At 73.1% G+C, this 57,671-nt stretch carries 51 protein-coding genes and 1 tRNA gene (1 of these 52 running past the window's edge); 50 read left to right on the forward strand and 2 right to left on the reverse strand.

The features are described from left to right. The 43 genes from mltG to pyk form a co-directional block, all read left to right on the forward strand. The coding region (gene mltG / locus AWH51_RS08965) for an endolytic transglycosylase MltG (protein WP_414146350.1) at window positions 1–1,207 on the forward strand (1,207 nt) is incomplete at its 5' end. Then, window positions 1,200–2,090 carry a shikimate dehydrogenase gene (locus AWH51_RS08970; RefSeq protein ID WP_063071744.1) on the forward strand — a complete coding sequence of 297 codons (891 nt, stop codon included), beginning with the start codon at window positions 1,200–1,202 and terminating at the stop codon, window positions 2,088–2,090. The genes mltG and AWH51_RS08970, both read left to right, overlap by 8 nt. 51 nt (window positions 2,091–2,141) lie before the next feature. Then, on the forward strand, window positions 2,142–3,371 hold the full coding sequence (aroC, locus tag AWH51_RS08975; protein WP_063071745.1) for a chorismate synthase: 1,230 nt from the start codon (window positions 2,142–2,144) through the stop codon (window positions 3,369–3,371). Between the two features lie 2 nt (window positions 3,372–3,373). After that, window positions 3,374–3,865: a shikimate kinase gene (locus AWH51_RS08980; RefSeq protein ID WP_063071746.1), complete on the forward strand. Its 492-nt coding sequence runs from the start codon at window positions 3,374–3,376 to the stop codon at window positions 3,863–3,865. Beyond that, window positions 3,862–5,007, forward strand: a complete 1,146-nt coding sequence (aroB, locus tag AWH51_RS08985; protein WP_254654529.1) for a 3-dehydroquinate synthase — start codon at window positions 3,862–3,864, stop codon at window positions 5,005–5,007. The genes AWH51_RS08980 and aroB overlap by 4 nt, the downstream gene beginning before the upstream one ends. Next, the gene (locus tag AWH51_RS08990) at window positions 5,004–5,786 is read left to right on the forward strand and encodes an SDR family oxidoreductase (RefSeq protein WP_063071747.1); all 783 of its coding nucleotides are present in this window, start codon (window positions 5,004–5,006) and stop codon (window positions 5,784–5,786) included. Before aroB ends, AWH51_RS08990 begins: the two co-directional genes overlap by 4 nt. A gap of 61 nt (window positions 5,787–5,847) precedes the next feature. Then, complete coding sequence (locus AWH51_RS08995) at window positions 5,848–6,288, forward strand: type II 3-dehydroquinate dehydratase (RefSeq protein ID WP_063071748.1); 441 nt, start codon at window positions 5,848–5,850, stop codon at window positions 6,286–6,288. Between the two features lie 112 nt (window positions 6,289–6,400). After that, a complete protein-coding gene (gene efp, locus AWH51_RS09000) occupies window positions 6,401–6,964 on the forward strand; it encodes an elongation factor P (protein ID WP_063071749.1) in 564 nt (187 codons plus the stop codon). Window positions 6,965–6,968: 4 nt separating this feature from the next. Next, a complete protein-coding gene (gene nusB, locus AWH51_RS09005; protein WP_063071750.1) occupies window positions 6,969–7,382 on the forward strand; it encodes a transcription antitermination factor NusB in 414 nt (137 codons plus the stop codon). 112 nt (window positions 7,383–7,494) lie between these two features. Then, window positions 7,495–8,370 (forward strand): ABC transporter ATP-binding protein, encoded by an 876-nt coding sequence (locus tag AWH51_RS09010; RefSeq protein ID WP_063071751.1) that lies wholly within the window; start codon window positions 7,495–7,497, stop codon window positions 8,368–8,370. 58 nt (window positions 8,371–8,428) lie between these two features. Next, entirely contained in the window at window positions 8,429–9,472 is a 1,044-nt protein-coding gene (locus tag AWH51_RS09015) for an aliphatic sulfonate ABC transporter substrate-binding protein (RefSeq protein WP_063071752.1), read from the forward strand. Continuing rightward, a complete protein-coding gene (locus AWH51_RS09020; RefSeq protein WP_063071753.1) occupies window positions 9,469–10,317 on the forward strand; it encodes an ABC transporter permease in 849 nt (282 codons plus the stop codon). The genes AWH51_RS09015 and AWH51_RS09020 overlap by 4 nt, the downstream gene beginning before the upstream one ends. 71 nt (window positions 10,318–10,388) lie before the next feature. Next, window positions 10,389–12,437, forward strand: coding sequence for an acetate--CoA ligase (acs, locus tag AWH51_RS09025; protein ID WP_063071754.1), 2,049 nt, complete (start codon window positions 10,389–10,391; stop codon window positions 12,435–12,437). 112 nt (window positions 12,438–12,549) lie between these two features. Then, complete coding sequence (gene pyrR, locus AWH51_RS09030) at window positions 12,550–13,128, forward strand: bifunctional pyr operon transcriptional regulator/uracil phosphoribosyltransferase PyrR (protein WP_063071755.1); 579 nt, start codon at window positions 12,550–12,552, stop codon at window positions 13,126–13,128. Then, on the forward strand, window positions 13,125–14,081 hold the full coding sequence (locus AWH51_RS09035) for an aspartate carbamoyltransferase catalytic subunit (RefSeq protein WP_063071756.1): 957 nt from the start codon (window positions 13,125–13,127) through the stop codon (window positions 14,079–14,081). Before pyrR ends, AWH51_RS09035 begins: the two co-directional genes overlap by 4 nt. Before the next feature lie 26 nt (window positions 14,082–14,107). Next, window positions 14,108–15,499: a dihydroorotase gene (locus AWH51_RS09040; RefSeq protein ID WP_063071934.1), complete on the forward strand. Its 1,392-nt coding sequence runs from the start codon at window positions 14,108–14,110 to the stop codon at window positions 15,497–15,499. After that, complete coding sequence (locus tag AWH51_RS09045) at window positions 15,496–16,023, forward strand: hypothetical protein (RefSeq protein WP_063071757.1); 528 nt, start codon at window positions 15,496–15,498, stop codon at window positions 16,021–16,023. Before AWH51_RS09040 ends, AWH51_RS09045 begins: the two co-directional genes overlap by 4 nt. 5 nt (window positions 16,024–16,028) lie before the next feature. After that, entirely contained in the window at window positions 16,029–17,198 is a 1,170-nt protein-coding gene (gene carA, locus AWH51_RS09050; RefSeq protein ID WP_063071935.1) for a glutamine-hydrolyzing carbamoyl-phosphate synthase small subunit, read from the forward strand. After that, window positions 17,198–20,488, forward strand: a complete 3,291-nt coding sequence (gene carB, locus AWH51_RS09055; protein ID WP_063071758.1) for a carbamoyl-phosphate synthase large subunit — start codon at window positions 17,198–17,200, stop codon at window positions 20,486–20,488. The genes carA and carB overlap by 1 nt, the downstream gene beginning before the upstream one ends. Continuing rightward, window positions 20,485–21,381 (forward strand): orotidine-5'-phosphate decarboxylase, encoded by an 897-nt coding sequence (gene pyrF / locus AWH51_RS09060; RefSeq protein WP_081235014.1) that lies wholly within the window; start codon window positions 20,485–20,487, stop codon window positions 21,379–21,381. Before carB ends, pyrF begins: the two co-directional genes overlap by 4 nt. After that, a complete protein-coding gene (gene gmk, locus AWH51_RS09065; protein ID WP_063071759.1) occupies window positions 21,378–22,286 on the forward strand; it encodes a guanylate kinase in 909 nt (302 codons plus the stop codon). Before pyrF ends, gmk begins: the two co-directional genes overlap by 4 nt. Before the next feature lie 48 nt (window positions 22,287–22,334). After that, entirely contained in the window at window positions 22,335–22,604 is a 270-nt protein-coding gene (gene rpoZ, locus AWH51_RS09070; RefSeq protein WP_012038467.1) for a DNA-directed RNA polymerase subunit omega, read from the forward strand. A gap of 78 nt (window positions 22,605–22,682) precedes the next feature. Beyond that, window positions 22,683–23,900: a bifunctional phosphopantothenoylcysteine decarboxylase/phosphopantothenate--cysteine ligase CoaBC gene (coaBC, locus tag AWH51_RS09075; RefSeq protein WP_081235016.1), complete on the forward strand. Its 1,218-nt coding sequence runs from the start codon at window positions 22,683–22,685 to the stop codon at window positions 23,898–23,900. Between the two features lie 51 nt (window positions 23,901–23,951). Further along, window positions 23,952–25,163 carry a methionine adenosyltransferase gene (metK, locus tag AWH51_RS09080; protein WP_063071761.1) on the forward strand — a complete coding sequence of 404 codons (1,212 nt, stop codon included), beginning with the start codon at window positions 23,952–23,954 and terminating at the stop codon, window positions 25,161–25,163. A 42-nt stretch (window positions 25,164–25,205) separates the two neighbouring features. Then, complete coding sequence (locus AWH51_RS09085) at window positions 25,206–27,266, forward strand: primosomal protein N' (protein WP_081235018.1); 2,061 nt, start codon at window positions 25,206–25,208, stop codon at window positions 27,264–27,266. 112 nt (window positions 27,267–27,378) lie between these two features. Next, window positions 27,379–28,296, forward strand: a complete 918-nt coding sequence (fmt, locus tag AWH51_RS09090) for a methionyl-tRNA formyltransferase (protein WP_063071762.1) — start codon at window positions 27,379–27,381, stop codon at window positions 28,294–28,296. Further along, complete coding sequence (locus AWH51_RS09095; protein WP_175345500.1) at window positions 28,293–29,771, forward strand: RsmB/NOP family class I SAM-dependent RNA methyltransferase; 1,479 nt, start codon at window positions 28,293–28,295, stop codon at window positions 29,769–29,771. Before fmt ends, AWH51_RS09095 begins: the two co-directional genes overlap by 4 nt. A gap of 9 nt (window positions 29,772–29,780) precedes the next feature. After that, window positions 29,781–30,449, forward strand: coding sequence for a ribulose-phosphate 3-epimerase (rpe, locus tag AWH51_RS09100; RefSeq protein WP_063071763.1), 669 nt, complete (start codon window positions 29,781–29,783; stop codon window positions 30,447–30,449). 34 nt (window positions 30,450–30,483) lie between these two features. After that, window positions 30,484–30,852, forward strand: coding sequence for an FKBP-type peptidyl-prolyl cis-trans isomerase (locus AWH51_RS09105; protein WP_063071764.1), 369 nt, complete (start codon window positions 30,484–30,486; stop codon window positions 30,850–30,852). A gap of 109 nt (window positions 30,853–30,961) precedes the next feature. After that, window positions 30,962–31,225 carry a phosphoribosyl-ATP diphosphatase gene (locus tag AWH51_RS09110; RefSeq protein ID WP_012038459.1) on the forward strand — a complete coding sequence of 88 codons (264 nt, stop codon included), beginning with the start codon at window positions 30,962–30,964 and terminating at the stop codon, window positions 31,223–31,225. Between the two features lie 46 nt (window positions 31,226–31,271). Further along, on the forward strand, window positions 31,272–32,111 hold the full coding sequence (gene hisG / locus AWH51_RS09115) for an ATP phosphoribosyltransferase (RefSeq protein WP_063071939.1): 840 nt from the start codon (window positions 31,272–31,274) through the stop codon (window positions 32,109–32,111). A gap of 1 nt (window position 32,112) precedes the next feature. Continuing rightward, window positions 32,113–32,922 (forward strand): imidazole glycerol phosphate synthase subunit HisF, encoded by an 810-nt coding sequence (hisF, locus tag AWH51_RS09120; RefSeq protein WP_414146351.1) that lies wholly within the window; start codon window positions 32,113–32,115, stop codon window positions 32,920–32,922. Then, on the forward strand, window positions 32,919–33,326 hold the full coding sequence (hisI, locus tag AWH51_RS09125; RefSeq protein ID WP_063071765.1) for a phosphoribosyl-AMP cyclohydrolase: 408 nt from the start codon (window positions 32,919–32,921) through the stop codon (window positions 33,324–33,326). Before hisF ends, hisI begins: the two co-directional genes overlap by 4 nt. After that, entirely contained in the window at window positions 33,323–34,873 is a 1,551-nt protein-coding gene (locus tag AWH51_RS09130) for an anthranilate synthase component I (protein WP_063071766.1), read from the forward strand. The genes hisI and AWH51_RS09130 overlap by 4 nt, the downstream gene beginning before the upstream one ends. Beyond that, window positions 34,873–35,562: a Trp biosynthesis-associated membrane protein gene (locus AWH51_RS09135; protein ID WP_063071767.1), complete on the forward strand. Its 690-nt coding sequence runs from the start codon at window positions 34,873–34,875 to the stop codon at window positions 35,560–35,562. The genes AWH51_RS09130 and AWH51_RS09135 overlap by 1 nt, the downstream gene beginning before the upstream one ends. 40 nt (window positions 35,563–35,602) lie before the next feature. Beyond that, the gene (locus AWH51_RS09140; protein ID WP_063071768.1) at window positions 35,603–35,839 is read left to right on the forward strand and encodes a DUF6704 family protein; all 237 of its coding nucleotides are present in this window, start codon (window positions 35,603–35,605) and stop codon (window positions 35,837–35,839) included. Further along, a complete protein-coding gene (gene trpC, locus AWH51_RS09145; protein ID WP_063071769.1) occupies window positions 35,839–36,615 on the forward strand; it encodes an indole-3-glycerol phosphate synthase TrpC in 777 nt (258 codons plus the stop codon). The genes AWH51_RS09140 and trpC overlap by 1 nt, the downstream gene beginning before the upstream one ends. Next, complete coding sequence (gene trpB / locus AWH51_RS09150; RefSeq protein ID WP_063071770.1) at window positions 36,612–37,826, forward strand: tryptophan synthase subunit beta; 1,215 nt, start codon at window positions 36,612–36,614, stop codon at window positions 37,824–37,826. Before trpC ends, trpB begins: the two co-directional genes overlap by 4 nt. After that, window positions 37,823–38,641, forward strand: coding sequence for a tryptophan synthase subunit alpha (gene trpA, locus AWH51_RS09155; RefSeq protein WP_063071771.1), 819 nt, complete (start codon window positions 37,823–37,825; stop codon window positions 38,639–38,641). Before trpB ends, trpA begins: the two co-directional genes overlap by 4 nt. A 71-nt stretch (window positions 38,642–38,712) precedes the next feature. After that, window positions 38,713–39,735: a prolipoprotein diacylglyceryl transferase gene (gene lgt / locus AWH51_RS09160; protein ID WP_063071941.1), complete on the forward strand. Its 1,023-nt coding sequence runs from the start codon at window positions 38,713–38,715 to the stop codon at window positions 39,733–39,735. A gap of 101 nt (window positions 39,736–39,836) precedes the next feature. Next, window positions 39,837–44,411, forward strand: a complete 4,575-nt coding sequence (gene gltB / locus AWH51_RS09165) for a glutamate synthase large subunit (RefSeq protein WP_063071772.1) — start codon at window positions 39,837–39,839, stop codon at window positions 44,409–44,411. Next, window positions 44,404–45,861 carry a glutamate synthase subunit beta gene (locus AWH51_RS09170; protein ID WP_063071773.1) on the forward strand — a complete coding sequence of 486 codons (1,458 nt, stop codon included), beginning with the start codon at window positions 44,404–44,406 and terminating at the stop codon, window positions 45,859–45,861. The genes gltB and AWH51_RS09170 overlap by 8 nt, the downstream gene beginning before the upstream one ends. An 87-nt stretch (window positions 45,862–45,948) precedes the next feature. Next, window positions 45,949–47,394, forward strand: a complete 1,446-nt coding sequence (gene pyk, locus AWH51_RS09175) for a pyruvate kinase (RefSeq protein WP_063071774.1) — start codon at window positions 45,949–45,951, stop codon at window positions 47,392–47,394. Between the two features lie 93 nt (window positions 47,395–47,487). Here pyk and AWH51_RS09180 read toward each other — a convergent pair. Beyond that, window positions 47,488–47,570, reverse strand: a tRNA-Leu gene (locus AWH51_RS09180). Window positions 47,571–47,660: 90 nt separating this feature from the next. On the opposite strand from AWH51_RS09180, the gene AWH51_RS09185 reads away from it, so the two are divergent. Further along, window positions 47,661–48,266: an ANTAR domain-containing response regulator gene (locus AWH51_RS09185; protein ID WP_063071775.1), complete on the forward strand. Its 606-nt coding sequence runs from the start codon at window positions 47,661–47,663 to the stop codon at window positions 48,264–48,266. A 36-nt stretch (window positions 48,267–48,302) separates the two neighbouring features. Here AWH51_RS09185 and AWH51_RS09190 read toward each other — a convergent pair whose 3' ends face one another. After that, complete coding sequence (locus tag AWH51_RS09190; RefSeq protein ID WP_063071776.1) at window positions 48,303–48,737, reverse strand: PaaI family thioesterase; 435 nt, start codon at window positions 48,735–48,737, stop codon at window positions 48,303–48,305. A gap of 53 nt (window positions 48,738–48,790) precedes the next feature. On the opposite strand from AWH51_RS09190, the gene polA reads away from it, so the two are divergent. From polA to uvrB, 6 genes are all read left to right on the forward strand, one after another. Then, window positions 48,791–51,475 carry a DNA polymerase I gene (gene polA / locus AWH51_RS09195; RefSeq protein ID WP_063071777.1) on the forward strand — a complete coding sequence of 895 codons (2,685 nt, stop codon included), beginning with the start codon at window positions 48,791–48,793 and terminating at the stop codon, window positions 51,473–51,475. A gap of 49 nt (window positions 51,476–51,524) precedes the next feature. Then, a complete protein-coding gene (locus AWH51_RS09200; RefSeq protein WP_063071778.1) occupies window positions 51,525–51,983 on the forward strand; it encodes a PTS sugar transporter subunit IIA in 459 nt (152 codons plus the stop codon). Further along, window positions 51,980–53,659 carry a DUF885 domain-containing protein gene (locus AWH51_RS09205; RefSeq protein ID WP_063071779.1) on the forward strand — a complete coding sequence of 560 codons (1,680 nt, stop codon included), beginning with the start codon at window positions 51,980–51,982 and terminating at the stop codon, window positions 53,657–53,659. Before AWH51_RS09200 ends, AWH51_RS09205 begins: the two co-directional genes overlap by 4 nt. Before the next feature lie 191 nt (window positions 53,660–53,850). Further along, window positions 53,851–55,305, forward strand: a complete 1,455-nt coding sequence (gene rpsA, locus AWH51_RS09210; RefSeq protein ID WP_063071780.1) for a 30S ribosomal protein S1 — start codon at window positions 53,851–53,853, stop codon at window positions 55,303–55,305. 107 nt (window positions 55,306–55,412) lie between these two features. Beyond that, window positions 55,413–56,027 (forward strand): dephospho-CoA kinase, encoded by a 615-nt coding sequence (gene coaE / locus AWH51_RS09215; RefSeq protein WP_063071781.1) that lies wholly within the window; start codon window positions 55,413–55,415, stop codon window positions 56,025–56,027. A gap of 10 nt (window positions 56,028–56,037) precedes the next feature. Continuing rightward, a protein-coding gene (gene uvrB, locus AWH51_RS09220; RefSeq protein WP_063071782.1) for an excinuclease ABC subunit UvrB crosses the window boundary here: on the forward strand, window positions 56,038–57,671 show its 5' portion. The gene runs 433 nt beyond the window's last position; only the first 1,634 of its 2,067 coding nucleotides appear in the window; its start codon is at window positions 56,038–56,040; the stop codon falls past the right edge of the window.

The following is a 57,671-nucleotide window of genomic DNA, read 5'->3' on the forward strand; positions in this document are numbered from 1 at the left end:
CATCGCCGCAGCCGCGGCAGCACCGGACCGCGGCACGTCGGGCGCGCCCGTCCGCGTCCCGCGCCCGGCTCCCGCGCCGGTCGACCCCGCCTCCCGCCGTGGCGGCCGCACGCCCCGTCCGCCGGCCGCACCGCGGTCCGCGCCGAAGCCGAAGCGGCGCCACCCGAAGTGGCCCTACGTCGTGGTCCTCCTGGTCGTGCTGTTCGGCGGCGCCGCCGTGATCGCGACCTCGCTGTTCGGCCCCGTCGTCTCGGCGCTGCTCACCCAGGCCGAGCCCTCCGACTACGACGGCGACGGATCCGGTGAGGTGCAGGTGGTCGTCAAGACCGGCGACACCGGCAGCACCATCGGGGACACGCTCGCCTCGCAGGGCGTGGTGAAGACGTCGAAGGCCTTCTACCAGGCCGTCGTCCGCTCGGGCAGCGAGATCGTGTTCCAGCCCGGCACGTACACGCTGCGGAAGCAGATGAGCGCGGCCTCCGCGCTCGAGATGCTGCAGGATCCGACGAGCCAGGTGCAGGCCAAGGTCACGATCCCCGAGGGGCAGACCGCGGCGCAGGCGTTCGAGCTCGTCGCCGAGGGGACGGGCACGCCCGTCGCCGACCTGGAGGCGGCCGCCGCCGACCGGGCGGCGCTGGGGATCCCGGCCGAGGCTCCGAGCATCGAGGGCTACCTCTTCCCGGCCACCTACGACTTCCCGCCCGGCACGACGGCGGCGGACATGGTGAAGGCCATGGTCTCCCGGACGTTCGCGGCGCTCGACAAGGCGGGGGTCGCGCCCGCGGACCGCCATCGGGTGCTCACGCTGGCCGCGCTGATCCAGAAGGAGGCGCGCTTCGAGGGCGACTTCTACAAGGTGTCCCGCGTCTTCCAGAACCGCATCGGGATCGGCATGGCGCTCCAGTCGGACGCCACCGTCGCGTACGGGGCGCAGTCCGTCGGCCGCGTCACGACCACCGACGCCGAGCGCGCCGACGACAACCCGTACAACACCTACCTGCACCCCGGGCTCCCCGTCGGGCCCATCTCCAACCCCGGCGACCTCGCGATCAAGGCGGCGATCGCGCCCGAGCAGGGACCGTGGCTGTACTTCGTCACGGTCAACACCATCACGGGCGACACGGTGTTCTCCCAGACGTACGAGGAGCACCTCAAGGCCGTCGCGCAGTGGCAGCAGTTCATGAAGGACAACCCGGGCAATGGCTGATCCGCGGACGCCGGCCGTGCGGCTGGCGGTCCTCGGCAGCCCCATCGGGCACTCGCTCTCGCCGCGCCTGCACCGCGCGGCGTACGGGGTCCTCGGGCTCGATTGGTCCTACGAGGCCGCGGAGTGCACCGGCGCGGGGCTCCCGGCGTTCGTCGCCGGGCTCGGCGACGGCTGGCGCGGCCTGTCGCTCACGATGCCGCTGAAGCGCGACGTGCTGCCGCTCCTCGACGCCGTGGACGAGACGACCCGCCTCGCGGGCGCCGCGAACACGCTGCTCCTCGAGCGCGACGGAGCGGGCGGGATCCGGCGGCGCGGCGCGAACACGGACGTCGCGGGCATCGTCCGCGCGCTGGCGGCGGCGGGTGTCGAGCGGTCGCGGCGCGCGGTCGTGCTGGGCGCCGGATCCACGGCGCGCTCCGCCGTCGTCGCGCTCGGCCGCATGGGCGCGCGCCACGTGATCGTGGCCGCTCGGCGGCCGGAGCAGGTGCGGGAGCTCGTGCCCCTCGCGGACGAGCTCGGGATCACGCTGGAGGCGGCGTCCCTCGACGACGCGCCGGCCGCGCTGCGCGACGCCGACACGACCGTCTGCACCCTTCCGGGCGACGCCGCCGCGGCCGTCCCCCTCCCGGACCGCCTGCCCGACGCGGCCGCGCTCCTCGACGTCACCTACGCGCCGTGGCCGACCGGCATCGCCTCCGGGTGGGAGCGGGCGGGGGGACGCGTGGTGCCGGGGATCGACATGCTCGTGCACCAGGCGCTCGGGCAGGTGCGGCTGTTCGTCCACGGCGACGCCGGGCTCGCGCTGCCGGACGAACCGCGCGTGCTGGAGGCGATGCTCGCGAGCGTCGGCCGGGATCCGCGGAGGCCCTGGACCGGCGCCTGACGCCGCCCCGATCCGGGGGAGCGCCGCCGACCGCTGTGGGAGGATGGGGCCATGCTGCGTTGGCTCACCGCCGGGGAATCCCACGGCCCCGAACTCATCGCCGTCCTGGAGGGCCTGCCCGCGGGCGTGCCCGTCAGCCTCGACGGCATCCGCGCCGACCTCGCCCGTCGCAAGCTCGGCTACGGCCGCGGCGCGCGCATGGCGTTCGAGCAGGACGAGCTGCACCTCTCGACCGGCGTCGTGCACGGGCGGACGCTCGGCAGCCCCATCGCGGTGCGCATCGGCAACACGGAGTGGCCCAAGTGGGTCGACGTCATGAGCCCGGAGCCGGTGGATCCCGAGAAGCTGCAGGGCGCGCGCGCCGCGGCCCTCACGCGCCCCCGCCCGGGCCACGCCGACCTCGTGGGCATGCAGAAGTACGACTTCGACGAGGCGCGTCCCGTGCTCGAGCGCGCGAGCGCCCGCGAGACGGCCGCGCGCGTCGCCCTCGGTGCCGTGGCCCGCGCGTTCCTCGCCGAGCTCGGCATCACCCTCGTCAGCCACACCCTCGCGATCGGCCCCGTGCGCGTGCCCGAGGGCGCGCCGCTGCCGACGCCCGCCGACGTTGACGCGCTCGACGCGGACCCGCTGCGCTGCTTCCACCCCGAGACGAGCGCCCGCATGGTCGCCGAGGTCGACGACACGAAGGCGAGCGGCGACACGGTCGGCGGCGTCGTCGAGGTCCTCGCGTACGACCTGCCGCCGGGCCTCGGCTCGCACGTGCACTGGGACCGCCGGCTCGACTCGCAGCTCGCGGGCGCGCTCATGGGCATCCAGGCCATCAAGGGCGTGGAGGTCGGCGACGGCTTCCTCACCACCACGCGCCGCGGATCCGAGGCGCACGACGAGCTCTTCTCCACGGCCGCGGGCATCGGCCGGTCCACCGACCGCGCCGGCGGCACCGAGGGCGGCATGTCGACGGGCACGGTCCTCCGCGTCCGCGCCGGCATGAAGCCCATCGCGACCGTGCCGCGCGCGCTCCGCACCGTCGACACCGCGACGGGCGGCGCCGCGCCCGCGAACCACCAGCGCTCCGACGTGTGCGCGGTCCCCGCGTCCGGCGTCGTCGCCGAGGCGATGGTCGCCCTCACGCTCGCGAACGCCGTGCTCGAGAAGTTCGGCGGCGACTCCGTCGGCGAGACGCGGCGGAACCTGCGCGGCTACCTCGACGCGATCCCCGAGGGCCGCCGCTCCGGCGCCGACCTCGTCGACGAGGCCGACGCCGCCCCGCCCGAGGCCTGAGCGTGCCGGTCGTCCTGATCGGCGCGCCCGGCGCGGGCAAGACCACGGTGGGCCGCCGGGTCGCGCGCGCGATGGGCGTGCCGTTCACGGACACCGACCGCGCCCTCGTGGACGCGCACGGGTCCATCGCCGACATCTTCCGCGAGCACGGCGAGCCGCGCTTCCGCGAGCTCGAGCGCGAGGAGGTCGCACGCGCCCTCGCGGCCGGCGGCGTCGTCTCGCTCGGCGGGGGAGCCGTGCTCGATCCGGCGACCCGCGCCGACCTCGCGGCGTGCGACGTCGTGCTCCTCACCGTGAGCGAGCACGCCGTCCGCGCCCGCATCCGCGGCGACGACCGCCCCCTCGTGGACGGCGTCGAGAGCTGGCGCCGCATCGTCGCCGACCGCGAGGAGCTCTACCGCTCGCTCGCCGACCTGACCATCGACACCTCCGACCGCCCGCTCGCGCGCATCGCCCGCGAGATCGAGCGCTTCGCCCGGGAGAGGCAGCCATGACCGACCCACACCCCACCGACACCGCCCCCACCGACGCCGCCGCGCACGAGACCGCCGCCGTCGAGCCCGACGCGCCCACCGTCATCCGCGTCTCCGGCACGCCCGGCTACGACGTCACCGTCGGCCGCGGCCTGATCCCGGGCGTCGGCGCGCTGCTCGGCCCGCGCGTCCGCAAGGTGCTCATCGTGCACGCGCCGGCCCTCGCCGAGGAGGCGTCGCGGCTCCGGGAGCGCCTGCAGGGCGACGTCGAGGTGTACCTCGCCGAGGTGCCGGACGCCGAGGGCGCCAAGCGCGTCGAGGTCGCGGCGTTCTGCTGGAAGATCATGGGCACCACCGACTTCACGCGTTCGGACGCCGTCATCACGCTCGGCGGCGGTGCCACGACCGACCTCGGCGGCTTCGTCGCGGCCACGTGGCTGCGCGGCGTGATGCTCATCCAGATCCCGACGACCGTGCTCGCCATGGTCGACGCGGCCGTGGGCGGCAAGACGGGCATCAACACCTCCGAGGGCAAGAACCTCGTCGGCGCCTTCTACGCGCCGACCGCGGTGGTCGTCGACCTCGACCTGCTGGCGACGCTGCCGCGCAACGAGCTCGTCACGGGCTTCGCGGAGATCGTGAAGGCCGGGTTCATCGCCGTGCCCGAGATCCTGGACATCATCGAGCGGGACGTGGCGCGCGTCACCGATCCCACGGCACCGGAGTTCCGCCGCGTCGTCGAGCTCGCCATCGCCATGAAGGCGGAGGTCGTGGGGGAGGACTTCACCGAGAAGGGCCGCCGCGAGATCCTCAACTACGGGCACACGCTCGGCCACGCCATCGAGCACGCCGAGCGGTACCGCTGGCGGCACGGCGCGGCCGTCGCGGTGGGCATGGTGTTCGCGGCCGAGCTGTCGCGCCTCACCCGGTCGCTCTCCGACGAGGCGGTCGACCGGCACCGCCGCATCCTCGACTCGCTCGACCTGCCCACGAGCTACCCCGTCGGCCGCTGGCCCACGCTCGTCGCGAGCATGAAGCGCGACAAGAAGGCGCGCGGCGACATGATGCGCTTCATCGTGCTCGACGGCGTCGGCCGCGCGAGCGTGCTCAACGGACCCGAGGAGGCGCTGCTGTTCGCGGCGTACCAGGAGATCGGGTCGTGACCGACCCCGCGCATCCGGACGCGCCCCGGCCCGTCGCCCTCGTCACGGGCGTCGGCCGTGTGTCCGGCATCGGCGCGGCGATCGCGGAGGACCTGGCCCTCGGCGGCTGGGACGTCGCCTTCACCTACTGGTCCGACTACGACGCGCGGATGCCGTGGGGCCGCCGGCCCGAGGACCCCGCGCGCGTCGCGGAGGCCGTCGAGCGCGCGGGCGGCCGGGCCCACGCCGTCGAGGCCGACCTCGTGGACGTGGACGCGGCCGAGCGGATCCTCGGCGAGGTCGAGCGGGAGCTCGGGCCCATCACGTCGCTCGTGCTGAGCCACGCGGAGTCCGTCGACAGCGCGCTGCTCGACACGAGCGTCGAGAGCCTCGAGCGCCACCTCGCGGTGAACGTGCGGGCATCGCTGCAGCTGATCCAGGGGTTCGCGCGCCGGTACCGGGCCGTCCCCGGCGCCGGCCGCATCGTGGCGCTCACCTCCGACGCCGTCGTGGGGGAGGTCGCGTACGGCGCGAGCAAGGCCGCGCTCGACCGCATCGTCATCGCGGCGGCGCGCGAGCTCGAGGACGTGCGCATCACCGCGAACCTCGTGGACCCCGGTCCGACGGACACGGGCTGGTTCACGGACGAGATCCGCGAGAGCCTCCGCGAGACGACGCCGCGCGGCCGGCTGGCCGAGCCCCGCGACGCCGCGGCGCTCGTGTGCTTCCTCGTGTCGGCCGAGGGCGGCTGGATCAACGGCCAGCGCATCCGCTCCGACGGCGGCCAGAGCGTCGGCTGAGCATGCGCCCCGCGCGCACCGGCCGGCCGATCCCACCCGACCCGCGCCCTAGGCTGGGCGCATGTCACGCGTGCTCGTCCTCAACGGCCCCAACCTCGGACGGCTCGGCAGCCGCGAGCCCGACGTCTACGGCACCGGATCGCTGGAGGACCTGCGGCGCGAGCTCGTCGCCTTCGCGCCCGCCGACGTGGAGATCGACCTCCGCCAGACCGACGACGAGGCGACCCTCATCGGCTGGCTGCACGAGGCCGTCGACACCGCGAGCCCCGTGATCCTGAACCCCGCCGCGTTCACGCACTACTCGTACGCGCTCCGCGACGCCGCCGCGCTCGTCACGAAGGCGGGGATCCTCCTGCTGGAGGTGCACCTCTCGAACCCGCATGCGCGCGAGGAGTTCCGGCACACCAGCGTCATCTCGCCCGTCGCGACGGGCGTCATCGCGGGTCTCGGGCAGGGCTCCTACCTCCTCGCCCTCGCGCACGTCGTGACCGCCACCCGTTAGGCTGATCCCTCGGATCCCCGCATGCGCCCCGTCGGGCCGCGGATGACGGATCCTCCGCGCGGCCGCTCGCACGCCGCATCCCGCTCGTCGAACAGGCAAGGACCCTCCCCGCATGGCCTCTACCGCTGACATCAAGAACGGCATCGTCCTCAACATGGACGGCCAGCTGTGGACCGTCATCGAGTTCCAGCACGTGAAGCCGGGCAAGGGCGGCGCCTTCGTGCGCACCAAGGTCAAGAACGTGATGACCGGCAAGGTCGTCGACCGCACGTTCAACGCGGGCGCGAAGATCGAGACCGAGACGGTCGACCGCCGCGACTTCCAGTACCTCTACGCCGACGGCGAGAACTTCGTGTTCATGGACACGAGCGACTACGACCAGATCACGCTGTCCGCGGCGCAGGTCGGCGACGCGAAGAACTTCATGCTGGAAAACCAGGACGTGACCGTGGCGCTGCACAACGGCGAGGGGCTCTACGTCGAGCTGCCCGCGTCGGTCGTGCTCACCATCACGTACACGGAGCCGGGCCTGCAGGGCGACCGCTCGACGGGCGGCACCAAGCCCGCGACGGTCGAGACCGGGCACCAGATCCAGGTCCCGCTCTTCCTCGAGCAGGGCACGCGCGTCAAGGTCGACACCCGCACGGGCGACTACCTCGGCCGCGTCACCGACTGACCCCGTGAGCGCACGCACCAAGGCGCGCAAGCGCGCCCTCGATGTCCTCTACGTCGCCGACATCCGCGGGGAGAGCATCCCCGCCACCCTCGCGGTCGAGCAGCAGCGCGCCGCGGCCGAGCCCGACCGGCAGGCCTCGTGGCAGTACGCCCGCGAGATCGCCGAGGGGTTCGTCGCGCACCAGGACGAGATCGACGAGCTCATCGAGACGTACTCGGTGAACTGGACCCTCGCCCGCATGCCCGCCGTGGACCGCGCGATCCTGCGCATCGGCATCTGGGAGATCCTCTTCAACGCGGACGTGCCGAACGGCGTCGCGATCTCGGAGAGCGTCGACCTCGCGTCGTCGCTCTCGACGGACGAGTCGGCGTCGTTCGTGAACGGCATGCTCGCCCGGATCGCGGCCGCGCAGGCCTGATCCCCGGCACGTCGGGCCCGTTCTCGCCACCTCCGTTACGCCGCGTGTCGCCTCGCGACGGCGTGTGACGGGGGACGAGGCGGGTCGGCACGCGCCGACCTAGCGTCGGGTCATGCCCGCGACCGCCACCGCCTCGCACCGCGCTCCCGCGACGCCCGCCCGCGCCCGCGCCGACGCCGGCGCGGATCCCGAACCCGGCTCGGCCGGCGCCGTCGAGCTCCGCGGGGTAGGCCGGTCGTTCCCGGTCGACGGCGGACGGAGCACGCGCGTCGTGCTGCGCGACGTCGACCTCGACCTCGCGGCCGGCGACGTCGTCGCGGTCCTCGGGCCCTCCGGCTGCGGCAAGTCGACGCTCCTCCGCCAGGTGAGCGGGCTCGACCGGCCCGACGCGGGGTCCCTCCGCATCGACGGGACGCCCGTGCGCGACGTCGACCAGCGCTCGGCGGCCGCGTTCCAGGAGCCCCGGCTGCTGCCCTGGCGCACGCTCCGCGCCAACGTGCGGCTCGGCCTCCCGCGCGACGTGCCGCGCGCCGAGGGCGACGCCCGGGTGCGCGACCTGCTGGAGCTCACGGGCCTCGCCGAGGCGGCCGACCTCCGTCCGCGCCAGGTCTCCGGCGGCATGGCCCAGCGCGCGTCGCTCGCCCGCGCGCTCGCCCGCCGACCCCGCGTGCTCGTGCTCGACGAGCCGTTCGGCGCGCTCGACGCCCTCACCCGGCTGCGGATGCAGGACCTCCTCCTCGACGTGCACGCCGCGATCCCCACGACCGTCCTGCTCGTCACCCACGACGTGGACGAGGCGCTGCACCTCGCCGACCGCGTGGTGCTGCTGGGGCCCGATCCCGCGCCCGGCGCCGCGCCGGGCGCGACCGTGCGCCGCGTGCTCGACGTGCCGGGCGCCCGCCCGCGCGACCGCGGCGACGCCACCCTCGCGGCCCTCCGCGCGGAGCTGCTCGAGGGGCTCGGCGTGCCGGGCCACCGCGGCGGCTGATCCGCCGCATCCGCCGGCCCCGCTCGACCACCGCACCCGACACCGCACCGAGGACCCCGTGACCCGACTCCTGCCCCGCCGATCCGCCCTCGCGCTCGCGACCGCCGCCGTCCTGCTCCTCGCCGGCTGCGCCGCGGGCGAGGGCTCCTCCGTCGCTCCCGCCCCGGCCGCCGCGGGCGGCTGGAGCGCCGACACGCTCACGGTCGACTGGGCGACCTACAACCCGCTCAGCCTCATCGTGAAGGACCAGGGCCTCCTCGAGGCGCGCCTCGGATCCGACGTCGAGGTCGACTGGGTGCAGTCCGCGGGCTCGAACAAGGCCAACGAGCTGCTGCGGGCGGGCGCCGTCGACGTGGGCTCCACCGCGGGCTCCGCCGCGCTGCTCGCCCGCGCCAACGGCTCGCCCATCCGCACCATCGACGTGTACTCCCAGCCCGAGTGGACGGCGATCGTCGTGCCGAAGGGCTCGCCCATCACGAGCGTCGACGAGCTCCGCGGCGCCGACATCGCCGCCACGAAGGGCACCGACCCGTACTTCTTCCTCCTGCAGACGCTGGATCAGGCGGGCATCCCCGCCTCCGACGTCACCATCCAGAACCTCCAGCACGCCGACGGCCGCGCGGCGCTCGAGAACGGCGCGGTCGACGCGTGGGCCGGGCTCGACCCGCTGATGGCCGCGAGCGAGGCGCAGGCGGGATCCACGCTGCTGTACCGGAACGTCGACTTCGCGACCTACGGGTTCCTGAACGCGACGCAGTCGTTCCTCGACGCGTCGCCCGATCTCGCGCAAGCCGTCGTCGACGCGTACGAGCAGGCGCGCGCGTGGGCCGTCGCGCACCCGGACGAGACGGCGGCGATCCTCGCGCGGGCCGCGGCGATCGACCCCGGGGTCGCCACCTCCGTGATCGACCGCACGAACCTGGCCGTGGATCCGGTGCCCGGCGACGCGCAGCGCACCGTCCTCGAGCGCGTCGGCCCGATCCTCGTGGACTCGGGCGACGTGACCGACCAGGGGAAGGTCGACGACGCGCTCGACGAGCTGTTCGAGCCGCGGTTCGCCGAGGCCGCGGATCCCGCAGCCGCTCCCGGGACCGCCGGATGACCGCCGTCGACCGGACGCCCGTCGCCCGCGACGCCGGTGCGACGCGCGACGCCCGCCCGGACGACCGCCGGCGGGACGGCGCCCGCTCCGCCCGCGCCGCGCTGACTCGCACGGCCGTCGGCCTGGTGGTGCCGGCCGTCGTCGTCGGGCTGTGGGCCGTCGTCACCGCGACGGGTGCCGTGCCCGCCCACCTGCTACCCGCGCCGCTCGACGTGGTGCGCGCGGGCGTCCAGCTCGCCGAGCAGGGGATCCTCGGCCCGTACGTCGCCATCTCCCTGCAGCGCGTGCTGCTCGGCTTCGCGCTCGGCGCGACCGTGGGCCTCGTGCTCGGCGCGGTGGTCGGCCTGTCGCGCGTGGGCCGGCTCCTCCTCGCGCCCACCGCGGGCGCCTTCCGCACGGTGCCGTCGCTCGCGTGGGTGCCGCTGCTCCTGCTCTGGATGGGGATCAACGAGGACTCCAAGGTCACCCTCGTGGCCATCGGCGCGATGTTCCCCGTGTACACGACCGTCGCGGGGGCGCTCCGGCACGTGGACCCGCACCTCGTGGAGGCGGGGCGCGCGTTCGGGCTGACGCGGATCCCGCTGCTGGTGACCGTGCAGCTCCCCGCCGCGCTGCCGGCGGTCGTCTCCGGGCTCCGGCTCGCGCTCGCGCAGTCGTGGCTGTTCCTCGTGGCCGCGGAGCTGCTCGCCGCCTCGATGGGGCTCGGCTTCCTGCTCACGGAGTCGTCCTCGAACGGACGCGTCGACCGGGTGCTGCTCGCGATCGTGCTGCTCGCCGTGCTCGGCGCCGTCACCGACGCCGTGGTGGGCCTCGTCGAGCGCGTCCTCGTGCGCCGCTGGGGCTGACGCCGGGCTTCCGTGTCGTCGCGTGACATCCCGGTTCCGGATCGAGGCGGCGCCGCACGTAGCGTCGGCGCATGACCTCCCCGCGCACCGAGCAGGCCGAGACCGCCGCCCCCGATGAGGACGCCGACGCGACCGTCGGGCAGGCGCTCTTCCCGCCGCCGGCGCATCTCGCGGCGGCGGCGAACGTCAAGGCGGAGGCGTTCGCGCGAGCCGACGCGGATCCGGTCGCCTTCTGGGAGGAGGCCGCCCGCCGCCTCGACTGGGAGACGCCGTGGGAGACCGCGCACACGTGGATCCCGCCGGTCGCCGCCGACGGCACCCCGCAGGTGCCCGCGGCCACGTGGTTCGCGGGCGGCTGCCTCAACGTCGCGGCGAACTGCGTCGACCGGCACGTCGCCGCGGGGCGCGGGGAGAAGGTCGCGCTGCACTTCGAGGGCGAGCCGGGGGACCGGCGCGCGGTCACGTACCGCGACCTCCAGGACGAGGTGTCCCGCGCCGCCAACGCGCTCACGGACCTCGGCGTGGGGCCAGGTGACCGCGTGGTGATCTACCTGCCCGTGCTGGTCGAGACGATCGTGGCGACGCTGGCGGTCGCCCGCATCGGCGCCGTGCACTCGCTGGTGTTCGGCGGCTTCTCCGCGGAGGCGCTGCGCTTCCGGGTGGAGGACACGGGCGCGAAGCTGCTCATCACGAGCGACGGGCAGAACCGCCGCGGCACCGCCGTCGAGACGAAGCCGCAGGCCGACGAGGCCGTCGCGGGCATCGCGTCGATCGAGCACGTGCTCGTCGTCCGCCGCACCGGGCAGGACGTGCCCTGGACCCCGGGACGCGACGTGTGGTGGCACGACGCCGTCGGATCCGCGTCGCCGGTCCACGAGCCGCGGGCCTTCGACGCCGAGCACCCGCTCTTCATCATCTACACGTCCGGCACGACGGGACGCCCCAAGGGCCTCGTGCACACCTCCGGCGGGTACCTGACCCACGCGTCCTGGGCGCACTGGGCGCACTTCGACGCGAAGCCCGACGACGTGCACTGGTGCACCGCCGACCTCGCCTGGGTCACCGCGCACACCTACGAGATCTACGGTCCGCTGTCCAACGGCCTGACCCAGGTGATCTACGAGGGCACGCCCGACACGCCCCACCGCGGGCGGCACCTCGAGATCATCGAGCGGTACGGGGTGACGACGTACTACACGGCGCCCACGCTGATCCGCTCGCTCATGAGCTGGCACCCCGACGGCGTGCGGGAGGCGCACGACCTCTCGAGCATCCGGCTGCTGGGATCCGTGGGGGAGGCGATCAACCCCGCCGCGTGGCGCTGGTTCCACCGGGAGATCGGCGGCGGGCGGGCGCCCGTCGTCGACACGTGGTGGCAGTCCGAGACGGGAGCGGCGGTCATCGCGCCGCTGCCCGGCGTCGCGACCCTCAAGCCCGGCGCCGCCGGCCGCGCCCTGCCCGGGTTCCGGGTGGACGTGGTCGACGACGACGGCGAGCCCGCCGCGGACGGCGAGGGCGGCCTCCTCGTGATCCAGCGCCCGTGGCCCGGCATGGCCCGCACCGTGTGGGGCGACCCGGACCGCTACCGCCGCGCCTACTGGGAGCGATTCGCCGAGCGGGGCTGGTTCCTCGCGGGCGACGGCGCGCGCCGGGACGAGGACGGCGACGTCGCGCTGCAGGGCCGGATCGACGAGGTCGTGAACGTGTCCGGCCACCGGCTCTCCACCATCGAGATCGAGTCGGCGCTCGTCGCGCACCCGCGCGTCGGCGAGGCCGGGGTCACGGGAGTCGCCGACGAGCTCACGGGGCAGCGCGTCGTCGCGTTCGTCGTGCCGCCCGGCGACGACCGCCCGGCGGACGACGACGCGGCGGGCTGGCACGCGCTCGCCGCGGAGCTGGAGCCGCTCCTCACCGCGCACGTGGCCCGTGCGATCGGCCCGGTCGCCAAGCCCCGCCGCGTCGTCGTCGTGCCGGACGTGCCGAAGACGCGCTCGGGGAAGATCATGCGGCGGCTGCTCGCCGACCTCGTGGAGGGGCGGACCCTCGGCGACGCCACGAGCCTGCAGGACGCCGCCGTGCTCGGGCGCATCCGCGCGGTGCTCGACGCCTCCGACGGCTGAGGACACGCGCGGGCTGCGCTCCGGACCCCGCGCTCGGGGGACACCCGCTAGAGTGACCGGCGGAACAGACCACCTTTAACATCCGTCCCGAGAGGCGGGGAAGGAGGTCGGATTGCCTCAGCGCGTCGTGCTGCAGCCCTCTGACATCACCCGTGCGCTCACGCGCATCGCCCACGAGATCCTCGAGTCGAACCGCGGCCCCGCCGGCCTGCTGCTCCTCGGCATCCCGACCCGCGGCACCGTCCTCGCCGAGCGCATCGGCCGGATCATCGCCCGCCTCGAGCCCGATGCCCCCGCCGACCTGGTCGGCTCGCTCGACGTGACGATGTACCGCGACGACCTGCAGCGGAACCCCACCCGGGCTCCCGCCCCCACGCGACTGCCCGTCGGCGGCGTCGACGGCCGCACGGTCGTGCTGGTGGACGACGTGCTCTTCTCCGGCCGCACCGTGCGCGCCGCCCTCGACGCGATCGGCGACCTCGGCCGGCCCACGGCCGTGCGCCTCGCCGCGCTGGTCGACCGCGGGCACCGCGAGCTCCCCATCCGAGCCGACTTCGTGGGCAAGAACCTGCCGTCGAGCCTGGCCGAGCGCATCTTCGTGCGGCTCGACGAGATCGACGGCGAGGACGCCGTCACGATCGCCGGCCCCGACGACGCACCCGCCTCGGCCGAGGGCGAGGCCCGCGCATGAGGCACCTCCTCTCCACCCGCGACCTCTCCCGCGACGAGGCGGTCCACATCCTCGACGTCGCCGAGGACATGGCCGACGTCGGCACCCGCGAGATCAAGAAGACCCCCGCGCTCCGCGGGCGCACGGTCGTCAACCTCTTCTTCGAGGACTCGACCCGCACGCGCATCTCGTTCGAGGCCGCCGCCAAGCGCCTCTCGGCCGACGTCATCAACTTCAGCGCCAAGGGGTCGAGCGTCTCGAAGGGCGAGAGCCTCAAGGACACCGCGCAGACGCTGCAGGCGATGGGCGCCGACGGCGTGGTCGTCCGCCACCCGTCCTCGGGCGCACCGCACACGCTCGCCGGCAGCGGCTGGATCGACGCGGGCATCGTCAACGCGGGCGACGGCACGCACGAGCACCCCACGCAGGCGCTGCTCGACGCGTTCACGATCCGCCGCCGGCTGCACGGATCGGCCGCGCGCGGGAAGGGCCTCGACGGCACGCGCGTCGTCATCGTCGGCGACGTGCTCCACAGCCGCGTCGCCCGTTCGAACGCGTGGCTGCTCACGACGCTCGGAGCGGAGGTCACGCTCGTCGCGCCGCCCACGCTCGTGCCGGTGGGCGTCGGATCCTGGCCCGTCACCGTGCGCTACGACCTCGACGCGGCGCTCCGCGAGGGGAAGCCCGACGCCGTGATGATGCTGCGGATCCAGGCCGAGCGCATGCGGGCCGCCTTCTTCCCGAACCCGCGCGAGTACGCGCGCATCTGGGGCCTCGACGACGCGCGGCTCGCGCTCCTCGGGCCCGATACGATCGTCATGCACCCGGGGCCCATGAACCGCGGGCTCGAGATATCCGCCGCCGCCGCCGACTCGGAGAGGTCCACGGTGCGCGAGCAGGTCGCCAACGGCGTCTCGGTGCGCATGGCCGTCCTCTACCTCCTGCTCTCCGGCGACGGGAAGGCCGACCGATGACCCAGAACGAGATGACCCAGGACACGATGACCCTGGACGACGCGCACCTGATCCGCGGCGCCACCCTGCCCTCCGGCGAGCGCGCCGACATCCTCGTCGCCGACGGGCGCATCCGGGCGATCGGCGCCGACCTCGACGCCCCCGCGGGCGCGCGTGTCCTCGACGCGGACGGCCTGGTCGCGCTGCCCGGCCTCGTCGACCTGCACGTGCACCTCCGCGAGCCGGGCTACGAGCAGAGCGAGACCGTGCTCACGGGATCGTGCGCCGCGGCCCTCGGCGGCTTCACCGCGGTCTTCGCGATGGCGAACACGATGCCCGTGCAGGACACGGCGGGCGTGGTCGAGCAGGTCAAGGCCCTCGGCGACGCGGCCGGCTACGCCACCGTCCGCCCCATCGGCGCCGTGTCGGTCGGGCTCGCGGGGGAGTCGATGGCGGAGATCGGCGCCATGGCGTCCAGCCGCGCGGCCGTCCGCGTCTTCTCCGACGACGGGAAGTGCGTCTCCGACCCGCTGCTCATGCGCCGCGCGCTCGAGTACGTGAAGGCCTTCGACGGCGTCATCGCGCAGCACGCGCAGGATCCGCGCCTCACGGAGGGCGCGACCATGAACGAGGGCGAGCTGTCGGGCGAGCTCGGCATCACGGGCTGGCCCGCGGTCGCGGAGGAGTCGATCATCGCGCGCGACGTGCTGCTCGCCGAGCACGTGGGATCCCGCCTGCACGTCTGCCACGTCTCCACCGCGGGCTCGGTCGACGTGATCCGCTGGGCCAAGGCCCGCGGGGTCGACGTCACCGCCGAGGTCACGCCGCACCACCTGCTCCTCACCGAGGACCTGGTCGCCGGCTACGACGCGCGCTACAAGGTGAACCCGCCGCTCCGCCGCCGCGCGGACGTCGAGGCGCTCCGCCAGGCGCTCGCCGACGGCACGATCGACGTCGTCGCGACCGACCACGCGCCGCACCCGACCGAGGCCAAGGACTGCGAGTGGGACGCGGCCGCGTTCGGCATGGTCGGCCTCGAGTCGGCGCTCTCGGTGGTCCAGCTCGCGATGGTCGACACCGGGCTCCTCGACTGGCAGGGCGTCGCCCGGGTCATGTCGCACGCGCCCGCGCGCATCGGCCGCCTCGCCGAGCACGGGCACGTCCTCGAGGCGGGTGCCCCGGCGGACATCACGCTGTACGACCCCGCGGCCTCGCGCGTCTTCGGGCGCGACGACCTCGGCGGCCTGAGCGGCAACTCGCCGTACCTCGAGATGACGCTGCCGGGTCGCGTGGTCGCCACGTTCCACCGCGGCTACCCGACGGTGCTCGACGGCGCCCTCGTCGACCGCGAGACCGTCGCGCGCGCCGCGGTCCTCCGCGACCGGGCCGACGCCGACGCGCGCGAGGCGGCGGCCGACGCCGCGGCGGGACGCGCATGAGCGACCGCACCGGACCCGCGCTCACCGTGATCGCGCTCCTCCTCCTGCTGCTCGCGCTCATGGTGCTCGGCTGGCGCGCGCGCCGCCGTCGCCAGCGCGCCCTGCCCGAGCCGCCGCGGCCGCCCGAGGACCTCGGTGCGCCCGACCTCGAGGTCGACGTGCTCTACGTCGCCACGACCACGGCCGGCCAGCCGCTCGACCGGCTCACGGTCGCGCCCCTCGGGTTCCGGGGACGCGCGGCCGCCCGGATCCACCCGGCCGGCCTGGTGCTCGCGATCGACGGCGAGCGCCCGGTGCTCGTGCCGGCCGACCGGATCACCGGATCCGGCCTCGCGACCTACGCGATCGACCGCGTCGTGGAGGAGGGCGGCCTCGTGGCCGTCACCTGGCTCCTCGACGAGGCCGCCGGCGTCGAGGTCGACACGTACCTCCGGGTGATCGACCCGCGCGAGAAGACCGCGCTCGTCGACGCCCTCCACCGCATCCCCCGCCCCGCGCACGACGACGACAACGAAGGGAAGTGACCGACATGGCCCGACACGAACCGGCGGTCCTGGTACTCGAGGACGGACGGAGGTACGTCGGACGCGCGTACGGCGCCCGTGGCACCACGCTCGGCGAGGCCGTCTTCGCGACCGGCATGACCGGCTACCAGGAGACGATCACCGACCCGTCCTACGCGGGCCAGATCGTGCTCCAGACCGCGCCGCACATCGGCAACACCGGCATGAACGACGACGACATGGAGTCCCGCCGCATCTGGGTCGCCGGCTACGTCGTCCGCGACCCCTCCCGCGTGGTCTCGAACTTCCGCGGGCAGCGCACCCTGGAGGACGACCTCGTCGCCCAGGGCGTCGTCGGCATCTCCGGCATCGACACGCGCGCCGTCACCCGCCGGATCCGCGACGAGGGCGCCATGCGCGCCGGCGTCTTCTCCGGCGAGGCCTTCGCGCTCGGCGACGAGGAGCAGCTCGCGCAGGTGCGGCAGGCGCCCGACATGGCGGGCCGCAACCTCTCCGCCGAGGTCTCCACGCAGGAGACGTACACGATCCCCGCCGTGGGCGAGCGCATCGGCTCCGTCGCCGTGCTCGACCTCGGCATCAAGACCGCGACGGTGAAGCACCTCGCCGCCCGCGGGCTCGACGTGCACGTGGTGCCGCAGAGCATCACCACCGAGCAGCTCGCCGAGCTCGCCCCCACCGCGGTCTTCTACTCGAACGGCCCCGGCGACCCCGAGGCGTCGCAGTACCACGTGGAGCTGCTGCAGGACGTGCTGCGCAAGGGCATCCCGTTCTTCGGGATCTGCTTCGGCAACCAGCTCCTCGGCCGCGCCCTCGGCTTCGACACCTACAAGCTGCCGTTCGGGCACCGCGGGATCAACCAGCCCGTGCTCGACCGCCGGACCGGCCGCGTCGAGATCACGAGCCAGAACCACGGCTTCGCGGTCTCGGCGCCGCTCGACGGCCCCGTCGAGAGCCCGGCCGGCTTCGGCCGCGCCGAGGTCAGCCACGTCTCGCTCAACGACCAGGTGGTCGAGGGGCTCAACTGCCTCGACATCCCCGCCTTCTCGGTGCAGTACCACCCGGAGGCGGCCGCAGGCCCGCACGACTCGTCGTACCTCTTCGACCGGTTCATCGAGCTGATCCACGCCGCGGGCGACGCCCCCGCATCCGCCGCGACCCCCCAGGAGACCGTGTAATGCCCAAGCGCGACGACATCAACAGCGTCCTCGTCATCGGCTCCGGGCCGATCGTCATCGGCCAGGCCGCCGAGTTCGACTACTCGGGCACGCAGGCCTGCCGCGTGCTCCGCGAGGAGGGCGTGCGCGTCATCCTCGTGAACTCGAACCCCGCCACGATCATGACCGACCCGGGCTTCGCCGACGCGACCTACATCGAGCCGATCACGAGCGAGGTGCTCGAGAAGATCATCATCAAGGAGAAGCCGGACGCGGTGCTCCCCACCCTCGGCGGCCAGACCGCGCTCAATGCGGCCATCCGCCTCGACGAGCTCGGCATCCTCGCCAAGCACGGCGTGGAGCTCATCGGCGCGAAGGTCGAGGCCATCCAGAAGGGCGAGGACCGCCAGCTCTTCAAGGACCTCGTGATCGAGTCCGGCGCCGACGTCGCCCGCTCGCACGTCGCGAAGACGCTCGAGCAGGCCGTGGAGTTCGCCGAGGACCTCGGCTACCCGCTCGTGATCCGCCCGTCCTTCACCATGGGCGGCCTCGGCTCCGGCTTCGCGCACACGCGCCAGGAGCTCGAGCGCATGGTCGCCGACGGACTGCAGTCGAGCCCCACCACCGAGGTGCTCCTCGAGGAGTCGATCCTCGGCTGGAAGGAGTACGAGCTGGAGCTCATGCGCGACACGGCCGACAACACGGTCGTCGTCTGCTCCATCGAGAACGTCGACCCGGTCGGCGTGCACACGGGCGACTCCATCACGGTCGCGCCCGCCCTCACGCTCACCGACCGCGAGTACCAGCACATGCGCGACATCGGCATCGACATCATCCGCCGCGTGGGCGTCGACACCGGCGGCTGCAACATCCAGTTCGCGGTCGATCCCGCGGACGGCCGCCTCATCGTCATCGAGATGAACCCGCGCGTCTCCCGCTCGAGCGCGCTCGCGTCGAAGGCGACGGGCTTCCCCATCGCGAAGATCGCCGCGAAGCTCGCCATCGGCTACCGGCTCGACGAGATCCCCAACGACATCACCAAGGTCACGCCCGCGAGCTTCGAGCCCACGCTCGACTACGTGGTCGTGAAGGTGCCGCGGTTCGCGTTCGAGAAGTTCCCGGCCGCCGACGCCGAGCTCACCACCACCATGAAGTCGGTCGGCGAGGCCATGGCCATCGGCCGCAACTACTCGACCGCGCTGCAGAAGGCGCTGCGCTCGCTCGAGAAGCGCGGATCCTCGTTCCACTGGGGCCCCGAGACCCGCTCGGTCGACGAGCTGCTCGAGGTGGGCCGCACGCCCACCGACGGCCGCATCGTCACGGTGCAGCAGGCCCTCCGCGCGGGCGCCACGGCGGAGCAGGTCTTCGACGCCACGAAGATCGACCCCTGGTTCATCGACCAGATCGTGCTCATCAACGAGGTCGCGGACGCCGTGCGCGACGCGGGGTCGCTCGATGCGGAGACGCTCCGCGAGGCCAAGGACCACGGCTTCTCGGACGCGCAGATCGCCGAGATCCGCGGGTTGAGCGAGCAGGAGGTGCGCGACGCGCGCCACGCGGCCGACATCCGGCCCGTGTTCAAGACGGTCGACACGTGCGCGGGCGAGTTCCCCGCGCTCACGCCGTACCACTACTCCAGCTACGACTCCGAGACCGAGATCGTGGCGTCCGACCGCCGCAAGGTGATCATCCTGGGCTCGGGCCCGAACCGCATCGGCCAGGGCATCGAGTTCGACTACTCGTGCGTGCACGCGTCCTTCGCGCTGTCCGACGCCGGGTTCGAGACGATCATGATCAACTGCAACCCGGAGACGGTCTCCACCGACTACGACACGAGCGACCGGCTCTACTTCGAGCCGCTCACGCTCGAGGACGTGCTCGAGATCGTGCACGCGGAGCAGCAGGCCGGCGAGCTCGTCGGCGTCGTCGTGCAGCTCGGCGGCCAGACCGCGCTCGGGCTCGCGAAGGGCCTCGAGGCCGCGGGCGTCCCGATCCTCGGCACGAGCCCGTCGGCCATCGACCTGGCGGAGGAGCGCGGCCTGTTCTCCGGCATCCTCGACGCCGCGGGCCTCGTGGCGCCGCGCAACGGCACGGCCACCGCGATCGACGAGGCCGTGGTCGTCGCGGAGGAGATCGGCTACCCCGTGCTCGTCCGCCCGAGCTACGTGCTCGGCGGCCGCGGCATGGAGATCGTCTTCGACACCGCCACGCTGCACGACTACTTCCTGCGCATGGCCGACCAGGGGATCATCGGCGAGGGCAAGCCCCTCCTCATCGACCGGTTCCTCGACGACGCCATCGAGATCGACATCGACGCCATCTACGACGGCACCGAGCTGTACGTCGGCGGCGTCATGGAGCACATCGAGGAGGCCGGGATCCACTCGGGCGACTCGAGCTGCACCCTCCCGCCCGTGACCCTCGGCCGCGGCCAGATCCAGCAGGTCGTCGACGCCACGCGCGCCATCGCCGAGGGCGTGGGCGTGCGCGGCCTCCTCAACGTGCAGTTCGCGATCGGCGCGGGCGTGCTCTACGTCCTCGAGGCGAACCCGCGCGCCAGCCGCACGGTGCCCTTCGTCTCCAAGGCGCTCGGGATCCCGCTCGCGAAGGCCGCGTCGCTCGTCATGGTCGGCACCTCCATCGCCGAGCTCAAGGCCTCCGGGCTGCTGCCCGAGCGCGACGGATCCGACGTGCCGATGGACTCGCCCGTCGCCGTGAAGGAGGCCGTGCTGCCCTTCAAGCGGTTCCGCACGAAGGACGGCCTCATCGTCGACTCCGTGCTCGGCCCGGAGATGCGCTCCACGGGCGAGGTCATGGGCATCGACCGCGACTTCCCGCGCGCGTTCGCCAAGAGCCAGGAGGCGGCGTTCGGCGGCCTCCCGCTCTCGGGCACGGTGTTCGTCTCGGTCGCCGACCGTGACAAGCGCTCGATCGTGCTGCCGGTGCTGCGCCTCCAGCAGCTGGGCTTCGAGGTGCTCGCCACCGAGGGCACGGCGGAGATCCTCAGCCGCAACGGGATCCAGGCGCGCGTCGTCCGCAAGTACAGCGAGACGCCGGCCGCGGGGGACTCGCCGTCGATCGTGGACCTCATCAACCGCGACGAGGTCGACGTGGTCATCAACACCCCGTCGGGCCGCACCGCCCGCGCGGACGGCTACGAGATCCGCGCCGCGGCCGTGGCGGCGGACAAGCCGCTGTTCACGACCATCGCGCAGCTCACGGCCGCGGTCGCGTCGTTCGACGCCATCCGCGCCGGGTTCGACGTCACGAGCCTGCAGGACTACGCGATCGCCCGCGAGGCCCGCAGGTGACGACCGCCGACGGCGGGGCGGCTCCGGCCGTCCCGCCGTTCGGCGCGCGCCTCGCGCGGGCGTTCCGCGAGCACGGGCAGCTCTGCGTGGGCATCGACCCGCACCGGTCGCTGCTCGACGCGTGGGGCCTCGCCGACGACGCACGCGGCCTCGAGGAGTTCGGCCTGCGCGTGGTCGACGCGACGGCCGGGCGCGCGGGGATCGTCAAGCCGCAGGTCGCGTTCTTCGAGCGCCACGGATCCGCCGGGTACGTGGCGCTGGAGCGCGTGCTCGAGGCCGCGCGCGACGCGGGCCTCCTCGTGATCGCGGATGCCAAGCGCGGCGACATCGGCTCCACGGTCGACGCGTACGGCGCCGCGTGGCTCGCGCCCGACAGCCCGCTGCGCGCCGACGCCGTGACCCTCACGGCCTACACGGGCGTCGGATCCCTCGACGGCGTGCGCACCGCTGCCGACGCGTGGGGCGCGGGCGTCTTCGTCCTCGCCGCCACCTCGAACCCCGAGGCGCGCGGGCTCCAGCGCGCGCTGCTCCCCGGCGGCGGATCCGCGTCCGCCCACCGCACGGTCGCCCGCGCGATCCAGGACGCCGCCGTCGCCGCCAACGGGTCGCTCGACGATCCCGCGGCCGAGCCCGGCGCGTTCGGCCTCGTCATCGGCGCGACCGTCGACGCGGCCGACGCCGGCCTCGACCTGGCGCGCCTGACCCGCACGCCGATCCTCGCGCCCGGGTTCGGCCACCAGGGCGCGCTGCTCGCCGATGTCCGGAAGCTGTTCGGCCCGGCCGCCGGCGTTGTGGTCGCGAGCGCCTCGCGGAGTATCCTCGCGGCAGGGCCACGGCGTGTCGCGGAGGCCGTCACCGACCACGCCGGACGACTCAGAGAGGCGCTCCCATGAGGCCCGAACCACCCGAGGTCGACCGCGTCGCCGCCTCCCAGGCCGCGGTCGCCGCGCGCCGGGCCCGCGCCGAGGTGAAGCACGACATCGTCACGGGGGAGCGCACCCCGCTCGGCGTGCTCGACGCGTCCGCGGATCCCGCCCGCCGCGCCGAGGCCACCCTCCGCGTCACCGAGTTCCTCACGAGCATCCCGAACATCGGCCCCACCAAGCTCGAGCGGATCCTCGGCGAGCTCGGCATCTCCACGGCCAAGCGCCTCGGCGGCCTCGGCGTGCACCAGCGCGTGCGCCTCACGCGCTTCCTCGAGGAGTGGCAGGCCGCGAAGCAGATCGTGGAGCCGAGCCGCCTCGTCGTGCTCGCCGGCCCCACGGCCGTCGGCAAGGGCACCGTATCCACCTTCATCCGCGAGAACGAGCCCGACGTGCTCCTCTCCGTCTCCGCCACCACGCGCGCGCCGCGTCCCGGCGAGGTCGAGGGCGTCAACTACTACTTCGTGTCCGACGCGGAGTTCGACCGCATGGTCGAGCACGGCGAGCTCCTCGAGTGGGCCACCGTGCACAACGCGCACCGCTACGGCACGCCGCGCGCGCCCATCGACGTGGCGCTGGCCGAGGGCCGGAGCGTGCTGCTGGAGATCGACATCCAGGGCGCCCGCCAGGTGAAGGCCGCCATGCCGGAGGCCAGGCTGGTGTTCCTGCTGCCGCCCACCTGGGAGGAGCTGGTGCGCCGACTGGTCGGCCGCGGCACCGAGGGGCCCGAGGAGCAGCAGCGTCGGCTCGACACCGCGAAGGTCGAGCTGGCCGCCCAGGACGAGTTCGACCACCTCGTCGTCAACCGCGATGTCGCGGAGGCGGCGCGCGAGGTCGTAGACTTGATGAAATCCAGGAAGGCCGTCGGTCCATGACACGGACCCGTGCGGCCTTCTTCCATGCAATGAGGAAGCGGCACATCCATGGTTGACAAGACCCAGGGCATCATCGACCCGCCCATCGACGAGCTCCTCTCGAAGGTCGACTCGAAGTACGCGCTCGTGATCTTCGCCTCCAAGCGGGCCCGCCAGATCAACGACTACTACGCCGACCTCCACGAGGGCAGCCTGTTCGACAACGTCGGACCGCTCGTCGACTCCACCATCGACGACAAGCCCCTCTCGGTCGCCATGCACGAGATCAACGAGGACAAGCTCGTCGCCACGCCCATCGTGGAGCCCGCGGCCTCCTAGCCGCCCGCCGTCCCGGATGCCCCGCGCCGACCGCACCCCGCACGCCCTCCCGGCCCCCGAGCCCCGGAGCGCCGCCGCGTGATGGTCGTCGTGGGCATCACGGGCGGCATCGCGGCGTACAAGGCCGTCGGCGTGGTCCGGGGCCTCGTGCTCCTCGGCCACGACGTGCACGTCGTGCCCACCGAGGCCGCGCTCCGCTTCGTCGGGAAGCCCACGCTGGAGGCCGTGAGCCGCAACCCCGTCACGAGCGACCTCTACGACGGGGTCTCCGAGGTCCGCCACGTGGCGCTCGGCCAGAAGGCCGACCTCATCGTCGTCGCCCCGGCCACCGCGCACACGCTCGCGTCCATGGCCCTCGGCCTCTCGGACGACCTGCTCGGCACCACGATCCTCGCCAGCCGCGCGCCCCTCGTCGTCGCGCCCGCGATGCACACCGAGATGTGGCAGCACCCGGCCACCCAGGCCAACGCGGTCCTCCTGCGCTCCCGCGGCGCGACCCTCGTCGGCCCCACCTCGGGACGGCTCACCGGCACCGACTCCGGGCCCGGCCGCATGGCCGAGGTGGAGGACGTCATCGCCGCGGCCCTCGCCGCCGTCCGCCCGGGCGGACGCGACCTCGAGGGCCGCCGCGTCCTCGTCTCGGCCGGCGGCACGCGCGAGCCGCTGGACCCCGTGCGCTTCCTCGGCAACCGCTCGTCCGGCCGCCAGGGCGTCGCCCTCGCGACGGCCGCGCGCGACCGCGGCGCCGACGTCGTGCTCGTCGCCGCGCACCTCGAGGTGACAGCGCCCGCCGGCGTCCGCGTCGTGCCCGTGTCGACCGCGCTCGAGCTCTCCGACGCCATGGTCCGCGAGGCGGACGACGCCGACGTCGTCATCATGGCCGCGGCCGTCGCCGACTACCGGCCCGTCCGGGTGTCGGAGGGCAAGATCAAGAAGGACGAGGCGGGGGAGTCGCTCTCCGTCGAGCTCGTGCGGAACCCGGACGTGCTCCAGCGGCTCGCGGCGGACGCCGCCGTGCCGCGCGCGGACGGCTCGCGTCGCGTGGTCGTCGGCTTCGCGGCGGAGACCGAGGAGGACCCGGCGGAGCTGGTGCGCATCGGCCGCGCGAAGCTCGCCCGGAAGGGCTGTGACCTGCTCGTCCTCAACAGGGTGGGGTGGTCCGAGGGGTTCGCCACAGAGGGCAACGCGATCACGGTGCTCGGGAGGTCCGGCGATACACTGGCCGAGGCCTCCGGCTCCAAGGAGCAGGTGGCCCATCGAATTCTCGACGTAGTGGGTCTGCCGACTCCGCGGTAACGACTCCGCGGCAGCGATGGGCGGGCGCCACGCGATCCCCTGGAGGCCTCTGTGACCGACCTGCGCCTGTTCACCTCCGAGTCCGTCACCGAGGGCCACCCCGACAAGATCTGCGACCAGATCTCGGACAGCATCCTCGACGCGCTCCTGGCGCAGGACCCGTCGAGCCGCGCCGCCGTCGAGACGCTCGTCACCACGGGCCTCGTGCACGTCGCCGGCGAGGTCACCACGTCCGGCTACGTGGACATCCCGCAGATCGTCCGCGACCGCATCCGGGACATCGGCTACGACTCGTCCGAGGTCGGGTTCGACGGCAGCAACTGCGGCGTCACGGTCTCCATCGGCGCGCAGTCGCCCGACATCGCGCAGGGCGTCGACCGCTCGTACGAGTCGCGGTCGGGGACTGCGTCCACCGACGCGCACGACCTCCAGGGCGCGGGCGACCAGGGCCTCATGTTCGGCTACGCGTCGCGCGACACCCCCGTGTTCCTGCCGCTCCCCATCTACCTCGCGCACCGGCTCGCCGAGCGCCTCGCAGCCGTCCGCCACTCGGGCGAGCTGTCGTACCTCCGGCCGGACGGCAAGACGCAGGTCACCATCGGCTACGACGGGCTCGTGCCGCGCACGGTCGACACGGTCGTGCTGTCCACGCAGCACGGGCCGCAGGTCTCCCAGGACGACCTCCGCCGCGAGGTCGAGGAGCACGTCATCCGCCCGGTGCTCGCGCAGGCGGCGGAGATCGGCATCGAGCTCGACTCGCGCGAGGCGACGATGCTCATCAACCCCACCGGCAAGTTCGAGATCGGCGGGCCGAAGGGCGACGCCGGGCTCACCGGCCGCAAGATCATCGTCGACACGTACGGCGGCTTCAGCCGACACGGCGGCGGCGCGTTCAGCGGCAAGGACCCGTCGAAGGTCGACCGCAGCGCCGCGTACGCCATGCGCTGGGTCGCGAAGAACGCGGTCGCCGCGGGCCTCGCCGACCGGCTCGAGGTGCAGGTCGCGTACGCGATCGGCAAGGCCGCGCCCGTGGGGCTCTACGTCGAGACGTTCGGCACGGCGCACGTGCCCGAGGAGCGCATCGTGCGCGCCATCCGCGAGACCTTCGACCTGCGTCCCGCGGCCATCGTCGAGCAGCTGGACCTGCTCCGCCCCATCTACGCGCAGACCGCCGCCTACGGGCACTTCGGGCGCGAGCTGCCGGACTTCACCTGGGAGGCGCTCGACCGTGTCGCCGACCTGCAGAGCGCCGCGGGGCTCTGACGCGACCAGCCGCGCGGGTCGCCCCGTGACCGGGGGCGCGCGATGACCGCGGGGGAGACCGCGCCCGTCGGCGGATCCGCGACCACGGACGCCGCGTCCGGCGCGCGCCCGCCCGTGGTGCGGGTGATGGTGGACTCGCCGCTCCCGCAGCTCGACCGGCTATTCGACTACGCGGTGCCCGAGGCGCTGCGCGCGACGTGCGTGCCCGGCGTCCGCGTGCGCGTGCCGCTGCGCTCGGCGGGACGCGTGGCCGACGGCTACGTCATCGAGGTCGGCGACGGGCAGGGCTACGACGGCGCGCTCAGCGAGGTCGAGCAGGTCGTGTCGCCGCTGCCCGTGCTGCGGCCGGAGGTCTGGGCGCTCGCGCGCGCCGTGGCGAATCGGCAGGCGGGCACGGCGTCCGACGTCGTGCGGCTGGCGGTGCCGCCGCGGCAGGTGCGCGTGGAGAAGGCGCACCTCGCGGGCCTCGCGGCGGCTGCCGACGCCGGCGATCGGACGGACGATGCCGAGGCCGCTCCGGTCGGGGACCCCGCCCTGCCTCCGATCGACGGCTACGCCCCCGGCTCGCTCGACGCCGTGGTCGACGCGTCCGGACGCGCGTCCGTCGACGCGATCCCCGAGGTCGTCGAGCTGCCCGGCGGCGCATGGGCCGGGCGCTGGGCCGTCACGCTCGCGCAGGCCGCCGTCCGGGTGCTCGCGTCGGGCCGCAGCAGCGTCCTCGTCGTGCCCGACTACCGCGACCAGGACCAGCTGGAGACGGCGCTCCGGGCCCACGCGCCCGCCGGATCCGTCATCCGCACCGATGCCCGCCAGTCCGGCCCCGACCGCTACCGCGCGTTCCTCCAGGGGCTCGGCGAGGAGCCGCGCATCGTCGTCGGCAACCGCTCCGCCGTCTACGCGCCCGCCGCGTGCCTCGGCCTCATCGCGCTGTGGGACGAGGGCGACCCGTTGCACGCCGAGCCGCTCAGCCCCTACGCGCACGCCCGCGACGTGGCGCTCCTCCGCACGCAGCAGCAGGGCACGGCGCTCGTCCTCCTCGCCCACTCGCGGAGCACGGAGGTCGAGCGGCTCGTCGCGATCGGCCACCTGGGGAGCGTCACGCCCGCCGTGAACCGGCCTCCGCGCGTCATCCCTACCACGTCGCAGACGGGTGACGAGGGCTTCGCGCGCCAGGCGCGCATCCCCTCGGGCGCGTGGCGCGCCGCCAAGGACGCGGTGGAGCACGGGCCGGTGCTGATCCAGGTCGCCCGCCCCGGCTACGCGCCGCTCGTGGCCTGCCGTGCGTGCCGGCAGGCCGCGCGCTGCACCGTGTGCACCGGCCCGCTCGGCATGTCCACCGCCACGAGCACGCCCACGTGCGGCTGGTGCGGCCACCTCGCCGGCGACTGGACGTGCGCCAACTGCGGATCCGACGAGCTGCGCCTCGTCACCATCGGCGCGGGCCGCACCGCGGAGGAGCTCGGCCGCGCGTTCCCCGGCGTGCAGGTCGTGGTCGCCGACGGCGAGCGCCAGGTGCAGGAGGTGGACGCGGAGTCGCGGCTCGTGGTCGCGACGCGCGGCGCGGAGCCCGTGGCGGCGGGCGGCTACCGCGCGATCCTCCTGCTCGACGGCGAGCGGATGCTCGCGCGCGAGAGCCTGCGGGTGGGGGAGGACGTGCTCCGCCAGTGGTCGAACGCCGCCGCCCTCGCCGCACCGCGCGCGCCCGTGATGCTCGTGGGCGTCGGCGGGCAGGTCGCCCGGGCGCTCGCCACCTGGCAGCAGCCGCGGTACGCGCGCGAGGAGCTGCTCGAGCGCCGCGCCCTGCGCTTCCCGCCCGCGGTGCGCGCCGCGAGCGTCGAGGGCCTGCCGGATGCGGTCGGGGCGGCCGTCGAGCGCCTGGCCGGGATCGAGGGCGTCGACGTGCTCGGCCCCGTGCCCACCGAGCAGGGCCGCGTGCGCGCCATCGTCCGGCTCGACTACGCCCGGGGCGCCGACGCGGCGCGGGAGCTGCGGGCGGCCGTCGTGCGCAACGCCTCGAGCCGCCGCAAGCCGGTCGCGGGCCGCACCGGGTTCCGGCCCACGGTCCCCCTCCGTGTACGGTTCGACGACACGGGGCTGTTCTGATGCACGTCGCCCACGCCGCCCGCCCTGCCGCCGCGGACCGCTGCGCCGCCCCGGCCGCCGCCGCCTCCGCCCGCCCCGCCCACCCGCACGTCGTCCCCGGAAGGGACCCGCAATGAGACTCGTCTTCGCCGGCACGCCGCTCCCGGCCGTCCCCTCGCTCCGGCTGCTCGCCGCGTCCGGCCACGAGGTCGCCCTCGTCGTCACGCGCGCCGACGCGCCGCTCGGCCGGAAGCGCGTGCTCACCCCGTCGCCCGTCGCCGCGGAGGCCGAGCGGCTCGGGATCCCGACGCTCCGCACCAACCTCCTCGACGACGAGGCCACCGCGCGCATCGCCGCGGTCGGGGCCGACCTCGGCGTGATCGTCGCCTACGGCGGCCTGGTCCGCGAGCCGCTGCTCTCCACTCCCGCGAAGGGCTGGATCAACCTGCACTTCTCGCTGCTGCCCCGGTGGCGCGGCGCCGCCCCCGTGCAGCGGTCGATCATGGCCGGCGAGCGCGTCACGGGCGCGAGCGTCTTCCAGCTGGAGCGCGGCATGGACACCGGGCCCGTGTTCGCGATGGAGGAACGCCCCACGGGCGAGCACGAGACGGCCGGTCACGTCCTCGACGCGCTCGCGGAGCAGGGCGCCGACCTGCTGCAACGCACGGTCGACGCCATCGGCGCGGGCACGGCCGTCGCGCGCCCGCAGGAGGGCGAGCCGACGCTCGCCCCCAAGACCACGATCGACGACGGCCGGATCGACTGGGCGCGGCCCGCGGAGGAGGTGCTCGCCCGGATCCGCGGCGTCACGCCCGAGCCCGGCGCGCACACCTCCGTGGACGACGTGCGCCTCAAGGTCCACCGCGCCGCCGCGCTGCGCGATGCCGCGCCGCTCGCGCCCGGCGCGCTCGGATCCGTCGACGGCCGCGTCGCCGTCGGCACCGCGACCCACCCGGTCGAGCTCATCCAGGTGCAGCCCGCCGGGAAGAGCGCCATGCCCGCCGCCGACTGGTGGCGCGGCATCACGAGGAAGGACGTCACCGCACGATGAGCGAGAGCACCGGATCCTCCGCCCGCCGGCCGGGCGGACGCCGCCCCTCGGGAGGAGGCCGCCGCGCCGACGACCGCCCCGACGTCGGCGGGCCCGCCACCGTGAGCCCCGCCCGCCGCGTCGCCTACGAGGTCGTGAGCGCGGTGCGCGAGTCGGACGCGTACGCGAACCTGCTGCTGCCCGTCCGGATCCGCCGCGCGGCCCTCTCCGCGCAGGACGCCGCGCTCGCCACCGAGCTGGCCTACGGCACGCTGCGCATGTCCGGCTACTACGACCGCGTGATCGAGCTGGCCGCCGGCCGCCCCGTCACCGCGATCGACGCCCCCATCCTCGACGTGCTGCGCCTCTCCGTGCACCAGCTCCTCAGCATGCGCGTCGCCACGCACGCCGCCGTCAACGAGGGCGTCGACATGGCGCGCGCGGTCGGATCCCGCTCCGCGACGGGCTTCGTCAACGGCGTCCTCCGCACCATCACGCGCTCGGAGCCCGCCGAGTGGCGGCAGCGCGTGCTCGACAGCGCCGCGAGCGACGACGAGCGCCTCGCGCTCGAGCACTCCCACCCCCTCTGGGTGCTGCGCGCCCTCCGCCAGGCGCTCGCCCGCGAGGGCCGCGCCGACGAGCTCGAGGACCTGCTGAGCGCCGACAACGCCGCGCCCGCCGTCAGCCTCGTCGCGCTCCCCGGCCTCGCGACCGTCGCTGAGACGGGCGAGCAGCCGGCCGCGTTCTCGCCCGTCGGCGCCTACCTCGAGGGCGGCGACCCGGTGGACGCGCCCGGCGTCGCCGAGGGCCGCGTGCGCGTGCAGGACGAGGGCTCCCAGCTCGCCGCCCTCGCGCTCAGCCGCGCCCGGCCCGTCACCCCCGGCGAGCGCTGGCTCGACCTGTGCGCGGGCCCCGGCGGCAAGGCCGCGCTGCTCGCCGCCGAGGCCGGCCGCTCCGGCGCCCTGCTCACGGCCAACGAGCTCGTCCCCGCGCGGGCGGGACTCGTCCGCGACGCCCTCCGCGCCGTCCCCGGCGACACCGAGGTGTGGGAGGCCGACGGCACCACCGTGGGGGAGGAGCACCCGGGCGCCTTCGACCGGATCCTGCTCGACGCCCCGTGCAGCGGCCTCGGCGCCCTCCGCCGCCGGCCCGAGGCGCGCTGGCGCAAGACCCCGCGCGACGTCGCGGGCCTCGGCGCGCTCCAGACCGGCCTCATCGACTCCGCGATAGGCGCGCTCGCGCCCGGCGGGATCCTCGCCTACGTCACGTGCTCGCCTCACCTCGCCGAGACGCGCGCCATCGTGCAGGCCGCGCTGCAGCGCCACCCGGACGTGACGGCGCTCGACACGCGCGCCGTGCTGCAGGAGGTGGCCGACGGCGACCTCGAGCTGCCCGAGGCCGACCCGGACGCGGGCGCCCGCGGATCCAGCGTCCAGCTCTGGCCCCACCGGCACGGCACGGACGCCATGTTCATCGCCCTGCTGACCCGCCGGTAGGGTCGGGGCATGCCCGTCCGCATCGAACCGAGCATCCTGTCCGCCGACTTCGCGAACCTCGAGCGCGAGATCCAGCGCCTCGCCACGGCCGACCTCGTCCACGTCGACATCATGGACAACCACTTCGTGCCGAACCTCACGTTCGGCCTGCCGATGGTGCAGCGCCTCCAGGAGGTGACCCCGGTCCCGCTCGACATCCACCTCATGATCGACGACGTCGACCGCTGGGCCCCCGGCTACGCGGAGGCGGGCGCCGCGAGCGTCACCTTCCACGCCGAGGCCACGGAGGAGCCCGTCGCGCTGGCCCGCCGTCTCCGCGCGATCGGCGCGCGCGCCGGCATCGCGTTGAAGCCCGGCACCCCCGTCGACGACTACCTCGACCTGCTCGCCGAGTTCGACCAGGTGCTCGTGATGACGGTGGAGCCCGGCTTCGGCGGCCAGTCGTTCATGCCCGAGACGATGCCCAAGCTCCGCGCCCTCCGCTCGCGCCTCCGCGACTCCGGGCACGACGTGTGGCTGCAGGTCGACGGCGGCATCGACGTGGAGACCATCGGCCGCGCGGCCGAGGCGGGCGCCGACACGTTCGTCTCCGGATCCGGCGTCTTCCGCGGCGGCGACCCCGAGGCGTCCATCGCCGAGCTGCGCCGCGCCGCCGAGGCCCACACGCACGCGCACTGACGGAGGCCCGGCGCGGATCTGCTTGACTGGATCCATGACCGACACCACCAAGCCCGAGGTCGAGCCCGTCGACGGCCCGGCCCCCGCAGAGCTCACCATCTCCGACGTCACCGTGGGCGACGGCCCCGAGGCCCAGCCCGGCGACACGGTCGACGTGCACTACCTCGGCGTCGACTTCGAGACCGGCGAGGAGTTCGACTCGTCCTGGAGCCGCGGCCAGTCCGTGCGCTTCCCCCTCCGCAGCCTCATCGCCGGCTGGCAGCAGGGCATCCCCGGCATGAAGGTCGGCGGACGCCGCCAGCTCGTCGTGCCGCCGGAGCTCGCCTACGGCCCCGCGGGCGGCGGCCACCGCCTCTCCGGCCGCACGCTGATCTTCGTGATCGACCTGCAGGGCGTCGGCTAGCACCGCGACCACGCACGACCAGCACCACCACCGGGAGGCCGGGAGCGCATCGCTCCCGGCCTCCCGTCGTCGTGCCGGGGCCCCTTCGCGCGGCTGTACCCTGGAGCACGTGAAGACCTTCGATGACCTGTTCGGCGAGCTCACCCGCATCGCCGCCGAGAGGCCCGAGGGGTCCGGCACCGTCCGCGAGCTCGACGGCGGCGTGCACGCGATCGGCAAGAAGGTCGTCGAGGAGGCCGCCGAGGTCTGGATGGCGGCCGAGCACGAGTCCGACGACCGCGCGGCCGAGGAGATCTCGCAGCTGCTGTACCACGTGCAGGTCATGATGATCGCGCGCGGGCTCACCCTGGAGGACGTCGGCCGACATCTGTGACGCGCCCCGTCACCCGTCGACCCCACCCCAGGAAGAAGTGATCCCCATGCTCCGTGTCGCCGTGCCCAACAAGGGCTCGCTCGCCGAGACCGCCGCCCAGATGCTCGCCGAGGCCGGGTACGCCGGCCGGCGTGACCCGAAGGAGCTCTACGTCCTCGACGCGCGCAACGACGTCGAGTTCTTCTACCTCCGCCCGCGCGACATCGCCACCTACGTCGGTTCCGGCGCGCTCGACGTCGGCATCACCGGCCGCGACCTCCTCATCGACTCGGCGTCCGAGGCGTCCGAGACCGCGGAGCTGGGCTTCGCGGGATCCACGTTCCGCTTCGCCGGCCCGGTCGGCCGGTTCCAGGACCTGGCGGACCTCGCGGGGGTCCGCATCGCCACGAGCTACCCCGTCCTCGTCGGCGGGTTCCTCCGCGAGCACGGCGTGGAGGCGCAGCTCATCCGCCTCGACGGCGCGGTCGAGTCCGCCATCCAGCTCGGCGTCGCCGACGCGATCGCCGACGTGGTCGAGACCGGCACCACGCTCCGGAAGGCCGGGCTCGAGATCTTCGGCCCCGTGATCCTCCGCTCCACCGCCGTGCTCATCTCCGGCGCCGAGGAGAAGGCGGGCGCCGCGACGCTCCTCCGCCGCCTCGAGGGCGTGCTCGTCGCGCGTCGCTACGTGCTCATGGACTACGACGTGCCGCTCGACCTGCTCGACGCCGCCACGGCCATCACGCCGGGCATCGAGTCGCCCACCATCTCGCCGCTGCAGGATCCCGCGTGGGTCGCCGTGCGCTCGATGGTGCCGCGCGACGACACGAACCAGATCATGGACCGCCTGCACGAGGTGGGCGCGCGCGCGATCCTCGTCAGCCCCATCCACGCCGCCCGGATCTGACGTGGTCGCCGACCGTCCCGTGCCCGTGCCCGTGCCCGGGTCCCCGTCCTCCGGCGACCTCGCCGTCCGCGTCATCCCCTGCCTCGACGTGGCCGCCGGCCGTGTCGTCAAGGGCGTCAACTTCCTCGACCTGCAGGACGCGGGCGACCCCGTCGAGCTGGCGCGCCTCTACTACGAGCAGGGCGCGGACGAGCTGACGTTCCTCGACGTCACGGCCACGGTCGAGGACCGTTCGACCATGTACGACGTGGTCAGCGCGACGGCCGAGCAGGTCTTCATCCCGCTCACCGTGGGCGGGGGAGTGCGCAGCGCCGTCGACGTGGCGCGCCTCCTCGCGAGCGGCGCCGACAAGATCGGCGTCAACAGCGCGGCCATCGCCCGTCCCGACCTCGTGGGCGAGATCGCCGACCGGTTCGGCGCGCAGGTCTGCGTGCTCTCGCTCGACGTGACCCGGGGCGACACCGCATCCGGATTCGTCGTCACCACGCACGGCGGCCGCACGCGCACGACCATCGACGCCGTCGCCTGGGCTCGCGAGGCCGTCGAGCGCGGGGCGGGCGAGCTGCTCGTCAACTCCATCGACGCCGACGGCACGCGCGACGGGTTCGACCTCGAGCTCGTCGCCGCGATGCGCGCCGCGAGCCGCGTCCCCGTCATCGCCTCGGGCGGCGCCGGCGAGCTCGCCCACTTCGCGCCAGCGATCGAGGCCGGCGCCGACGCCGTGCTCGCCGCGAGCGTCTTCCACTCCCGCCGGTTCACCATCGGCGACGTCAAGGGCGCCCTGCGCGAGGCCGGTCAGGTGGTCCGATGACCGGCACGCACGGGTCCGACCCGCTCCCCGACGTCGACGGCATCCTCGCCCGGGCGTCCTTCGCCGACGACGGGCTCCTGCCCGCGGTGATCCAGCAGCACGACACGCGCGAGGTGCTCATGCTCGGCTACATGGACCGCGAGGCCCTCCGCCGCACGCTCACCTCCGGTCGCGTCACGTTCTGGTCGCGCTCCCGCCGGGAGTACTGGCGGAAGGGCGACACCTCCGGCCACGCCCAGTACGTGCGCGACGCGGCGCTCGACTGCGACGGCGACACGGTCCTCGTCCAGGTCGACCAGGTAGGAGTGGCGTGCCACACCGGCACGCGCACCTGCTTCGACGCGGATCACCTCCACCCCATCCCGGGTACCCGCCCCACCGCCGACGAAGGGCCCACCCCATGAGCGAGACCCCGCGCCCCGGCGCCTCCGCGCCCGGCACCACCACGCGCGAGGGCTTCGACGCCCTCGCGGTCGACCACCGGGTGATCCCCGTGCTCCGCGAGGTCTTCGCGGACGGCGAGACCCCCGTGGGCGTGCACCGCAAGCTCACGGCCGGGCGCCCCGGCAGCTTCCTGCTCGAGTCCGCCGGCCAGGGCGGCATCTGGACCCGGTTCTCCTTCGTCGGCGTCTCGTCCTTCGGCGTGCTCACGCAGCAGGGCGACGAGGCCCGCTGGCTCGACTACGGGCTGGATGCGCGCCGTGCCCTCGGCGAGGACGCGCCCGACGGTCCGCTCGCCGCCCTCGCCGCGCTCTACGCGCGCTGGGAGACCCCGCGCATCCCCGGCCTGCCGCCCCTCACGGGCGGCCTCGTCGGCTTCATCGGCTGGGAGGCCGTGCGGCAGATCGAGCGCCTGCCGGACCGCCCGCCGGCGGAGGTGCCCGTGCCCGGCCAGGCGCTCAGCTTCGTCTCCGAGCTCGCCGTCCTCGACCACCGCCGCGGCACGGTCACGCTCGTCGCGACCGCCCTCAACGACGGCGTCGACGACGCGGACGCCATGTGGGCGGACGCGCAGGCGCGCCTCGACCGCATGCAGGCCGACCTCGCGCGCCCGTCCGAGACGTTCCTCGCGGAGGTCGACCTCCAGGCCCAGCCGTCGCCGACGCTCCGCACGCAGCCCGCCGACTTCCACGAGGCCATCGCGCGGAGCAAGCACCACATCCGCGAGGGCGACGTGTTCCAGGTCGTGGTCTCGCAGCGCTTCGACCAGCCGACGACCGCCGAGCCGATCGACGTCTACCGCGTCCTCCGCGTGCTCAACCCGAGCCCCTACATGTACCTCCTCACGCTGGAGGACGCCGACGGGAAGCCCTACTCGATCGTCGGCTCGTCGCCCGAGGCTCTCGTCACCGTCACCGACGACCACGTCTACATGCACCCCATCGCGGGCTCCCGTCCGCGCGGCGCGACCGTGGAGGAGGACGTCGCCCACGAGGAGTCGCTGCTCGCCGACCCGAAGGAGCGCGCCGAGCACCTCATGCTGGTGGACCTCGCGCGCAACGACATGCTGAAGGCGTGCGCCCCGGGATCCGTCGAGGTCACCGAGTTCATGCGGGTCGAGCGGTTCAGCCACATCATGCACCTGGTGAGCTCGGTCGAGGGCACGCTCCGGCCCGGCGTCTCGAGCATCGACGTGTTCCGCGCCACCTTCCCGGCCGGCACGCTCTCGGGCGCGCCGAAGCCGCGCGCGCTGCAGATCATCGACGACCTCGAGCCCGCCCAGCGCGGCGTCTACGGGGGAGTGGTGGGCTACTTCGACTTCGCGGGCGATGCCGACCTCGCCATCGCGATCCGCACGGCCACCATCGTCGACGGCGTCGCGCACGTGCAGGCCGGCGGCGGCATGGTCGCCGACTCCGACCCCGACGCGGAGTACCTCGAGTCGCAGAACAAGGCCGCGGCGCCGCTCCGCGCGGTCGCGGTCGCCGAGGCCATGCGGCGCGTGCGCTGATGCGCGTCACCCGCCGCACGAAGTCCCTCGCCCTCCTGCTCGTCCTCGCCACGAGCGCGGCCACGTTCCTCGGCTGGTCGCAGGACTGGTCGACGCTGCGCATCGGCGGCCAGTCGCCCACGCTGGTGCCGGTCGCGGGGAGCGTCGCCGCGCCCGCCCTGAGCGCGCTCGCGCTGTCGAGCCTCGCCCTGGCCGGCGCCCTCGCCATCGCCGGCCGGGTGCTGCGCGTGGTGCTCGGGATCCTGCAGGTCCTCATCGGGGCGACGGTGGCCCTCACGGCCCTCGCCGCCGTCTCCGGTCCCGTGCAGGCCGGCGAGGCCGCCGTCACCGCGGTGACGGGCGTGGCCGGATCGACGCCCGTCGCCGACCTCGTCGACGGGTGGACCACCACGCCCTGGGGTCCCGTGAGCCTCGCCGCCGGCATCGCCTCCGCGCTCACCGGCCTGCTCGTGGCGGTGACGGGTCCGCGCTGGCCCACGGGTCGCTCCCGCTACGACGCGGCAGCCGACGCGCCGGCCCGCCGCATCGTGCCCACCGAGGACCCGGTCGGCGCCTGGGACAGCCTGAGCGGCGGCGGCGACCCGACCCGCCGCGAGGCCGGCGATCCCGAGGAGACGCCCGCCGCCACGCCCGCCGACGGTCCTGACGCCCCTCCCCAGCCCGACGGGCGCCCCGGCGCCGCACGGTAGACTCGACCCATCCCGCCCGCCCCACAATCGAGGAGCACGCATGTCCACAGAGTCAGCAGACACCGGCCACGGCAACTCTCCGGCAGCCTGGACGGCTGTCGTCATCGCGCTCGTCGGGTTCACCGTGGGCACCATCGCCTTCTGCTTCTCCCTCGCCCCCGTCGTGTGGGCGTCCGTAGGGGTGGTCCTTCTCGGATTCGCGATCGGCGGCATCATGAAGAAGATGGGCTACGGCGTCGACGGACACCGCACCTCGCCCACGAAGGCGCACTCCTGATGCTCGGCGACCTGCTCGCCGGCGCCCTGGAGGACGCGGCCACGCGCCGCGAGACCCGCCCGCTCGCCGAGGTGGAGGCCGCGGCCCTCGCCCGGCCCGCCGCGCTCGACGTGCTGAGCGCCCTCGCGCCGGCCGAGCGCGTCAAGATCATCGCCGAGGTCAAGCGCTCGAGCCCCTCGCGCGGCGCCCTCGCCGAGATCCCCGACCCCGCGCTCCTCGCGTCCCGCTACGAGACCGGCGGCGCCAGCGCCATCAGCGTGCTCACCGAGGGCCGCAAGTTCGGCGGCTCCCTGCACGACCTCGAGCAGGTCCGCGACACGGTCTCCATCCCCGTGCTCCGCAAGGACTTCATCGGCGAGACGTACCAGGTGCTCGAGGCCCGCGCGTCCGGCGCCGACCTCGTGCTCCTCATCGTCGCCGCGCTCGACCAGAAGACCCTCGTCGAGCTGCACGCGCTCGTGAACGAGCTCGGCATGACCGCCCTCGTCGAGACCCACTCGGCGGAGGAGGTGTCCCGTGCGCTCGACCTCGGGGCGCAGGTCGTCGGCGTCAACGCCCGCAACCTCACCACGTTCGAGCTCGACCGCGACCTCTTCGGATCCCTGGCCGACTCCATCCCGTCCGGCGTCATCCGCATCGCCGAGTCCGCGGTCAAGACCGCCGACGACGTGGCGCACTACCGCCGCTCCGGCGCCGACGTCGTGCTGGTGGGCGAGGCGCTCGTCACCGGCGACCCGGTCCGCACCCTCACCGAGTTCCTCGAGGTTCGCCCGTGACGGACCTCCGCAGCGCGACCGGCCCGTACTTCGGCGACTTCGGCGGGCGGTACGTCCCGGAGTCGCTCGTGGCCGCGCTCGACGAGCTCGCGGAGGCGTGGGAGGAGCTCAAGGTCGACCCCGCGTTCATCGCGGAGCTCCAGGAGCTGCACCGCACATACACCGGCCGACCGTCCCTCATCACCGAGGTGCCGCGCTTCGCCGAGCACGCGGGCGGCGCCCGCATCATCCTCAAGCGCGAGGACCTCAACCACACCGGCTCGCACAAGATCAACAACGTGCTCGGCCAGGCGCTGCTCACCAAGAAGATCGGCAAGAAGCGCATCATCGCGGAGACGGGCGCCGGCCAGCACGGCGTCGCGACCGCGACCGCGGCGGCGCTCTTCGGGCTGGACTGCGTCATCTACATGGGCGAGGTCGACACCGAGCGCCAGGCGCTCAACGTGGCCCGCATGCGCCTCCTCGGCGCCGAGGTCGTCCCCGTGCGATCCGGCTCCCGCACGCTCAAGGACGCCATCAACGACGCCATGCGCGACTGGGTCACCAACGTCGAGACCACGAACTACGTCTTCGGCACCGTCGCGGGTCCGCACCCGTTCCCGGCCATGGTGCGCGACCTCCAGAAGGTCATCGGCGAGGAGGCGCGCGAGCAGGTCCTCGCGCTCACCGGCCGGCTGCCCGACGCCGTCGCCGCGTGCGTGGGCGGCGGATCCAACGCCATCGGCATCTTCCACGCCTTCCTCGACGACGCCGACGTGGCCCTCTACGGCTTCGAGGCCGGCGGCGACGGCGCGGAGACCCCGCGCACCGCGGCCACCATCACGAAGGGCCGCCCGGGCATGCTCCACGGCGCGCGCAGCTACCTCCTCCAGGACGAGGACGGCCAGACCATCGACTCGCACTCCATCTCCGCGGGCCTCGACTACCCGGGCGTCGGCCCCGAGCACTCGTGGCTGTCGGACCTGGGGCGCGCGACGTACCGTCCCGTCACGGACGACCAGGCCATGAGCGCGCTCCGCCTGCTCAGCCGCACCGAGGGGATCATCCCGGCCATCGAGTCCGCCCACGCCCTCGCCGGCGCGCTCGAGCTCGGCAAGGAGCTCGGCCCGGAGTCGATCATCCTGATCAACCTCAGCGGTCGCGGCGATAAGGACATGGAGACGGCCGGGGCGTACTTCGACCTCATCGACGCCGGGGCGGAGCAGTCGTGACCGCGTCCGCCCACGCCGCGGCCCCCGTCGCCAGCCCCGTCGAGCGGGCCATCGCGCTCCGCCGCGAGCAGGGGTTCGGCGCGCTCGTCGGCTACCTGCCCGTCGGCTTCCCCGACGTCGCCACGAGCATCGAGGCGGCCGTCGCGCTGGTCGAGAACGGCGTCGACGTCATCGAGCTGGGCCTGCCCTACAGCGACCCCGTGATGGACGGCCCCGTCATCCAGCGCGCCACCCAGACCGCGCTCGCGCAGGGCTTCCGCCTCCGCGACGGCTTCGACGCGCTGCACGCGATCACGCAGCGCGTGGACGCGCCCGTGCTCCTCATGACCTACTGGAACCCGGTCGTGCAGTACGGGGTCGAGCGCTTCGCCGACGACATCGTCGCCGCGGGCGGGGCCGGTCTCATCACCCCCGACCTCATCCCGGACGAGGGCGCCGACTGGCTCGCCGCCTCCGAGCGCACCGGCCTCGACCGCGTCTTCCTCGCCGCGCCGTCCTCGAGCGAGGCGCGTCTGCAGCAGGCCGTCGAGCGCAGCCGCGGCTTCGTGTACGCCGTGTCCACCATGGGCATCACGGGCGCGCGGCAGGACGTCGACCAGGCGGCTCGCGGGCTGGTGTCGCGCCTGCGCGACGCCGGCTCCACGAGCGCCTGCGTCGGCATCGGCATCTCCACGGGCGACCAGGTCCGCGAGGTCCTCGACTACGCCGACGGCGCCATCGTGGGCTCCGCGCTCGTCGCCGCCCTGGCCGACGGCGGCGTCCCCGGTGTCGCCCGCGCCGCGGCGGATCTCGCGCGCGGAACCGCGCTACAGTAGCCCCCGGCTCGCGGTCCCGCCGCGCCCGCCGACCCCCCTGCGAAAGTGAGCGCCATCCGTTGTTCGTCCCGATGAGCATCCCCAGCCCGGATCCGTCCGACACCCGGTTCGACGTCACGGCGTGGCTCCAGGGCCTCGGCGTCGACCTCCCGCTCACCTTCGTGATCCACGCCTACGCGGTGTGCATCCTCGTCGGCATCCTCATCGCCGCCTTCCTCACCAACCGCCGCCTCGTGGCGCGCGGCGTCGAGTCGGGCACGGTCATCGACTTCACGCTGTGCGCGCTCGTGCTCGGCATCGTGGGGGCCCGCGCCTTCCACGTGCTCACGCACCCGGGCGACTACTTCTACGAGGGCGCCAACCTCTGGCGGGTGCTCTACGTGTGGGAGGGCGGCATCGCCATCTTCGGCGCGCTCATCGGCGGAGCCGTGGGCGTGTGGCTCGGCTCCAAGTGGACCGGCGTCCGCTTCTGGACCTTCGCCGACGCGCTCGCTCCCGGCCTCCTGCTCGCGCAGGCCGCGGGCCGCATGGGCAACTACTTCAACCAGGAGCTGTTCGGCACGCCGACCACGCTTCCCTGGGGCCTCCAGGTGGACGCGACGAACGCGGCCTTCCCGGCCGGGCTCCCGGCGGGCACGCTCTTCCACCCCACGTTCCTCTACGAGATCGTGTGGAACGTCGCGGGCGCCCTGCTCATCATGCTGCTGGGCCGCGCGGTCCGCCTGCAGTGGGGCCGCGGCCTCGCCGTCTACCTCATGTGGTACGGCCTCGGGCGCATGGTGTTCGAGTCCATCCGCATCGATCCGAGCGAGATCATCCTCGGCATCCGCACCAACGTCTGGGCCGCGTTCATCGCGGTGGCGGTCGGCCTGGTGCTCTTCATCGTGCAGACCCGCCGCCATGTCGGCAGCGAGCCGAGCCCCTACCTTCCGGGCCGCACGCCGGATGACGTAAGCGCGCGCGCGAAGGCGGGCCGCGACGGCGGGGTAGCATCGGTGTACACGGAATCGGATTTCACCGACGGCGACGCCGAGCGGGCATCCACCGGGTCGGACTCCCACGCTCTCCCCGCCACAAGCGGACGCGGCGCCTAGTCCCCAGCGCGGGCACCCCCGCGGTCACCGTCTCCTCGTGCGAGGCGGTCCCCACCACAGGGCCAGCGACGTCCCTCCGCAGTGCATCTAGGACGGTTCCCATGGCGTTCTCCTCCACCTCCCCTCCCGGCGGCGCGTTCCCCGCGAAGCAGGGCCTGTACGACCCGGCGTTCGAGAAGGACGCCTGCGGCCTGGCCATGGTGGCCACCCTGCGCGGCACGCCCGGACACGACATCATCGTCAACGCCCTGGACGCGCTGCGGAACCTCGAGCACCGCGGCGCGATCGGCTCCGACGCCGGCACCGGCGACGGCGCGGGCCTCATGACCCAGATCCCCGACGCGTTCCTCCGCGGCGTGGTGGGCTTCGACCTGCCGCCCCTGGGGGAGTACGCCGTGGGCATGGCGTTCCTGCCCGTCGACGACGCCGAGCGCGAGGAGCTGCAGGCCGGCATCGAGCGCATCGCGGAGTCCGAGCGCCTGCGGGTGCTCGGGTGGCGCGAGGTCCCGGTGGACCCGGCCCACCTCGGCAACCTGGCCCGCAAGGCCATGCCCGCGTTCCGCCAGCTCCTCCTCACCTCCGACGCTCCCGCGGACGCCGCCGACCGCCCGTCCGGCCTCGCCCTCGACCGCCTCGCCTTCCGCCTGCGCAAGCGGGCGGAGCGGGAGCTCGGCGCGTACTTCATCTCCCTGTCGTCCCGCACGCTCGTCTACAAGGGCATGGTCACCACGCTCCAACTGGAGCCCTTCTACCCCGACCTCTCCGACGAGCGCTTCGCCTCGAAGCTCGCCATCGTGCACTCGCGGTACTCCACGAACACCTTCCCGTCCTGGCCGCTCGCGCAGCCGCTGCGGATGATGGCGCACAACGGCGAGATCAACACCGTCGCGGGGAACCGCAACTGGATGCGCGCCCGCCAGTCCCAGCTCGAGTCGGAGCTGCTCGGCGACCTCTCGCCCCTGCTTCCCATCGTCACGCCGGGCGCGAGCGACTCCGCGTCGTTCGACGAGGTCCTCGAGCTCCTCAGCCTCAGCGGCCGGAGCCTGCCCCACGCGATGATGATGATGGTCCCGGAGGCCTGGGAGAAGCAGACCGACATCGACCCGGCCCGCCGCGACTTCTACGAGTACCACTCCATGGTCATGGAGCCGTGGGACGGCCCGGCCGCCCTCACGTTCACCGACGGCACGCTCGTCGGCGCCACCCTCGACCGCAACGGCCTGCGCCCGGGCCGCTACCTCGTCACGCACGACGGCCTCGTCGTGCTCGGCAGCGAGATCGGCGTGCTCGAGATCGACCCGGCGCGCATCGCGCGGAAGGGTCGGCTCCGCCCCGGCAAGATGTTCCTCGTCGACACCGAGGCCGGCCGCATCATCGAGGACGACGAGATCAAGTCCGAGCTCGCGGCCAGCGCGCCCTGGGGGAAGTGGCTCGAGAACCGCATCCACCTCGCCGACCTGCCCGAGCGCGAGCACATCGTGCACACGCCCGCCTCCGTCGTCCGACGCCAGCGCACCTTCGGCTACACCGAGGAGGAGGTGCGGATGCTGCTCATGCCCATGGCCAAGGTCGGGGCCGAGCCCCTCGGCGCCATGGGGTCGGACACGCCCATCGCGGTGCTGTCGCAGCGCCCGCGCCTGCTCTTCGACTACTTCACGCAGCAGTTCGCGCAGGTCACGAACCCGCCGCTCGACTCCATCCGCGAGGAGGTCGTCACCAGCCTCCGCCTCGGCCTCGGCCCGCAGCGCAACCTCCTCGACGCGGGGCCCGAGCACGCCGAGCAGGTCGTGCTCGACTTCCCGGTGATCGACAACGACGAGCTCGCCAAGGTCATCCACATCGACCACCGGCCGGGCAGCCGCACGACGACGATCGTCAGCGGCCTGTACCGCGTCGACGACGGACCGCTCGCCATGCAGAAGCGCATCGACGCCATGTGCGACGAGGTCGACCGCGCCATCGAGCACGGCGCGCGCTTCATCGTGCTGTCGGACCGCGACTCCACCCGCGACCTCGCGCCCATCCCGTCGCTCCTCATGATCGCCGCCGTGCACCACCACCTCATCCGCAAGCAGACCCGCATGAAGGTCGGCATCGTGGTCGAGGCCGGGGACGTGCGCGAGGTGCACCACATCGCGCTGCTCATCGGCTACGGCGCCTCCGCGGTTAACCCGTACCTCGCCATGGAGTCGTGCGAGGACCTCGTGCGCAGCGGCATGCTCACGGGCGTCACGCCGGAGAAGGCCACCCGCAACCTCATCAAGGGCCTCGGCAAGGGCGTGCTGAAGATCATGTCCAAGATGGGCATCTCGACGGTCTCCTCCTACGCGGGCGCCCAGTGCTTCGAAGCGGTCGGCCTCTCGCAGGAGCTGGTGGACCAGTACTTCTCCGGCACCACCACGCGCCTCGGCGGCGTCGGCATCGACGTCATCGCGGCCGAGAACGCCGCGCGCCACCGCAGCGCCTACCCCACGGACGGCGCCGTGCTCTCGCACGAGCGGCTCCAGACGGGCGGCGAGTACCAGTGGCGCCGCGACGGCTCCCCGCACTTGTTCAACCCGGACACGATCTTCCGGCTCCAGCACGCCACGCGCATGCGCCGGTACGACATCTTCCGCGAGTACACCTCGATGGTCGACGCCCAGTCGAAGGACCTCATGACGCTGCGCGGCATGTTCCGCCTGCGCACGGGCACGCGGCCGCCCGTGCCGCTCGACGAGGTGGAGTCCATCAGCGACATCGTCAAGCGCTTCTCCACGGGCGCGATGAGCTACGGCTCGATCTCCGAGGAGGCGCACGAGACGCTCGCCATCGCGATGAACCGGCTCGGCGCCAAGTCGAACACGGGCGAGGGCGGCGAGAACGTCGAGCGCCTGCTCGACCCGGAGCGCCGCAGCGCCATCAAGCAGGTCGCATCCGGACGCTTCGGCGTCACGAGCATGTACCTGACGCACGCGGACGACATCCAGATCAAGCTCGCGCAGGGCGCCAAGCCCGGCGAGGGCGGTCAGCTCCCGCCCGGCAAGGTCTATCCGTGGGTGGCCCGCACGCGCCACGCGACCGCGGGCGTGGGCCTCATCTCGCCACCGCCGCACCACGACATCTACTCCATCGAGGACCTCAAGCAGCTGATCTTCGACCTCAAGCGCGCCAACCCGTCCGCCCGGATCCACACGAAGCTCGTGAGCCAGTCGGGCATCGGCGCGGTCGCGGCGGGCGTCGCGAAGGCGCTGAGCGACGTGATCCTGGTCTCCGGCCACGACGGCGGCACGGGTGCGAGCCCCGTCAACTCGCTCAAGCACGCGGGCACGCCGTGGGAGCTCGGCCTCGCCGAGACGCAGCAGACCCTGCGCCTCAACGGCATGCGCGACCGCGTGGTCGTCCAGGTCGACGGGCAGATGAAGTCGGGCCGCGACGTGATCGTCGGCGCGCTGCTCGGCGCCGAGGAGTTCGGCTTCGCCACCGCGCCGCTGGTCGTCTCCGGCTGCATCATGATGCGCGTCTGCCACCTCGACACCTGCCCCGTGGGCGTCGCCACGCAGAACCCGGAGCTGCGGAAGCGCTTCCCGGGGAAGGCGGACCACGTCGTCAACTTCTTCGAGTTCATCGCGCAGGAGGTGCGCGAGCACCTCGCGGCGCTCGGCTTCCGCTCGCTCGACGAGATCGTGGGCCGCAACGACCTGCTCGGCGTCGAGGACGCGGTCGACCACTGGAAGGCGTCCGGGCTCGACCTCGCGCCGATCCTCGTGGGCCCGACGTTCGCCGACGACGAGCCCCGTAAGCACGCCCGGGCGCAGGACCACGAGCTCGAGGACCACTTCGACAACGAGCTCATCCGCCTCAGCCGCGACGTGCTCGACCACGGCGGCCGTGTGGAGATCGATCTGCCCGTGCGCAACACCGCGCGCGCGGTCGGCACGATGCTCGGCCACCTCGTCACCAAGGGCCACGGCGTGGACGGGCTCCCGACGGGGTCCATCGACGTCACGCTCCGCGGCTCGGCCGGCCAGTCCTTCGGCGCGTTCATGCCGTCCGGCATCACGCTGCGCCTCGTCGGCGACAGCAACGACTACCTGGGCAAGGGCCTGTCCGGCGGTGACATCGTCGTCCGCCCCGACGAGAGGGCCGGCTTCCCCGCGGAGGAGAACGTCATCGCGGGCAACGTCATCGGCTACGGCGCCACCCAGGGCACCATGTTCATCCGCGGCATGGTGGGGGAGCGGTTCCTCGTCCGCAACTCCGGTGCCACCGCTGTGGTCGAGGCCGTGGGAGACCACGCCCTGGAGTACATGACGGGCGGTCTCGCCCTCGTGCTCGGCGGCACCGGACGCAACATCGGCGCGGGCATGTCGGGCGGCACCGCCTACGTGCTCGACCTCGACCGCGACCGCATCAACACCGACGCCCTCGCCACCGGCGAGCTCGAGCTGCACCCGCTCGGGAGCGCCGACGCCGAGATCGTGCTCGACCTCCTCCGCCGGCACCTCGCCGAGACCGGATCCACCGTGGCCGAGCGCCTGCTCGCCGAGCCGGAGACCTCCATGGAACGCTTCACCAAGATCCTGCCGCGGGACTACGCGGCCGTCCTCGCCACCCGCCAGACCGCGGTGGACGAGGGAATCGACCCCGACGGCGACGTCGCGTGGAAGCGCATCCTGGAGGTGACCGGTGGCTGACCCCAAGGGCTTCCTCAAGGTGACGGAGCGCGAGCTCCCGAAGCGCCGACCCGTCTCCGTCCGCCTCATGGACTGGAAGGAGGTGTACGAGCAGCAGGAGCGCGGCGAGCTCGTGCGCCAGGCCGGCCGGTGCATGGACTGCGGCATCCCGTTCTGCCACCAGGGCTGCCCGCTCGGCAACCTCATCCCGGAGTGGAACGACCTCACCTGGCGCGGGGAGGGCCGGCAGGCCATCGAGCGCCTGCACGCCACGAACAACTTCCCGGAGTTCACGGGACGCCTGTGCCCCGCGCCCTGCGAGAGCTCGTGCGTGCTCGGCATCAACCAGCCGCCCGTGACCATCAAGCAGGTCGAGGTGTCGATCATCGACGACGCCTTCCAGAACGGCTGGGTCGAACCGCATCCGCCCGAGCGCCTCACGGGCAAGACCGTGGCGGTCGTCGGATCCGGCCCCGCCGGCCTCGCCGCCGCCCAGCAGCTCACGCGCGCCGGCCACACGGTCGCGGTCTTCGAGCGCGACGACCGCATCGGCGGTCTGCTGCGCTACGGCATCCCCGACTTCAAGATGGAGAAGCGGCACCTCGAGGCGCGCCTCGCGCAGATGACCGCCGAGGGCACCCGCTTCCGCGCGGGCGTCGACATCGGGAAGGACATCACCTGGTCCGACCTGCGGCTCCGCTACGACGCGGTCGTCGTCTGCACGGGCGCGCTCGTGCCCCGCGACCTCGAAATCCCGGGCCGCGACGTCGACGGCGTGCACTTCGCCATGGACTACCTGCGCCAGTCCAACCACGCGACGGCCGGGGACCAGGTGCCCGAGCAGATCCACGCGGAGGGCAAGCACGTCGTCGTCCTCGGCGGGGGTGACACGGGCGCGGACTGCATCGGCACCGCGCACCGGCAGAAGGCGGCCTCGGTCACCAACCTCGCCATCGGCCAGCAGCCGCCGACGGAGCGCCGCCCCGACCAGCCGTGGCCGACGTACCCCACGCTCTTCGAGGTGTCGAGCGCGCACGAGGAGGGCGGCGAGCGCCACTACCTCGCCACCACGGTCGAGTTCCTCAAGGACGACGACGGGCACGTCCGTGCTGTCCGCGTCGCCGAGACGGAGTTCCGCGACGGGCGCCGCGTGCCGAAGTCCGGCACCGAGCGCGAGATCCCCGCCGACCTCGTGCTCCTCGCGCTCGGCTTCACCGGCCCCGAGAAGGACGCGCTCGAGTCCCAGCTGGAGGTCCCCTTCGACGACCGCGGCAACGTGGCGCGCGACGAGGACTACCAGACCGACCAGCCCGGCGTGTTCGTCGCGGGCGACGCGGGCCGCGGACAGTCCCTCATCGTCTGGGCCATCGCGGAGGGACGTTCAGCGGCGTCCGCCGTCGACCGGTACCTTGAGGGGGACACGGAGCTCCCGTTCCCGGTCCGTCCCACGGACCGCGCTCTCTCCATCTGACCCGGCCGCTGCGCCCTGCGCGCGCGTCCGCGACCACTCACCCGAACCGCGTCCGTGTGCGACGCAGAAACGCGAGACAGACAGAGCATGACCAGACGAGCGAAGATCGTCGCGACCCTCGGGCCCGCGACCAGCTCCTATGAGAGCATCCGCGCCATCATCGACGCCGGCGTGGACGTGGCCCGGATGAACCTGAGCCACGGCACGTACGACGTCCACGAGGGCATCTACTCCACGATCCGGAAGGCCGCCGACGACGCGGGCCGCGCAGTCGCGGTCCTGGTCGACCTGCAGGGCCCGAAGATCCGCCTCGGCAAGTTCTCCGACGGCCCGCACGACCTGGCCTTCGGCGACACGTTCGTCATCACGGTCGAGGACATCCTCGGCACGAAGGACATCTGCTCCACCACCTACAAGGGCCTCCCCGGCGACGTGAAGGCGGGCGATCCGCTGCTCATCGACGACGGCAAGGTCACGCTCCGCGTGGTCTCCACCGACGGCACCCGCGTCACGACCACGGTCGAGGTCGCGGGCACCGTGAGCAACAACAAGGGCATCAACCTCCCGGGCGTCGCGGTCAACGTGCCCGCGCTGTCCGAGAAGGACGAGGCCGACCTCCGCTGGGGCCTCCGCCTCGGCGCCGACCTCATCGCGCTGAGCTTCGTCCGCGACGCGTCCGACATCGTCCGCGTGCACGAGATCATGGACGAGGAGGGCCGCCGCGTCCCCGTCGTCGCCAAGGTCGAGAAGCCGCAGGCGGTCGACGCGCTCGAGGAGATCGTCGACGCGTTCGACGCGATCATGGTCGCCCGTGGCGACCTCGGCGTCGAGCTGCCGCTCGAGGCCGTCCCCATCGTCCAGAAGCGCGCGGTCGAGCTCGCCCGTCGCAAGGCGAAGCCCGTCATCGTCGCGACGCAGATGCTCGAGTCGATGATCACGAGCCCCCGCCCCACGCGCGCCGAGGCCTCTGACTGCGCCAACGCGGTGCTCGATGGCGCCGACGCGCTCATGCTGAGCGGCGAGACGAGCGTGGGAGAGTTCCCCGTCGTCACCGTGAAGACCATGGCGCGCATCATCGAGTCCACCGAGGAGCACGGGCTGGAGCGCATCCCGAAGCTCGGCACGCGCCCCTTCACGCAGGGCGGGGCCATCACGCTCGCGGCCGCCGAGGTCGCCGAGTTCGTCGAGGCGAAGTTCCTCTGCGTCTTCACCGAGTCGGGCGACTCCGTGCGTCGCATGACCCGGCTCCGCAACGGCATACCGATCCTCGCGTTCACGCCGAACGAGGGCATCCGCCGCCGCCTCGCGCTCTCGTGGGGCGTCCAGTCCTACCTCGTCGAGCCGGTCACGCACACCGACCAGATGTTCCACCAGGTCGACGACGTGCTCCTCGCGGAGGGACTCGCCGAGGTCGGCCAGAAGGTCGTCGTCATCGCGGGGTCCCCTCCCGGCATCGCCGGCTCGACCAACGAGCTGCGCGTCCACGTCGTCGGCGACGCCGTGAACGAGGCGGCTCCGGCCTACGAGAAGTAGCACGACGACGCGGGGCTCCGGCCCCGCCGGCACGCGAGAGGGCGGGCGACCACATGGTCGCCCGCCCTCTCGCTTCTCCCTCGCGGGATGCGGTGCCGGATGTGGGACTCGAACCCACACGCCCTCACGGACAGAGCATTTTGAGTGCTCCGCGTCTGCCATTCCGCCAATCCGGCACGGCCGGTACGAGCGACGTCGCGGCGGGGATCCCCGCGCTCCGCCGCGCACCGGCCCGGCCCGGCCGACGATACCGTAGGCTCCTATCCGTGAGTGACCAGGAAGCAACCCCCGCAGCCCCCCGCCGTGTCGTCGTCGCCGAGGACGAGTCGCTCATCCGCCTCGACATCGTGGAGACCCTCCGCGACAACGGCTTCGAGGTCGTCGGCGAGGCCGGCGACGGCGAGACCGCCGTCGCGCTGGCCACCGAGCTGCGCCCCGACCTCGTCATCATGGACGTCAAGATGCCCCAGCTCGACGGCATCTCCGCGGCCGAGCGCCTGAACCGCAACCACATCGCGCCCGTGGTCCTCCTCACGGCCTTCAGCCAGAAGGAGCTCGTCGAGCGCGCGGGCGAGGCCGGCGCGCTGGCGTACGTCGTCAAGCCGTTCACGCCCAACGACCTGCTGCCCGCGATCGAGATCGCCCTGGCCCGCTACGCGCAGATCATCACGCTCGAGGCCGAGGTGTCCGACCTCGTCGAGCGCTTCGAGACCCGCAAGCTCGTCGACCGGGCCAAGGGCCTGCTCAACGAGAAGATGGGCCTCACCGAGCCCGAGGCGTTCCGCTGGATCCAGAAGGCGTCCATGGACCGCCGCCTCACCATGCACGACGTGGCCCAGGCCATCATCGAGCAGCTCAGCGCCAAGAAGTAGCGCGCCCGCCGGGCGTCGCGCCCGGCCGGACGGCGCTCAGCGCGGCGTGCGCTCGCGGATGATGTTCGTGATGCGCACCGTCGACAGGCGCCGTCCCTCGTCGTCGGTCATCACGATCTCGTGCGTGGTGAGCGTGCCGCCGAGGTGGATCGCCGTGCAGGTCCCGGTGATGGTGCCGGCGGTCGCGGAGCGCGTGTGGCTCGCGTTGAGCTCGATGCCGAAGGCCACGCGGTCGGGACCGGCGTGGACGTTGGCCGACATGGATCCGAGCGACTCCGCGAGCACCACGTACGCGCCGCCGTGCACCACGCCGTAGGGCTGCGTGTTCCCCTCCGCGGGCATGGTGGCGACGGATCGCTCGGGGCTGAGCTCCTGGAAGACGATGCCCATCTTCTGGGCCAACGCGCCCACGTCCTGGGGCTGGCGGAGGAGCCGCGCGGTGGCGGACGGCTCGGGTGCGGGCTGGGTCATGGGCGATCCTCCGAGGCCGGGTCGGCGTCGGGGGCCCTCGGTAGGCTGGGCCCGTGCCGAACACGGAAAAGCCTACCCTCCTCGTCATCGACGGCCATTCCCTCGCGTTCCGGGCCTTTTACGCCCTGCCGGCGGAGAGCTTCCAGAACCGCGAGGGGCAGCACACGAACGCCGTGCACGGCTTCATCGCGATGCTCATCAACCTCCTGCAGAAGGAGAAGCCCACGCACGTCGGCGTCGCGTTCGACATCTCGCGCTTCTCGTTCCGCACGCGCGAGTACCCGGAGTACAAGGGGACGCGCGGCGAGACGCCCGTGGAGTTCACCGGGCAGGTGCCGCTGCTCGAGCGCGCGCTGAAGACCATGAACATCCCCACCCTCACCAAGGAGGACCACGAGGCGGACGACATCCTCGCGACCCTCGCCACGCAGGGCCGGGAGCAGGGGTACCGCGTCCTCGTCGTCTCCGGGGACCGGGACGCGATCCAGCTCGTCAACGACGACGTCACCCTGCTCTACCCGTCCACCCAGGGCGTCTCGCAGCTCACGCGCTACGACGCCGAGAAGGTGTTCGAGAAGTACGGCGTGCAGCCGGAGATGTACCCGGACATCGCGGCCCTCGTGGGGGAGACGAGCGACAACCTCATCGGCGTCGACAAGGTCGGCCCGAAGACCGCGGTCAAGTGGTTGAACCAGTACGGCTCGCTCGACGCCGTCCTGGAGCACCGCGACGAGATCTCGGGCAAGGTCGGCGACAACCTGCGCGCGCAGTACGAGAACGTCATCCGCAACCGCCGGCTCAACCGCCTCCTCACCGACGTGGAGCTGCCCCTCGGGCCCGACGACCTCGAGCGGAAGCCCATCGACGAGCCCGCGCTCCGCGAGGTGTTCCAGGTGCTGGAGTTCAAGCAGCTGCTCGACCGCGTCCTGAAGCTCGAGGGATCGGGTGCCTCCGCGTCGAGCGCCGACACGCCCGTGGGCGCGGTCGAGCAGGAGCCGTCCACGGCGCCGGCCGCCCCGCACGCCCAGCAGCTGCTCGACGAGGAGCTGGCGAAGTGGATCGCGACGCAGAGCGCCGCGTCGCCGCACGGCCTCGGTCTCACGGTGGAGACGCAGGACGGGACACCCGTCGGCTTCGGCATCGCCAGCGCCACCGAGTCCGTGAGCCTGCCGTGGCAGTCGGGCCGCGCGGACTACGCGCCGTTCGAGCGCTGGCTCGCGAGCGATGCGCCCAAGATCATGGCCGACGCGAAGGTCCAGGTGAAGGCGATGCGCCGCGCCGGACTCGCCGTCTCGGGGCTCGCGTTCGACGTGCTCGTGGCCGGGTGGCTCCTGCGTCCGGGCTTCACCGACAAGACGCTGGCCGCGCTCGTCAGCAGGTACCTGCTGGAGGACCTGCCCGAGCCCGACGCCAACCAGCTCGTGCCGGAGACGGAGGCGCTCACCGCCCCCGTCGAGGCCTGGTACACGCTCCGGGTCGAGGAGGCCCTGCGCCAGGTGCTCGACGAGCGCACCCTCGGGGTCATGGTCGACATCGAGATGCCGACGCTGCTCGTGCTCGTGGAGATGGAGCTGCGCGGCGTCGCCACCGACCGGGCGGGGCTCGGCGAGCTGTCCGCGCAGCTGCAGGAGCGCATCACCGACCTCGCCCAGCGGGCGTTCGCGGAGATCGGCAAGGAGATCAACCTCGGCTCGCCCAAGCAGCTGCAGGAGGTGCTCTTCGACCAGCTCGGCATGCCGAAGACCCGCGCCAACAAGACGGGCTTCTCCACCGACGCGGGGGCCCTCGCCGACCTGCAGGCATCGAACCCGCACCCGTTCCTCGACCTGCTGCTCGAGCACCGCGACGCGAGCAAGCTGCGCCAGATCATCCAGACGCTCGAGCGCGGCATCGGCGACGACGAGCGGATCCACACCACCTACGTGCAGACCGGCACCACCACCGGCCGCATCTCCTCGAACGACCCGAACCTGCAGAACATCCCGGTGCGCACCGAGGAGGGCCGCCGCATCCGGAGCGCCATCCGCGTGGGCGAGGGGTACGAGACGCTGCTCACGGCCGACTACTCGCAGATCGAGATGCGGATCATGGCGCACCTCTCCGGCGACGAGGGCCTCATCGAGGCGTTCGCGGCGGGGGAGGACCTGCACCGCTTCGTCGGATCCCGCATCTTCGGCGTCACGCCTGCCGACGTGAGCGCCGAGATGCGCACGAAGGTCAAGGCCATGAGCTACGGCCTGGCCTACGGGCTCAGCGCGTTCGGCCTGTCGAAGCAGCTGCGCATCCCCTCGTCGGAGGCGAAGCAGCTCATGACCGACTACTTCGCGCGCTTCGGCTCGGTGCGCGACTACCTCCGCCAGGTGGTGGAGGAGGCGCGCGCCGCCGGGTTCACGGAGACGATCTTCGGCCGACGCCGCCCGTTCCCCGACCTCACGAGCCCGAACCGCGTCCTGCGCGACAACGCGGAGCGGGCCGCTCTCAACGCGCCCATCCAGGGCTCCGCGGCCGACATCATGAAGATCGCGATGATCCGCATCGAAGCCGACATGCGCGAGCAGGGCATGGCGTCGCGCATGCTGCTCCAGGTGCACGACGAGCTCATCCTCGAGGTCGCCGCGGGGGAGTGGGACGCGCTCGAGGGCATCGTCACCGACCGCATGGCGCACGCCGCCGACCTCCGCGTGCCGCTCGAGGTGCAGGTGGGCCGCGGCGACTCGTGGGCCGCCGCCGCGCACTGACAGACGGGCATCCGTCCCCATCCACCCCGAGCACGAGGAGCACCACGGCATGACGAACGGACGACTCTCGGACCTCCTCGCGGCCGGGTCCATCCGGCTCGACGCGCACGCCGCCGATCGCGAGGCCGCCATCCGCCAGGCGGGCGAGGCCCTGGTGGCGGCGGGCGCCGTCGACCCGGGCTACGTCGACGCGATGGTCGAGCGCGAGCGCTCCGTCTCGACCTTCGTCGGCGAGGGCGTCGCCGTCCCGCACGGCACGCTCGCCGCCGGACGCGATCTGGTGCGGGCCGACGCCATCAGCGTCCTGCGCCTCCCCGACGGCGTCGACTGGGACGGACACGACGTCCGCATCGTCATCGGCATCGCGGCCACGGGCGGCGGCCACATCGCGTTGCTGTCGCGGCTCGCGGAGATCCTGCTCGACCCCGTGTGCGCCGAGCGGCTGCGTGGCGCCACCGATCCCGCGGCCGTCCGGTCGCTGCTGGGAGCCGGTACGGTCGAGGGATGACGACGACGCCGAAGGCCCCCCGACCGCAGACGGACATCGACCGGATCGCCGAGGGGTGGATCGACGCGTCGCTCGAGCTGCACCCCGAGGAGCGCGTCTACCTCGGCCGCCCGGGACGCGAGGGCGAGTACGGCGACACGTCGCCCGCGGGCCACGCGGCGCACGCCGAGGCGGCGCGCGCGGTCATCCGGCAGCTCGCTGACGCCCGTCCCGTCGACGCGGTGGACGAGGTCACCCGCATGGACCTCACGCGCGAGCTGGAGCTCGACGTCGAGATGCACGACGCGGGCGTCCACCTGTCCGACCTCAACGTCATCGCCTCGCCCGCGCAGGGCATCCGCGAGGTGTTCGACATCTCGCCCACGGCCACCGAGGGCGACTGGGAGCACCTGGCCGCACGCCTCGGCAACGTGTCCGGCGCCGTCGACGGCTACATCGAGACGCTCCGCGAGGGCGTGCGCCGGGGACAGACCCCGGCGAAGCGGCAGATCCGCGAGGTGCTCGGCCAGGTCGAGCGGCAGGCCGCGCCCGACGGCTTCTTCCGCTCCTTCGCGGAGGACGCGCGGCCCGACTCGGGCGAGCTGCCCGAGTCGCTCCGGCGCGACCTCGGTGCTCGCGCCGAGGAGGCCCGCACCGCCTACGCGCGCCTGGCGGCGTTCCTCGGCACCGAGCTCGAGCCCGCCGGCCGCGAGGCCGACGCGGTGGGCCGCGAGCAGTACGCCCTCCGCTCGCGCTCCTTCCTCGGCGCGGAGGTCGACCTCGACGAGACGTACGAGTGGGGCGTCGGCGAGCTGGCCCGCATGGTGGAGGAGCAGGAGGCCATCGCGCGCGAGATCCTCCCGGGCGCGAGCGTGCTCGAGGCCATCGCCCACCTCGACGGCGACGCCTCGCGGAAGCTCCACGGCACGGACGCCCTGCGCGCGTGGATGCAGGAGACGAGCGACCGCGCGGTCGAGGAGCTCGGCCGCACGCACTTCGACATCCCCGAGGAGATCCGGGCGCTGGAGTGCATGATCGCCCCGACGCAGGAGGGCGGCATCTACTACTCGGGCCCCGCCGACGACTTCAGCCGCCCCGGCCGCATGTGGTGGTCGGTGCCCGAGGGCGTCACCGAGTTCGACACCTGGCGCGAGCTCACGACCGTCTACCACGAGGGCGTCCCGGGCCACCACCTGCAGATCGCGCAGGCCACCTTCAACAAGGCGGAGCTCAACACCTGGCGCCGGTTCGCGGGCACGTCGGGCCACGCGGAGGGCTGGGCCCTGTACGCCGAGCGCCTGATGCAGGAGCTCGGCTACCTCGACGACCCCGCCGACCGCCTCGGCATGCTCGACGGCCAGCGCATGCGCGCCGCCCGCGTGGTGCTCGACATCGGCGTGCACCTCGGCAAGACGCGGCCCGACGGCGAGGCCGCCTGGGACGCCGAGTTCGCCTTCGACTTCATGGGCCGCAACGTCAACATGGATCCGTCCTTCGTGCGCTTCGAGGTCAACCGCTACCTCGGCTGGCCGGGGCAGGCCCCCTCGTACAAGGTGGGCCAGCGCATCTGGGAGGACCTCCGCGACGAGACCCGCCGCCGCGAGGGTGCCGCGTTCGACATCCGCGAGTTCCACCGCCGCGCGCTCGACATCGGCGGAGTCGGCCTCGACACGCTCCGCGCCGCTGTCCTGCGCTGAGTCGCGGCCCTCGGCGCGGGCAGGACGGTCACGGCGCGCCGACGTGCGCGGCGCGGTTGTCCCGGCTCGGGGGCCGGGTCTAAGATCGACTGTCGCAGTTCTGCGACGACCCATCCGTCCGCCGCTCGACCGGTACCCGCGCGGGTCCGCGCCAGCGGCCTTATTCATGCCCATCCTGGAGCACTAACTACATGACAATCGCAACGACCGACAAGGCGCCCAAGCAGGTCGCGATCAACGACATCGGATCTGCTGAGGACTTCCTCGCCGCGGTCGAGAAGACACTGAAGTTCTTCAACGACGGAGACCTCATCGAGGGCACCGTCGTGAAGATCGACCGGGACGAGGTCCTGATCGACGTCGGCTACAAGACCGAGGGCGTCATCCCCTCGCGTGAGCTGAGCATCAAGCACGACGTCGACCCCACGGAGGTCGTCAAGGTCGGCGACACCGTCGAGGCCCTCGTCCTCCAGAAGGAGGACAAGGAAGGCCGTCTGATCCTGTCCAAGAAGCGCGCGCAGTACGAGCGTGCGTGGGGCGACGTGGAGAAGATCAAGGAGTCCGACGGCGTCGTCACCGGCACCGTCATCGAGGTCGTCAAGGGCGGCCTCATCGTGGACATCGGCCTCCGCGGCTTCCTCCCGGCCTCGCTCATCGAGCTGCGCCGCGTCCGCGACCTCACGCCGTACCTCGGCCAGGAGATCGAGGCCAAGATCCTCGAGCTCGACAAGAATCGCAACAACGTGGTCCTGTCGCGTCGCGCCCTGCTCGAGCAGACGCAGTCCGAGAGCCGCAGCACGTTCCTCAACAACCTCCAGAAGGGCCAGGTCCGCAAGGGCGTGGTCTCCTCGATCGTCAACTTCGGCGCGTTCGTGGACCTGGGCGGCGTCGACGGCCTCGTGCACGTCTCCGAGCTCAGCTGGAAGCACATCGAGCACGCCAGCGAGGTCGTCGAGGTGGGCCAGGAGGTGACCGTCGAGATCCTCGAGGTCGACCTGGAGCGCGAGCGCGTGTCGCTGTCGCTCAAGGCGACGCAGGAGGACCCGTGGCAGGTCTTCGCCCGCACGCACGCCATCGGCCAGGTCGCGCCCGGCAAGGTCACCAAGCTGGTGCCGTTCGGTGCGTTCGTCCGCGTGGCCGAGGGCATCGAGGGCCTCGTGCACATCTCGGAGCTCTCCGGCAAGCACGTCGAGCTCGCCGAGCAGGTCGTGTCCGTCGGCGACGAGGTGTTCGTCAAGGTCATCGACATCGACCTCGAGCGTCGCCGCATCTCGCTGAGCCTCAAGCAGGCCAACGACGGCGTCGACCCCGAGGGCACCGAGTTCGACCCCGCCCTCTACGGCATGCTCACCGAGTACGACGACCAGGGGAACTACAAGTACCCCGAGGGCTTCGACCCGGAGACCAACGAGTGGAAGGAGGGCTTCGAGGCCCAGCGCGAGACCTGGGAGCAGCAGTACGCCGCCGCTCAGGCCCGCTGGGAGGCCCACAAGAAGCAGGTCGCGGCAGCAGCCGAGGCCGAGGCGGCCGACACGGGCATCACGTCCGCCGGCCCCGGCTTCACGAGCGACTCGACGGGCGCCGGCACGCTGGCGGACGACGAGAGCCTCGCCGCCCTGCGCGAGAAGCTGTCCAGCTCGAAGTAGTCCCACCCGCACCACGACGAGGCCGCTCTCCCTTCGGGGAGGGCGGCCTCCGTCGTGCGCGGCCCGCCCGGGACGCGGCTCGTCCTGCCCGCGCCTAGGCTGGATCCATGCGCGTGATCGGACTGACGGGCGGCATCGCCGCGGGCAAGACGGTGGTGGCCGACCGGCTGGCGGAGCTCGGTGCGGTGCGCATCGACGCCGACCGGCTGGCCCGCGAGGTCGTCGAGCCGGGCTCGCCCGCGCTGGCGGACATCGCCCGCCGCTTCGGGGATGCCGTCCTCGCCGCCGACGGCGCGCTGGACCGGGCGGCCCTCGGGGCGATCGTGTTCCAGGATCCCGACGCCCGCCGCGACCTCGAGGCCATCACCCATCCGGCCGTCCGCGCCCTCTCCGTGCAGCGCATGGCGGAGGCGGGGGAGGCCGATCCCGACGCGATCGTCGTCTACGACATCCCGCTCCTCGTGGAGTCCGGCCGCGGCGACGAGTTCGAGCGGATCGTCGTGGTGCACGCCCCGCGCGAGGAGCGGATCCGTCGGCTCGTCGAGCTCCGCGGCATGGCCCCCGAGGAGGCCGAGCGCCGCATCGCCCTGCAGGCGTCCGACGAGGAGCGCCTCGCGGTCGCCGACGACGTCATCGACTCCGGCGTCTCGCTGGCGTCGACGCTCGAGCAGACGGATCGGCTCTGGGTGAACCTGTCCGGCGGTGTCGGAGGCCGCTCGTAGACTCGGGAGCATGCAGCCCACCCGGTCCGTGCGCCCCTTCAAGGTCGTCAGCGAGTACTCCCCGAGCGGCGATCAGCCCACGGCCATCGCCGAGCTGGCGGGCCGGGTCAACGCCGGCGAGCCGGATGTCGTGCTCCTGGGCGCGACCGGCACCGGCAAGTCCGCGACCGCGGCCTGGCTCATCGAGCAGGTGCAGCGGCCCACGCTCATCCTCGCCCACAACAAGACCCTCGCCGCCCAGCTCGCGACGGAGTTCCGCGAGCTCATGCCGGACAACGCGGTCGAGTACTTCGTCTCCTACTACGACTACTACCAGCCCGAGGCGTACGTGCCGCAGACCGACACCTTCATCGAGAAGGACTCGTCGGTCAACGCCGAGGTCGAGCGCCTGCGCCACTCCACCACCAACTCGCTGCTGAGCCGTCGCGACGTGGTCGTGGTGAGCACGGTGTCCTGCATCTACGGCCTCGGCCAGCCCGAGCAGTACATGAACGCGATGGTCGCGCTCCAGGTGGGCATGCACATCAACCGCGACACCCTCATCCGCAAGTTCGTCTCCATGCAGTACCAGCGCAACGACGTCGACTTCTCGCGCGGCAACTTCCGCGTGCGCGGCGACACCATCGAGATCATCCCCATGTACGAGGAGCTGGCCATCCGCATCGAGATGTTCGGCGACGAGATCGAGGCGCTGTACACGCTGCACCCGCTCACGGGCGACGTGGTCCGCAAGATGGACTCGGTGTCGGTGTTCCCGGGGTCGCACTACGTGGCCGAGACCGAGGTCATGCAGCGGGCCATCGGCACCATCCAGCAGGAGCTGGAGGAGCGGCTCGCCGTGCTCGAGCGCGAGGGCAAGCTGCTCGAGGCCCAGCGGCTGCGCATGCGCACCAACTTCGACATCGAGATGATGCAGCAGATCGGCTTCTGCTCCGGCATCGAGAACTACTCGCGGCACATCGACGGGCGTGATGCGGGGGAGGCCCCGCACTGCCTGCTCGACTACTTCCCGGACGACTTCCTCGTGGTCATCGACGAGTCGCACGTGACGGTCCCGCAGATCGGCGCCATGTTCGAGGGCGACTCGTCGCGCAAGCGCACGCTCGTGGAGCACGGCTTCCGCCTGCCCAGCGCGCTCGACAACCGGCCGCTGAAGTGGAACGAGTTCACCGAGCGCGTGCCGCAGACCGTGTACATGTCGGCGACGCCCGGCAAGTACGAGCTCGGCATGGGCGACGGCGTGGTCGAGCAGATCATCCGCCCCACGGGTCTGGTGGACCCGGCCATCGTGGTGAAGCCCACGAAGGGCCAGATCGACGACCTGCTGGAGCAGATCCGCATCCGGGTGGAGAAGGACGAGCGCATCCTCGTCACCACCCTCACCAAGAAGATGGCCGAGGAGCTCACCGACTACTTCGCCGAGGCGGGCGTGCGCGTGCGCTACCTCCACTCGGACGTCGACACGCTCCGCCGCGTCGAGCTGCTCAGCGAGCTGCGCGCCGGCATCTACGACGTGCTGGTCGGCATCAACCTGCTGCGCGAGGGCCTCGACCTGCCGGAGGTGTCGCTCGTCGCCATCCTCGACGCCGACAAGGAGGGCTTCCTGCGGTCGTCCACGTCGCTCATCCAGACCATCGGCCGCGC

The sequence above is a fragment of the Clavibacter tessellarius genome (assembly GCF_001618005.1).
Classification (GTDB): domain Bacteria; phylum Actinomycetota; class Actinomycetes; order Actinomycetales; family Microbacteriaceae; genus Clavibacter; species Clavibacter tessellarius_A.

Excerpts from the sequence above, each read along its gene's own strand:
- fmt (WP_063071762.1), top strand. The coding sequence starts at position 27,379 with ATGAGACTCGTCTTCGCCGGCACGCCGCTCCCGGCCGTCCCCTCGCTC.
- AWH51_RS09140 (WP_063071768.1), top strand. The coding sequence starts at position 35,603 with ATGTCCACAGAGTCAGCAGACACCGGCCACGGCAACTCTCCGGCAGCC.
- aroB (WP_254654529.1), top strand. The coding sequence starts at position 3,862 with ATGACCGACCCACACCCCACCGACACCGCCCCCACCGACGCCGCCGCG.
- AWH51_RS09085 (WP_081235018.1), top strand. The coding sequence starts at position 25,206 with ATGACCGCGGGGGAGACCGCGCCCGTCGGCGGATCCGCGACCACGGAC.
- lgt (WP_063071941.1), top strand. The coding sequence starts at position 38,713 with ATGAGCATCCCCAGCCCGGATCCGTCCGACACCCGGTTCGACGTCACG.
- AWH51_RS09040 (WP_063071934.1), top strand. The coding sequence starts at position 14,108 with ATGACCCTGGACGACGCGCACCTGATCCGCGGCGCCACCCTGCCCTCC.
- AWH51_RS09130 (WP_063071766.1), top strand. The coding sequence starts at position 33,323 with ATGAGCGAGACCCCGCGCCCCGGCGCCTCCGCGCCCGGCACCACCACG.
- hisI (WP_063071765.1), top strand. The coding sequence starts at position 32,919 with ATGACCGGCACGCACGGGTCCGACCCGCTCCCCGACGTCGACGGCATC.
- trpC (WP_063071769.1), top strand. The coding sequence starts at position 35,839 with ATGCTCGGCGACCTGCTCGCCGGCGCCCTGGAGGACGCGGCCACGCGC.
- rpsA (WP_063071780.1), top strand. The coding sequence starts at position 53,851 with ATGACAATCGCAACGACCGACAAGGCGCCCAAGCAGGTCGCGATCAAC.
- coaE (WP_063071781.1), top strand. The coding sequence starts at position 55,413 with ATGCGCGTGATCGGACTGACGGGCGGCATCGCCGCGGGCAAGACGGTG.
- AWH51_RS09135 (WP_063071767.1), top strand. The coding sequence starts at position 34,873 with ATGCGCGTCACCCGCCGCACGAAGTCCCTCGCCCTCCTGCTCGTCCTC.
- carA (WP_063071935.1), top strand. The coding sequence starts at position 16,029 with ATGGCCCGACACGAACCGGCGGTCCTGGTACTCGAGGACGGACGGAGG.
- rpe (WP_063071763.1), top strand. The coding sequence starts at position 29,781 with ATGCCCGTCCGCATCGAACCGAGCATCCTGTCCGCCGACTTCGCGAAC.
- pyk (WP_063071774.1), top strand. The coding sequence starts at position 45,949 with ATGACCAGACGAGCGAAGATCGTCGCGACCCTCGGGCCCGCGACCAGC.
- AWH51_RS08970 (WP_063071744.1), top strand. The coding sequence starts at position 1,200 with ATGGCTGATCCGCGGACGCCGGCCGTGCGGCTGGCGGTCCTCGGCAGC.
- AWH51_RS09105 (WP_063071764.1), top strand. The coding sequence starts at position 30,484 with ATGACCGACACCACCAAGCCCGAGGTCGAGCCCGTCGACGGCCCGGCC.
- AWH51_RS09190 (WP_063071776.1), bottom strand. The coding sequence starts at position 48,737 with ATGACCCAGCCCGCACCCGAGCCGTCCGCCACCGCGCGGCTCCTCCGC.
- rpoZ (WP_012038467.1), top strand. The coding sequence starts at position 22,335 with ATGGTTGACAAGACCCAGGGCATCATCGACCCGCCCATCGACGAGCTC.
- AWH51_RS09010 (WP_063071751.1), top strand. The coding sequence starts at position 7,495 with ATGCCCGCGACCGCCACCGCCTCGCACCGCGCTCCCGCGACGCCCGCC.
- AWH51_RS09035 (WP_063071756.1), top strand. The coding sequence starts at position 13,125 with ATGAGGCACCTCCTCTCCACCCGCGACCTCTCCCGCGACGAGGCGGTC.
- aroC (WP_063071745.1), top strand. The coding sequence starts at position 2,142 with ATGCTGCGTTGGCTCACCGCCGGGGAATCCCACGGCCCCGAACTCATC.
- carB (WP_063071758.1), top strand. The coding sequence starts at position 17,198 with ATGCCCAAGCGCGACGACATCAACAGCGTCCTCGTCATCGGCTCCGGG.
- gmk (WP_063071759.1), top strand. The coding sequence starts at position 21,378 with ATGAGGCCCGAACCACCCGAGGTCGACCGCGTCGCCGCCTCCCAGGCC.
- efp (WP_063071749.1), top strand. The coding sequence starts at position 6,401 with ATGGCCTCTACCGCTGACATCAAGAACGGCATCGTCCTCAACATGGAC.
- hisG (WP_063071939.1), top strand. The coding sequence starts at position 31,272 with ATGCTCCGTGTCGCCGTGCCCAACAAGGGCTCGCTCGCCGAGACCGCC.
- AWH51_RS09045 (WP_063071757.1), top strand. The coding sequence starts at position 15,496 with ATGAGCGACCGCACCGGACCCGCGCTCACCGTGATCGCGCTCCTCCTC.
- AWH51_RS09020 (WP_063071753.1), top strand. The coding sequence starts at position 9,469 with ATGACCGCCGTCGACCGGACGCCCGTCGCCCGCGACGCCGGTGCGACG.
- AWH51_RS09095 (WP_175345500.1), top strand. The coding sequence starts at position 28,293 with ATGAGCGAGAGCACCGGATCCTCCGCCCGCCGGCCGGGCGGACGCCGC.
- AWH51_RS09200 (WP_063071778.1), top strand. The coding sequence starts at position 51,525 with ATGACGAACGGACGACTCTCGGACCTCCTCGCGGCCGGGTCCATCCGG.
- AWH51_RS09205 (WP_063071779.1), top strand. The coding sequence starts at position 51,980 with ATGACGACGACGCCGAAGGCCCCCCGACCGCAGACGGACATCGACCGG.
- acs (WP_063071754.1), top strand. The coding sequence starts at position 10,389 with ATGACCTCCCCGCGCACCGAGCAGGCCGAGACCGCCGCCCCCGATGAG.
- gltB (WP_063071772.1), top strand. The coding sequence starts at position 39,837 with ATGGCGTTCTCCTCCACCTCCCCTCCCGGCGGCGCGTTCCCCGCGAAG.
- AWH51_RS08995 (WP_063071748.1), top strand. The coding sequence starts at position 5,848 with ATGTCACGCGTGCTCGTCCTCAACGGCCCCAACCTCGGACGGCTCGGC.